Source organism: Bacillus sp. R45, assembly GCF_021729365.1.
GTDB classification, from domain to species: Bacteria; Bacillota; Bacilli; order Bacillales; family Bacillaceae; genus Bacillus; species Bacillus velezensis.
Map to the genome: position 1 here is coordinate 172,501 of NZ_CP091421.1, position 57,671 is coordinate 230,171.

Below are 57,671 nucleotides of genomic sequence, written 5' to 3' on the forward strand. Positions count from 1 at the left end.
GGAAGGAGTGAACCTCCTAATCCGTTTGAAGCGAGCAGAATACTGGTAGTCGTTTCTGTCTTTCCGGGATAAAAATGATTCGTGATGATTAGGGCTATTGCAAACATGCCTGCCATGAACAGCCCTAAAAAGAAGCAAAGGGCAAAACCGAACCATACGTTTTTACTTAGTGCCAATACGGTAAGTGCTGCCAGACCGCCAATGCTTATGAGACGAAGATAACGGTGATATGTCAGCTTTTCTGATACCGGGCCTGTTAATAACCTTCCGATGATCATCCCCGTCCAATACACTGTAACTGTTATCGTTGCCAAAGAGTTGGGGATATCCCATTTCTCAGAGAAAATGGAGGGGATAAAATGTACAATTGAAACTTCACTGCCTCCGTAAAAGAAGAAGTAAGCCCCCGCCAAGGCAATAAACAGCAATCCGTGTGACCGATAACCGGTGCTTTCTTTTTTAGTGTCATCGGAAGAGACCTCTTTTCGGATGAGAAGCTGATCAATACTGCCGAAACTCATCTGCTTCCATGCGATTAAAAGTGCAAAACTGGATAACCCTAATACTAAAAAAGCAATTGTCCACATGTGGTTGTTGATAAGAAAGCCTGAGAGCAGAGGCATGAAAAGCGCACCTAATCCGTAGGCCACTTCCATCTTGCTCATGGCCACAGCCTGTCTTTCTTTAATAGCGGTGAGGATAATCGTGCCTACACAGGATTCCACCAATCCGGCGCCAAGCCCCGCGATGCTGACGAGAAGAAAGAGCAGCGGCCAGGGCGGCAGGAAGGTGATGAACATTTCACAGCTGATGAGTGCCAGGCCAAAGATAACGACGTTTTTGCGCCCAAGCTTTTTCACCATGTATGGCATGCCAATAACACCGATGAGAAAGCCCATGAACTGAGAGAATACCAATACTCCGCCATTACTGTAGCTTTGTGAATAATGTGTGAGTAACTCAGGCAGTACGGCTCCCAGAATAACAAGTGTAAAAGCAATCGATCCATAAGAAAAACAGCTTATCCACAGCAGACGAGATTTCATCATTTTATCTCCTTATTCGTAAAATAATATTTCTCTCTACTCGTATGACATGACGTTTTTACAAAAAATCCAAGTATTGTTACTATATCACATAACTTTTTCTCGTACATCCCTTATGGTAACGTTAACAAATTGTTAACATTTTTTACAAGAAAGATCGTTGACATTATTTTCAATAATTAATACGATAAAAAGCGAAATTCTAATAATTTCATAGGGGTGGTATTTGTGGGAACGAAGGAAATCACGAATCCAGACAGCTTGTATTACAGTGTTGACGATGTAGTAATGGAGCGCGGAGAAGGGATTTACCTGTACGATCAAGAGGGGAATGAGTACATTGATTGCGCTTCTGCCACATTTAACTTGAATTTAGGATACGGTAACAAAGAAGTCATTGATACGGTTAAAGAACAAGCCGATAAGCTGATCCATGTGACATCATCTTTTCAAACAGACGCCGTAAATAAACTGGCAGAAAAACTAGTAGAAATCGCCCCCGATAATCTCACAAAAGTACACCCTAAAGTCAGCAGCGGTTCCGGTGCAAATGAAGGAGCTATTAAAATGGCTCAGTATTACTCCGGAAAAACCGATGTCATCTCCTTATTTCGAAGCCACCTCGGACAAACGTATATGACTTCCGCTTTGTCCGGCAACTCATTCAGAAAAGAACCTTTCCCGCCGCAAATTTCTTTTGGCCTTCAAGTCCCCGATCCGTATTGCAGCCGCTGTTTTTATAATCAGAAACCTGATTCATGCGGTATGCTGTGCGTAGAAAGAATTAATGATTTTATTGAGTATGCGAGTAATGGGAAAATTGCCGCCATGATTATTGAACCGATATCCGGAAACGGTGGAAACGTCGTTCCGCCTAAAGAGTATTTTAAACAGCTGAGACAGCTTTGTGATGAACACGATATCGCCCTGATTTTTGATGAAATTCAGACCGGGTTCGGACGGACGGGCAAAATGTTTGCCGCGGACCACTTCGATGTGAAACCTAATATGATGACGGTAGCAAAAGGGCTCGGGGGCACAGGCTTCCAAGTCGCCGCCACTCTGACGGAGGACAAGTATACCGGGCTTCCGGGGTATACGCACTCCTTCACGTACGGCTCAAATGTGATGGCCGCCGCTGCCGCGTGTAAAACCATAGATATCATGCAGCGTCCGGGATTTTTGGAAAATGTAACGACGGTCGGTCATTATATTATGGATCGCTTAGAAACGATGAAAGAGGATTTCGCTTTTATTTCTGAGGTAAGAGGCGTCGGTCTTATGATCGGTGTGGAAATTGTCAAAGAGAACAATGAACCGGATGTGGAATTGACCAATTATATTGCCAAACGGGCGATGGATTACGGGCTGATTCTCCGGACATCCCGTTACGGGTTCGGAAATGTATTTAAAATCCGTCCGCCTTTAACCATTACACTTAGTGAAGCCGAAGTGCTCTGCTACAGACTTCGCAAGCTATTGGAGGAAATCAAGTGAGAGACTATATCATTGAGCTTGGACAATTTGTTTATCATAAGGTGAAAAGTCAAAAAGGCACGCTGAAAAACCGGCTCGTAAACGGCTATTCTCCGGGAGGCGACGCCCAATTTAACATAGACGCCGCTGCTGAGGAGGCGGTGTTGGATTATATTCAAGATAAGGGCCATCCGGTTGCTTTTTACACGGAGGATGGCGGCCTGAAGCTGATTGGAGAAGATCCGCAATATATTTTAATTGTAGATCCGATAGACGGAACGCGTCCGGCCGCCGCGGGGCTTGAAATGTCGTGTATTTCGATTGCGCTTGCTTCATATAAGCCAAACGCAAAGATTAAGGATATCGAATTTGCTTTTTTGCTTGAATTGAAATCGGGCGCTTACATGTACGGTGATATTTACAGCGACGCCATTCAGTTTGAGGGGTATCAGGGAGAATTGCCGAATTTGAGCGAAGTGCGGGATATTAAAAATATGTTTTGGAGCCTTGAGTTTAACGGGCATCCGGCACAGCTGATGACGGATGCATACGGTCATCTGATTGACCGGTCAGCCAATAATGGCGGGGTTTTTGTTTTCAACAGCGCTTCTTATTCGATTTCACGAATTATCACGGGGCAGATGGATGCTTATGTGGATATCGGCAATCGTCTGCTGAAAGATGATCCGAAGCTGCTTTCAGATTTTCAGCAGGTCGGAAACGGAGAGGTGCTGCATTTGTTTCCTTATGATATTGCCGCAAGCGTCTTTTTGGCGAAGAAAGCAGGAGTGGTCATTACGGATGCATACGGCCGGTCTTTGGACGAAACGCTTCTGACAGATTTAAGTTATCAGAACCAGCAATCATGTATTGCGGCATCAACGAAGGAGCTTCATCAAACATTGTTAGACCAAATCCGCTGGGGCAGAAAGGAAGAGAAATATGAAGGCGTTGGTCTGGACTCCTAATGATAAGCTTGAATATCAAGAGGTGGACGAGCCTCAAATTCGGAAATCCAATGATGTGAAAGTGAAAATTTTCGGCACCGGTATCTGCGGAACGGATTTAAATGTGTTGAAAGGAAAAATGAATGCAACCCATCATATGATTATGGGGCATGAATCGGTGGGAGCGGTCGTGGAAATCGGACCGGACGTGACAAATGTAAAAGTCGGAGACCGCGTCGTGATTGATCCTACGCAGTTTTGCGGGAAATGTCATTATTGCCGGAGAGGGCTGACGTGTTATTGCGAAACCTTCGAGGATTGGCAGCTCGGAATCGGGGCGCACGGAACGTTTGCGGAATATTACGTCGGAGAAGACAGGTTCATGTACAGAATTCCGGATTCAATGGAATGGGAGCGGGCCACATTGGTTGAGCCTCTCTCCTGTGTGCTGAATGTTGTGGACAAAGCTTCGATTCAGCCGGAGGACTCGGTCTTGGTTTTGGGGTCGGGGCCAATCGGACTGCTTGTGCAAATGATGGTGAAAAAACTGGCGCGGTTGACGGTTGCGACTGAAATAGGCAGTTTCCGAAGCGAGGCGGCGAGCCGGATATCGGATTATGTCTACCACCCTGAAGCATTAACCGTGGATGAAGTGAAACGGATTAATCAAGGAAGAAAATTTGATGTAATTTTTGACGCGATCGGCAATCAGCTTGATTGGGCTTATCCTTTTATTGAAAAGGGAGGCAGAATCGTGCCGATGGGCTTTGATGATACGTATGAGATGACAGTCAGGCCGTACCAGCTGCTGTCAAACGGCGTAACGATTGTGGGCACAGGTGAAGCCCGTCAGATCATGGAGGCTGCGTTAGCATGCGCGTCCGACCTTCCGCAGCTCTATGATTTTATTACGGAAAAGACGGAACTGAAGAATTATGAAGAAGCCATTGATCATCTCATGGGCATCGACCCGGTGACAAAAGAAAGAAAGGATATCAGCGCAATAAAAACGATTCTTGTGTCTGATCCGGAACTTTTATAAAAGCGGAAACGGCTCCAGTGAGAGCCGTTTTCTTTTCTTTTTTATACGGTCTTGCACATTTCTTTAAAGTTTAATATGATACTCTTTGTTAACCATTCCTTTCCTCAAGACATTATACTCTGAGCGTGTCCCCTTTTCCCCGTAAGCTTGCCTCATATTCCCCAGATAAAAATCAATGTTTCCAACTGATAGGGTGCGGATTTTTATAGTGAAAAGGAGTCGTTATCATTTGAAAGATTATACGTTACAGCAGCAATGGTTCGGGAATGTACGTAAAGACATTCTGGCCGGTATTCTGGTTGCTCTCGCTCTGATCCCTGAGGCGATCGGATTTTCAATTATTGCAGGTGTCGATCCGATGGTCGGCCTTTATGCATCATTTTGTATCGCGATTATTATTTCTATCTTCGGCGGCAGACCGGGAATGATTTCAGCCGCTACGGGTTCAATGGCGGTTGTCATGGTGACATTGGTGGCTGATTACGGGCTGCAGTATTTGTTTGCGGCAACCATTTTGACAGGTATTATTCAATTTATTCTTGGTGTCAGTAAGATAGCGAAATTGATGAAATTTATTCCGCGTTCGGTCATGATCGGATTTGTGAATGCTTTGGCGATCTTGATTTTTTCTGCGCAGCTGCCGCAGTTCAAAGGAGCTTCATGGGTCATGTACGCCATGCTTGCCGGATCACTGGCTATCATATATCTTTTGCCGAAGGTTACGACGGCTGTACCGTCTCCGCTGGTGGCGATTATTGTCATGACGATCATTGCGGTGGTCTTCCATGCGGATGTCCGCACGGTCGGTGATATGGGCGGGATTACAAGTTCACTTCCGCATTTCTTGATACCGGATGTTCCGTGGACGTTTGAGACATTGCGGATTATTTTTCCGTATTCACTGGCGCTTGCATTCGTCGGATTGCTTGAGTCATTGCTGACGGCCCAGATCATTGACGAAATGACGGATACGGATAGTGATAAGAACAAAGAAAGCCGCGGACAAGGCATCGCCAATATTGTGAACGGGTTTTTCGGAGGCATGGCCGGATGCGCCATGATCGGCCAGTCTGTCATTAATACGAAAGCCGGCGGTCGCGGCCGGTTGTCGGCTTTTACGGCCGGAGCGTTTTTAATGTTTTTAATTGCCGTATTAAGCGGTATCGTCGTGAAAATTCCGATGGCTGCGCTTGTGGCCGTGATGGTTATGGTGTCCATCGGCACGTTCGACTGGTCATCGATTAAAGGTTTGCGGAAAGCGCCCCTTACTGATTCGATCGTTATGGTGATTACCGTCGTGACGGTCGTTCTGACAAATGATTTATCGAAGGGTGTTTTCGCGGGTGTGCTGCTAAGCGCGATCTTTTTTACGGCGAAAATTTCTAAGCTGAAGATTGTGTCACATTCCGAACAAAAAGATGTCAGAACTTATAAGGTCACGGGCCAGATCTTTTTTGCTTCCGTGTCTGAACTGATGAATGCCATCGTTTATGATGAAGACGTGAAACGGATTATCATTGATTTGACCGATGCCCACGTGTGGGATGATTCTGGAGCGGCTGCTCTTGAGAAGATTGTCGCCAAATGTAAAGAATACGAAATTGAGGCTGAATTAAAGGGATTAAATCAGAAAAGCCGAGATTTAATGAAACAAATGGCATAGAATTTGTGAAGTCCGGATGAATATATCCGGGCTTTTTTTCGGTTAAATTTGCCGGTGTGCATTGTTATAATGAATGAGACTTGAAAACCGTATATAGGAGACTTGCATATGATGTGGCTTCAAAAGTTGAACCAAGTGTTGGGGAGAATCATGCCGCTTTTGACTCCGTCTAGTGTGGCGGCGGGTGTGCTGTTATCTCAGCATATCAGCTGGATGGCCGGCGCTGTGCCGTGGATATTTGCATTTATTACATTTACGGGCAGTCTGAGTGCCAATTTTCAATCGCTGAAGCGCAGTATCGAGAAGCCGCTCCCGATGATCATGGCATTGTTTGTTCTGCATATTTTCATGCCTGTTTTTGCATGGGGAAGCGGCCATCTGATTTTCAGCGGTGACCCTTTAACTGTGACGGGGCTGATTATGGGTGTGGTGATTCCGACCGGAATTACGAGTTTGATTTGGGCTGCGATGTATAAGGGAAATGTCGGATTGACGCTGTCTATTATCCTGGTTGATACTGTACTTTCTCCTTTTATCGTACCATTAAGCCTGTCTGTCCTGGCCGGGGCGAATGTTCAGATGGATGTGTGGGGCATGATGAAAGGGCTGGCGGAGATGGTGGTGATTCCGTCCATCGCAGGGATGATGGTCAACCAGTTTTCCCCGCTGGTAAGGACTCAGGCGATAAGCCGGTCACTGTCTCCTTTTTCAAAAATCTGTCTGATGATTGTCATTGCCATTAACAGTTCGGAAATCGCGCCGTATGTCACGCACGTGGATATCAAATTTGCGGGCATCGCAGGCACGGTATTTTTTATTGCCATGACTGGTTATGCCGTGGCTTGGCTGATCGGAAGACTGATGAAGCGGAGCCAGGATGAAATCGTGTCTCTGATTTATACAGGGGGCATGCGCAATATCAGCGCCGGAGCCGTTCTCGCCGTGTCTTTTTTTCCGTCTCAAGTGGCGGTTCCGGTCGTCATCGGGATGCTCTTTCAGCAAATCCTTGCCGCTTTGTTCGGCTATTTGCTGAGACGCTTTGAGCTTAAGCCGGTCGTGATCAAGTATGAAAAAAACCGCTCAGTCACGTGAGCGGTTTTTTCCGTACAGCCAGCTTAGTGCTGAATTGAATTGTCGTTTGAACGCTTCTTGATGGTGCACGGCGCCCTCTTCGACAGTGAAAGAGAGCTGAGATTGAGAAAAGCCTTTTTGCCTCAGGCTTTTATGCACTTCTTTATTTTGTCCGATCGTGGTGTTTTGGATGTTACATTTTTGCTCTGCTTCACGGCTGCCGACAGACATAAAGATACGCTGCCGTGCCGGCCGCAAAGGTGCGGAGCGGACATAATCTGCTGATTTTTCATACCAGAAGGAACCGGAAATACAGCCGATTCTGCCGAATATTTCAGGCTTTTGCAGCATCGCGTATATCGAAAACAGTCCGCCTAATGACGCACCGATCAGTCCTCTCGTTTCCGGATGCGCAGCAATGTGATGCGTATCTTCAACAGTGGGAATAATGACATTTGTCAGCTCCTCGAGAAAGAGCCTCCCTTTGCCGCCGAAATCATGAAACGCAGGGCTCAGGGAAGGCGCGGGCCATGGCGTGTACTCATCGAGTCTGTCAGCCGGTTTGATGCCGATGAAAATCAATTCGGGAAGTGTTCCGTTCGTAAATTGGGATTCAAGCTTATCTATCTGTTCTAAAAACAAAGAACCCCCGTCAAGTACGTACACACAGGGTAAAGCCCCTGTTTGAACCGAATAGGAAGGAGGAAGATACACAGTGCATTCCCTTCCGTTTATCGGGTGTTCTGTAAGGGTGCCTCTCATGCGTCCATCCCCTTTTTTTGCTTAAACAGAAGAAAAAAGAAATAAGGAACGCCGAGAATTGCAAGGATAATTCCCGCCGGCACTTCTGAAGGCTGAAAGAACAATTTGCCCGCAAAGTCGGCGGATATGACGAGGAGCATACCGACCAGTCCGCTGACCGGTAATGAGTATCTGTGCTCAATCCCGGCGAGCCTGCGGGAAATATGGGGCGCGATCAGTCCGACAAATGCCATGCTGCCCGCTGCGGTTACACATGCGCTGATCAAAGCGATGCAGGCAATGAGCAAAATGGTTTTTTCTTTATTGGTTGAAACACCGAGGCTTTTCACCGTGTCCTCATCGAAACAAATGGTATCCAGCAATGACGTTTTCGCCATAAGAAGAGGAATGAACAAGATCAGCCACGGAAGGATTGCCGTAATGGTCATCCAGTTTGCCGACCAGATGCTGCCGTTTTTCCAAACCATCGCCATCTCATAATCCTGCGGGTCCATTTTTAATGATAGAAATAAAGACAGCGCGCTGAATCCGGAATTCATGGCGATCCCAACGAGAATAATTCTGCCCGATTCCAGATGCCCCCGGTGCCAGGCGAAAATATAGATCAGCACGGCCGCCATCAGTCCTCCGATGAGGCCGAAGACAGGCATACCCATCGCAGAGGCAAGTGCCGTCGCTTCAGATTGACCCTGAAACAGAAGCATAAACGTGACGATTCCCGCTCCGGCTCCTGCATTAATGCCCAAAATACCGGGATCGGCAAGACCGTTTTTGGTAATGGCCTGAATAACGGCTCCGGCTATCCCCAATCCGAGTCCGATGGCAGCAGCCATGACTATGCGCGGCAGCCTCAGCTGAAACAGCAAAATGTCATATTGCGGATTCGGATGGATGCGGAAAAGCGTACTGAGCAGTTCACCCGGCTTTGCGGAAAAAGAACCGCTTGTCATGCTGAAATAACTTACGAGCAATATGAGAGCAATCAGAATGATATAAATTCCTGCCATTTTACGCACCACGCTGATCCCCTCCTTTTCTTTTAATCAAATAAAGAAAGAAAGGAACACCGATGATAGAAGTGACAACTTCAATAGGCGTTTCAAACGGATAATTGATGAATCGGCTCGCAAGGTCGCAAAGGGTCAGAAAGACGCCGCCGATAATGCACGCGCATGGGATCAGCCTGCTGTAGTCCGATCCGACGAGAAAACGTGTGATGTGCGGAACGACTAAACCGACAAAGGCAATTTTTCCGGCGAGCGCCACCGAGCTTCCGGTCAATATGACAACAGCCGCCATCGCCATGAGTTTGATGGTTCTTTTCTGCTGTCCCAGACTTTTTGAAATGTCGTCTCCTAATGATACGGCAGTGACCTTTTTGCTGAGAATCATGGCCGTAATGATTCCGATCGCAAAAAACGGGACGGCCAGTTTCAAAAAATCAGGGTTCATTTGATGCAGTCTCGCACTGTACCAAAAACTGAGATCCTGCGAAATTTGAAAATAAATCGAAAGCGCAGCCGACAGACTGCTGAGAAGCATACTGGTCACCGTTCCGATAATGGCAAGCTGCACCGGGGTAAAACCGCCGGGAAGAATGGAGGCCAGCCCGAAAACAAGAGCGGCGCCGAATGCGGAACCGATAAACGAGTATATGATCATTTCAATGGATGTCGATTGAGGGAGCAATACCATACAAAGGGTGATGATAAAAGCGGAGCCGTCCGACACACCCATGATCGAAGGCGAGGCCAGATAGTTCCGTGTGATTCCCTGCATGAGCGCTCCGGAAACAGCAAGGGCGGCGCCGATAAACATAGCGCCGGCAGCCCTCGGGATTCTTGAATGCCATATGATCTGATGGTCGGTATTCTCCGGATTAAAGTGCAGCAATGCGGAGAACACGGTATGGATGTCAAGCTGCTTTGCGCCGTATAAAACGGAAAGGAGCAGTGACAGAACAATGGCAATCGGTGAAGCAATGATAATAATGTGTGTCCGCCGTTTTGCATACATGTGAAAAACCTACTCTTTATTAGTCTTGAGTCAATTTGTCAGCCGCAACCTGTAAGAAGCTGATTTTACTCCACGCGGTTCCGCCTTGGGCTAATGGATCAATCGTATTGACGTATACATGGTCTTTTTTGACTGCCTTCAGGCTCTTCCAGATCGGATTTTTCTCTAAGTCTTTCAAAGCGTCAGGCTTATCTGCGTTTTCGTCATCAGAAAATTGTACGAAGATATGGTCAGGGTTCATTTCGCTTAATTTTTCAAGAGAAATCAGTTCCTGCGCTTTCGCCGCTTTGACTTCGTCCGGCGCCTTCAGGCCTAAATCACCGTAAAGCGTGGAGTTGAAATAAACTTGTTCAGGATAAATATAAATATTGCCTTGTCTGATTCTGATGACCAGCGCGTTTGACTGTTTCGCTTTGCTGTTGATCTTTGTTTTTGTCTTTTTCAGGTCCTGTTCGTAATCTGCGATGATTTTTTTCGCTTTTTTCTCTTTATCTGTAAGCTGGGCGAGCAGTATCATGTTTTCTTTCCAGTTTGATGAGATATGAGAGACAGGGATCGTTTCAGCGGTGCCGCTCAATTTTTTCAACGTTTTTTCCGGGAATTTGGTTGATGCCAGAATGACGTCCGGCTGCAGCTCAAGAATTTTTTCCATATTCGGCTGCATTTTTTCCCCCGTTGATACGGATTTATCTGTAATATCTTTAAACAGTTCCGGGAATTTGCCGGAGAAAGAAATTGCTCCTGCCGGATGAACGTCAAGCAATTTGGCGTCTTCCATTGATTCTACGCTGCCTGTAATGGCGATTTTGTCAGTCGGCGCTTTGACTTCATATGTTTTTCCGAGATATTCGATTTTCTTTTTATCTGAAGAAGCGTCCTTTCCTTTACTTGCTGTATCAGATGTTTCTGAGCTTCCGCAAGCCGCGGCCGTGAAAGCCAAAAGCAAAATCATGAAAGCGAATGCCAATTTCTTCATCTATTGTTCCTCCTGTTCAATTGATAACTATTATCAATTGGAATTATAGAGAATGAATAGGGATAAGACCATGGATAATTTTCGGCATTACCATGGACGATCTTCGGATAAAATGGAAATGCTTTGCTCGATCATCCGCTGATGTCCGCTTGGAGAATATTCAATCCACGGGTCAGATGAAATGGGAAACACGCGTTTATTGCTGACGGCACTAAGGTTCTGCCATATCCCGGACTGCTGAATCCGCTGAAAATAGCGAAGCGTTTCCGGTTCTTTACAAGTGAAAAGCATGATGCAGTCAGCCTGGCAATCCGCCAGCATTTCCAAGGAAATCTTTTCGTCAGGAGCAAAAGATTCCGGTTTTGCGGAGGCAAAGTCTAAATCACCGAAGAAGACTTCCTCAATACTGTTGTTATGGGCGATGTACATATTTTCTTTATATACACGGACAAATAAGAACCGCTGGTGCCGCACATGTTTAAGAGCATCTTTCGCTGAATGGGTGAGACTTTGATAAGTTTTAAGCCAGTGCCGCGCTTCCTGCTCTTCATTTAGATATGCGGCTGTGCGAAGAAACTGGTCTCTCCAATTCTCTTGAGCCGGAAGGTAAAAAACTTCAGTGATGTCATTCAGGCGCTGTTTTTCTTCTTCACTGACAGAATCGAGACTGAAAATGATGTCCGGGGCAGCTTGAGACAGCGTATGCAGGTTCTCTTCCCAATTTGCATTATAGCGGTAAGCGCTCAGGTGAACCGGAATATCGGAAGAGAATTGTTTGTAATAATAGGCCGTCCATTTCGGGTGCAGCGCCGCAGCGTAAGGCACGTGATGCAGAGGAATCAGATGCCCCATCGTTTCTTTTCCGTACGCGGCCATTTTTGTGCGCCTTTTTTTCATGTAGCTTGTAGGTGAGCTGCCGGTATGTTTTTTAAAGATGCGGCTGAAATAAAATTCGTCCTGGTAGCCGATTTGATGAGCGATTTCCCGCAGTTTGCAGCTTGCCTTGGCCATCAGTTTTTTCGCATTGGTTATGCGGATGTCTGTGATATATTCAGTTACGCTCTGCCCGTATAGTTTTTTAAAGGTTTCACTGTAATGCTTGGGACTGATTCCCGCCATATGAGCGAGCTGGGTGAGCGTGATTTTTGTGTCGGACTGAGCATGTATGAATTGTTTTGTCTGTTCGATCGCCGCTTTCGTATTATTTTGATGGCATACTTTTGCGGCATAAAGGTCGTACATCAGCTGCTGAAAGTCGGCTGTATATTTCATTTTCTGCAATCCATCCGCCGATCGCACGTTTTCAGAAAGTGATTGAAGCCGGCTTGTCAAATGATCAACCGTTTGTAAATTCATTTGCTGAAGTCCGTGGAAGATGTCTTCCCCGTTATCCGGAAGCATCGCTTCATCATCTGAGGAATAGGAGAAAACACGGAGTCTGACGATATACAAATGGATGCCGCCTGACGATATAGGGGCAATATTGAATGTCTCATCACAAGGACAGATGTAGAGCGTTTCCTTCTGCAGCGGAAAGCTGTCTGTTCCGATATCAATTTGTCCCTCGCCTTTCACATGAAAGATCAATACGGGGGAATCAGTGAGCTGATGCTCTGACAGAAGGTCGGCTGTTTTTTTCACGGAGATGATATCAATGGGCTGAAAGAATAATGTGTTTTTCATGAGAAACCACCTTTTAAGAAACATTCATTTAAATGATAACTGTTATCAATTAAATTGTACCAAATAAATGAATGTTTTCCTATAAAAAGCGGAAATGTGAAATGCGACAAAATGTTACACGTGTAACACGGATGTTGTCAGTATATGAGGTATTGTTTTCTTAGAGTTTTGAATTGGTCCAGCCGGCGTTGATATGTGCCGGTGATGTCTTCAATGGAAGCGCCTTTTTCTATTTTTTTGCGTACCCAGCCGTTACCGATCAGCTTGTCAAAAGAGCCTGTCGGCAAGAATGAAAAGTCATTCGGATATAAGTCATGCATGGTTTTCAGAATGGAGAGCCCTGTTTTTGCCGCTTCAAATGTGTTTCTGTTTGTTACGTAGACTTGTACGCCGTGGCACAGCTTGCCCTGGTGCTTGGAGAAGCTGGGGATGAATGAAGCGGCTCTGAAGGTGACGCCCGAAAGCTTGAGACTGTTCAGGCGTTCTTCGAGCTCGGTGCTTTTCATATAAGGCGCGCCGATAAGTTCAAACGGCTTTGTCGTGCCCCTTCCTTCGGATACGTTTGTGCCTTCGATTAGTCCTGTTGCCGAATATGCAAATATGCTGTCCGGGGTCGGGATATTAGGCGAAGGGAGGACGAACGGCAGACCGGTATCTTCAATCGTCATCGTCCGCTTCCAGCGCTTCATTTTTACGACGGTGAGGTCGGCGCCAATATGAAACTCTTTATTGAATAAAAGAGCAAGCTCACCGATCGTCATGCCGTGCTTCAGCGGGATCGGATACAGTCCGACAAATGAAGCGTAATCCGGTTCAAGAACCGGGCCGTCCGGATTTCGTCCGCCTTGCGGATTCGGCCGGTCCAAGACATAAAAAGGAATGCCCTTTTCTTTGGCCGCTTCCATGGCATAGGCCATTGTATAAATGTAGGTGTAGTACCGGGTTCCGACATCCTGAATATCGAAAATCAGCACATCTGTATCTTTCAGCATGTCAGGTGTCGGTTTCCTCGTCTCCCCGTATAGGCTGTAGACGGGAAGCCCTGTTTTTTCGTCTATATAGGATGTGACTTTACCTCCGGCCTGAGCATCGCCGCGGACACCGTGCTCCGGTCCGAATAATGCCGTCAGGCGGATGTCTGGCGCCTCATACAGCACGTCAACGCTGCTTTTCAATGATGCGTTCACACCGGTCGGGTTGGTGATCAGCCCGACCCTTTTTCCCTTCAGTTCCTGTTTATAATCTTTCAGCAGGCGGTCGATGCCTGTTTGGATGCTTGGTTTCTTGGCGGTATGAAGGTTTCTGTCAGAAGCCGCCGAGACTGCTGTCATAGCACTGATGACGACAAGTCCGGCGAGAAGTGCAGCCGTATGTGTTTTCATAATCAGCCCTCCTGTTTAAAGCGGTTTTCCGGTCTTCAGATTGATACCGAAACCATAAGGATACAGTGTCGTTCCCGGATGCGTGACGGAAGGAATGTCAGCGGGCAGCCTGCCTTGCGGTGTTGTCTGTCCGAATATCGCTTCAATGCCTGCCGGAATGTTTGGCTGGAGGAATTGTCCGTCTGTATATCCTTTAAAGCCGTAGACTGCGATAAGGGCTTCAGCTTCTTCAAAATTCGCGGCGTCGTAAGGATTACGCAGGCTCATCAGCACAAAGGGTTTTTGGTTCGATTGTGCGGCTTTCATGACGGCCCGCGGAAATGCGGTCGTCCACTTGCCGGGATCTGTGACGGAATCGTCAATCACGCCGTCGTTTACGACAGGGTCATTTTTTACGACATAGGAGCCTGTAATCACGTAATCCGCGTCGGATACCAGCTTTTTGTGTTCATCATGAAATGTGCGCTCGGCGAAGTTCATTTTACTGATGGTTACCGGCCGGATTTTTTTCTTCTTGATGAGCTGCCGAATGGTTTGTTCCATTGCCGCTGTTTGATCTTCATAAGGAGCGGCAATGAGAACGCGGCTGTTCTTTTTCGGTTTGAATGGGAGCGTGCGGTTTTTGTTTTGTAAGACGGTGACGGATCTTTCCGCGATTTGTTTTTCAGCTTTCAGGTGATTTTTGCTGCCGACGGTTTTCTTTGCTTTTGCAATCTTCTTTTTCAGATTTGTCTCTTTCGGTGCGGGATATATCCCTCGTTTTATTTTCAGGGAAATGATGCGTTCCGCTGATTTGTTAATTTGCTGCAGCGGAATATCCCCTTTTTGTACCGCCTTTTTTAAAGCGGAATGAACCCGGGCAAAGCGGTTTTCCGTTTGCAGCGATGTCACTTGGGCCGGCATCAGGGCAATATCGACTCCTGCTTTTAATGCCATGACGACCGCCTCTTCCTGACCGAAATGATCGGCAATGGCTTTCATATTTAATGCATCCGTAACGATGACGCCGTTAAATCCCATTTCCTCACGGAGAAGATGAGTCATCACTTTTTTCGAGAGTGTGGCGGGTACGAGGATGTCTGAACCGTCCAGCTTGCTTTTATAGGTTGTATCGTCAAAAGCGGGAAATTGCACATGGGCTGTCATGATCATATCAGCTCCGGCCTGAATGGCCTGCCGGAACGGATAAAGTTCAATCTGACGCAGCCTTTCTTGATTGTGGGTGACAAGCGGAAGACCGTAGTGGCTGTCGACATCCGTGTCGCCGTGTCCCGGGAAATGTTTGACGGCGGCAGCGACATTCTGCTTTTGCTGAGCCTTCATTGAGGCAAGGCCGAGGGAAGCTGTCAGATCACGGTCTGAACTGAACGACCTGACGCCGATGACAGGGTTTCCGGGATTATTATTGATATCCAGAACGGGCGCGAAATTCGTATTAATGCCCAGTGCTTTCAGTTCTTTCCCGATAATGGCGCCGGTCTGGGAAGCGTAGGCTGTTTTTCTAGCAGCCCCGAGCGCCATATTGCCTGGGAAATGAGTGCCCTCACCAAGTCTAGTTACGATGCCGCCCTCCTGATCAATGCTTAATAATAGCGGAATGTCAGGGCTCGCCTTTTGAAAGGCATCTGTCAGGCGTACCGTTTGCTCAGTGTTTTTTACATTTTCTGCAAATAAGATAACGCCGCCGAACCGGTACTTTTGAATAAGCCCTGCGACTTCGTCATTCATTTGGGTAAGAGCCTCAGGTGATGGCTGCCCCTTTTTTTGCCAATTTCGAAAATCAGGCATGAGCATCTGCCCTAATTTTTCATCTAATGTCATACGGGATACCGCTTGTTCCGCCTGTGACGGAATGTCCGGTTTTGTTGATGCATGATGCGTGCCGAATACAATGAACAACAGTAATACAGCTGAGATGAAAAGTTTCATGATGGTGCCCTCCTGCCGTCATAGTTTGGACAAAAGACATGGGTTGTCATTCAATGGCTTCATAAATCGCTTTTATGACGCTGCCGTAGCTTCCGGTCGGGAAAAGATCCCCTTCAAAAACATTCGGGTTTTCACCGGGGCTGACGACGGGGGAATGCTTTTTATTGGTCAAAAGTGCGATCCCCAGCTTATAAGCGGGATCAATAATCGTGATGGTGCCGGTCCATCCCGTATGGCCGTATGCCTGCCTGCTTGCATAAGGTCCGAACATCCACTCCATATCCGGGCTGCCGTTTTTCCGCCAGCCGAGAGCGAAAGTCGGATCAGAGGATGCCGCCGTTGTGAACAAATCGGCCGTTCTTTTATTGAAGAGAGAAACGTGTTTATAACTGCCTCCGTTCAACATGACTTGAAGAAGGACGGCCATATCATCAGCTCTGGAAAACAGCCCGGCGTGACCGGACACCCCTCCCATTGAGTAAAATGCTTTTTCATCGTGAACTTCCCCCTGCAGCGTATACGTCCTGATGTGAGGGAAATGGATGACTCCGTCACGTGTGTTGCCTAAACGTTCAGTAGCTGCGAATGCTTTTTCTTTAAAACCTTTTTGCAGCGGATTGAACAGTGTGTGCGTCAGTTTCAGCGGTTTGTACAGTTCTTGTTCCGCATAGGTATCAAGGGTTTTTCCGGTTATGTTTTCAATGATGCAGCCGAGAATCATGTAACCGATATCGCTGTATACGTGTTTTGTTCCCGGCTTGTATTCAAGCGGGATTTGGGTGAGAAAACGGATCGTTTTATCCCGTTCTTGTGAATATAAAGGGCCTGCGGTGTCCGGCTGATAGAAATAAAAGCTTGCCGGCAGACCGGATTGATGCTGGAGCACATCGATGACGCGTATGCGGTCTTTTTCTTGAATCGGATCGCTTTTTCTGTCTTTGAAATCAGGAAGGTAAGCCGAGACTTTTTGATACACATCAAGCTTTCCCTGGCTGACGAGTCGCTGTAGTGCAAAATTGGCCGCGTACATTTTTGTATTGGAAGCTAAATCAAACATGGTTGATGTTTTCATTTTTTTCGGACGGGATAAAAGGGTGTTCCCGTCATATTTTTTGCTGTAGCCGTATGCTTTCTTTTTGATCACCCGTCCGTCCTTTACGACGATGAGGACGGCTCCGGGGAATCCTGCTGCGATGTCTTTTTCAATCATTTGATCAACCTTTCTGAGCTTTGCTGCGTCGTATAATTTGGATTGGGCTTCGGCTTTGTGCTGCGGCAGAAAAGAGAGGCTGATGACCATTGTGAGTATGGCGGCTGTCAGTGTTTTCATATTCTGATCCCTCCCGGTTTATTCAAATTCAGCAGCCATGTCATCCTTAAATCCGAACGCATAAGTGAAGACAAAGCCCGCCGCGTAAGAGATGAAGAGACCGATGATATACAAAACGATTTGAGCCGGCTGTACGAGAAACGAGAGCGGAAGGCCGGAGACACCGATTGAAAAAGTCGCCACTTGAAAATGGGCTTGAAAGGCGCCGCCGATTCCCGCCCCTAAACACGCCGTCAAAAACGGCCGGCCGAGCGGGAGCGTGACGCCGAAGATAAGCGGCTCCCCGATTCCGAGCAGACCGGATGGAAGTCCGCCGCCGATCGCTCTTTTTAATGAGGCTTTTTTTGTTTTCATAAAGATGGCGAAGGCCGCGCCTACTTGACCCGCGCCTCCCATCGCGAGAATCGGAAGAAGCGGGTCATCTCCGATTGATCGGATTAATTCCAAATGTACGGGAGTCAAGCCCTGATGCAGGCCGGTGACGACAAGCGGAAGGAAGGCGGCTCCCAGTACAAACCCTGAGAGCACTCCCCCGACATTCAGCAGCGACAATAAACCTGATGTAATCAGATCAGAAATAAAACCGCCTGCGGGGATAAAAACGACATATGTCACCAGCCCGGTGATAAGTAAAGACAATGTAGGCGTGACGATAATGTCGATGGATTGATGGACGTACTTTCTGATAAACCGTTCGGTATAAGCGATAAAAACCGCAGCGAAAAGAACGCCGATTAATCCTCCCCTGCCAGGGAGCAGATTCTCTCCGAACAAACTGATATTGGCGATCTCAGGGTTAAGGATCAATATGCCCGCAAGGCCGCCCATCGCGGGTGTCCCGCCGAATTCCTTCGCCGCATTGATGCCGACAAGGACGCCGAGGTAAGCGAACAAGCCTGAACCGATAACCGTTAAAATAAGTGCGATTTGGGATTCTTTCGGGAGCCAGCCGGCCTGAATGACGGCTTTTGTAATACCGGTGATTAAACCTGATGCAATGAGTGCGGGAATAAGGGGAATGAAGATGCTTGATATTTTTCTCAGAAACAATTTGATGGGTGTGGTGTTTTTTCTGTTGAGATCGGCTTTTTTCCGTGAGGCGGCTTCTTTTAAATCAATGTTTTTTCCGGATGGCATAAGTTTTGCGAAAGCGTCGGCGACATGATTGACGACACCCGTGCCGAGAATGATCTGCAGTGTTTCGGCTTCGACGACACCTATGACCCCGTCAAGCCGTTTCAGCGCCTCAATATCCGTTTTGTCCCGATCTAAAGGTGTAATCCTCAGGCGTGTCATACAGTGGGTAAAGCCTGAAATATTCGATGAACCGCCGCAATTGTCCAGGATATCTTTGGCCAGTGACTGATAAAATGCCTCTTTGCTCATGGAGATCCTCCTTTTTCCGTACGATTTTTCCCGGGGAGCTATGCCTGAAACGCGTCCTAAAAGCGCCTGCGCCGAACATGAAAACGGCGCGGGCTCGTAAAAGCACAATATTTTTCACCAAAGAACGATCAGCGTTCTTTTTCTCTTGAAACGTGCTGTTCAATGGCTTTATCAATGAATCCTTCTGATTCTTTGAGCAGTGCCTTCGCGTGTGTTTCGTCCGAATTCGTCTTCAGCATGACGATTGCCGTTTTGACATGGCTGTCTGCGGCCTCAAGCGTTTCTTTTGCCTTGTCGTACGGAACGCCCGTGATGCTTTGGATAATGCCGATTGCGCGTTCTTTCAATTTTTCGTTGCTGACATGAACGTCCACCATTAAATTTTCGTACACTTTGCCGCTTTTAATCATTACGGCCGTGGAAATCATGTTCAGAATCATTTTATGTGCCGTCGCGGCTTTCATTCGTGTTGACCCTGTAATCACTTCGGGACCGACAATGACTTCGATGCTGTGATCGGCAAAGGTGCTGATCAATGAGTCCTTATTGCATGTGAGCGCGACGGTTTTGGCGCCGATTGTTTTTGCATATTTCAGCGCACCGGCCGCATACGGCGTGCGCCCGCTTGCCGCGATGGCGATCACGGTGTCTTCTGCGGTAAGCCCGATCGTTTTGAGATCGAGAGCGCCGGTTTCCTTGCTGTCTTCTATACCTTCAGCCGCTTGCAAAAAGGCGTCTGCCCCTCCGGCCATCAGACCGATGACGGTGTCGGGACTTACGCTGTATGTAGGCGGGCATTCAACCGCATCCAGTACACCGAGTCTGCCGCTTGTGCCCGCTCCCGCATAAATCAGCCTGCCGTTTCGCCGTAAGGACTGATTTGCGAATTGAACGGCAATCTGAATATCGGGCAGCACCTGCTGAACGGCTTCAGCCACTTTGAAATCCTCTTCGTTAATGATGCGGAGAATTTCCATTGTGTCTGCCTGATGGATTGAAGCGGTCTGCGGATTTCTGGTTTCTGTGGTCAATCTGTGAATGTTAAGCCGGTCTGTCATGATTGTACCCTCCCAAGTCGTTAATACTTGAAGTATATGGGCTTCTGAATAGATGTTTCAAGAAAAATCGGCAGGGATGAGATGAATAATCAAGCGCTTTCACAAAAAATGATGCAGAATGTGCTGTTCACCGATCGGGCCGATCCTGCGCCGCCCTTTGTCAATAAAACCGGAAGACCGGTACAGGTTCTGTGCACGTTGATTGCGATGGTTTACAGCAAGCACGATTTCATCACACCAAGGAAAGTAATTTGCAACAAAAGCGGGGAGCTGCAGCATCGCTTGTTTGGCATAACCTTTTCCCTGATGCGGCGCATGTAATGACAGCGCACTCAGCAAAATGGCAGACACATTGTTCGAATACGGAGCAATGGTTTCTTTTGAGGTATGTAAAATAAAAAAACCGACGGGGCGGTCTTCTTTTAAAATGACTGTCGGGTAGCGATCCCGGATGACAAGCGCCTGCGGCAGGACATCTATCGGCAGAGCTGTGAACTTTTTATCTTCTTCACTCAGCACAAACCCGTTCAGCCCGTCTGCATGCTCCGGTTTATAAAAGGACAGGGCTACATCCATGATATCTACTCTCCTTTTTTATAATTGATCCAATTCATCTTCTGATAGAACACGGCAGCCTGCCCGTTTTAAAAGAGCGGAAGTGATGCCGTCTCCGAGTATTTTTTTTCCTGAGAAAGTGCCGTCATAGATAAAGCTGCTGCCGCAGGACGGACTGTTTTCTTTAAGGATGACCGTTGCGGCGCCTATTTCTTTTGCGTATGCTAACGTTTTTTCCGCGCCGTCCATATATAAAGCTGTAACGTCTTCGCCTGATGCCGTTACGATTCTTGCCGTTCCGTTCAGCACGTCTTCACCCGTGCCGCCGATGATTTCCGCCGGTTCGCGGGGAGTGGTGAAGCCGCCCAAAAGTTCGGGGCAGACCATAACAGCTTTCTTTTCTTCTACGAGTCTGCGGATTTTTTCCGAAGCGGCGTGAGAGCCGTTATATCTGCATTCGATACCGCCGAGACAAGAGCTGACTAAGATCATCTGTGTCCATTCCCTTCAATATTTTGATACTTTCATCATAAATGAAATAAGAGAGGAGGGATGAGTTTTTCAGTTAAAAAACGGGTAAAAAAGTTTGAAAATAAAAAAAATAATTTTTCTCTTTACAAATGGGGTACAACCTGTATATAATAACTTTTGTCAGCTCGACGCGGACACAACGGCCCGTTGGTCAAGCGGTTAAGACACCGCCCTTTCACGGCGGTAACACGGGTTCGAATCCCGTACGGGTCATATGGAGGATTAGCTCAGCTGGGAGAGCATCTGCCTTACAAGCAGAGGGTCGGCGGTTCGAGCCCGTCATCCTCCACCATATTTGCCGGCCTAGCTCAATTGGTAGAGCAACTGACTTGTAATCAGTAGGTTGGGGGTTCAAGTCCTCTGGCCGGCACTGTTTTCCAAAAAAATACGGAGGGGTAGCGAAGTGGCTAAACGCGGCGGACTGTAAATCCGCTCCCTCAGGGTTCGGCAGTTCGAATCTGCCCCCCTCCACCATTTTTGGGCTATAGCCAAGCGGTAAGGCAACGGACTTTGACTCCGTCATGCGTTGGTTCGAATCCAGCTAGCCCAGTCTCAGACACCTTTTGCATAAAGGTGTCTTTTTTTATCGGCATTTTGGTTCGATTTTTGATTGTTCATCAGATATACTATTTTTAAGCTGCTGTTAAGGCAGTATATTCTGTATTTTCCATCTACACCCTGCCTGAAATTTGGTAAAATAAATGTAATAAAAAAATGAAACCTTTTAAAACAATCAACGTATAGATACAGACCGGTGAAGGGCAGAGGTAAGATAAAACATGGAAAACCTGATTAAAAAAAGAATCAAGCAAGTCAAAAAAGGCGATCAAAATGCGTTTGCAGAAATCGTTGACCTTTATAAAGATAAGATTTACCAGCTTTGCTACCGCATGCTCGGCAATGTTCACGAAGCGGAAGATATTGCGCAGGAAGCTTTTATCAGAGCGTATGTCAATATCGACAGTTTCGATATCAACAGAAAGTTTTCAACGTGGCTTTACAGAATTGCGACCAACCTGACCATTGACCGCATCCGCAAGAAAAAGCCTGATTACTATCTGGACGCAGAAGTAGCGGGAGCAGAAGGGCTGACGATGTATTCGCAGATCGCCGCGGACGGGGTTCTCCCTGAAGACGCCGTATTGTCATTGGAGCTGTCGGACACAATTCAGAAAAAGATTTTAAAGCTGCCTGACAAGTACAGAACGGTTATTGTATTAAAGTATATTGACGAACTCTCTTTAATTGAAATCGGGGAGATTCTGAATATCCCTGTCGGCACCGTAAAGACAAGGATACACAGAGGCAGAGAGGCTCTTAGAAAACAATTGAGGGATCTTTAAGTGGGGTGATGAAATGAGCTGTCCTGAACAGATTGTGCAGCTTATGCATAAGCATCTTGATGGAGATATCCTTCCTGAAGATGAAAACGTATTAAAACAACATTTGCAGTCATGCGGGAATTGCAAACGGCATTTTCATGAAATGGAGAAATCCGTAGCACTCGTCCGAAGCACATCGCATGTCACGGCCCCTGCTGATTTTACTGCCAAAGTTATGGCGAATCTTCCAAAAGAGAAAAAACGCGCTTCTGTAAAACGATGGATCAAAACTCATCCGATGATTGCAGCCGCAGCGGTTTTTGTGATTTTAATGGGCGGCGGTTTTTTCAACAGCTGGCATAATGACCACAATTTCAGTGTGTCCAAACAGCCGAACCTTGTCGTGCAGAATCACACGGTCACCGTCCCTGAAGGCGAGACCGTAAAGGGCGATGTCACAGTAAAAAACGGCAAGCTGTTCATTGAAGGAAAAGTCGACGGCAATGTGACCGTCGTCAACGGAGAAAAATACATGGCCTCAGCCGGACAAGTCACCGGGCAGATTGAAGAGATTAACCAATTGTTTGACTGGGTCTGGTACGAACTGAAATCGGCGGGACAGGGCGTCGTAAGCGCTTTGGACCCGAATGAAGATGAGTAAAGCGTATAATCGCTTTACTCTTTTTTTGTGCAACGCCGCGCCGGCTCATTTCACTTGAGAAATCAAAATGTGGTATAATGAGCACGCTATATGATGTACATATTGCTCATGCAGCACAATTCATAACGGAAAAAACGAAATGACTGAATTCTTGGAGGACGAGGAAATGGCTTTTGAGGACATCCCATTTTTGCAATACCTCGGCAATGCCGTTGATATTCTCCTTGTTTGGTATGTGATATATAAATTAATCATGGTCATACGCGGGACGAAGGCGGTTCAGCTTTTAAAAGGAATCGTCGTCATCGTATTGGTCCGGATGGCCAGTTCATATTTGGGACTCAGCACGCTTCAGTGGCTGATGGACCAAGCGATAACATGGGGATTTTTAGCGATCATCATTATATTCCAGCCTGAGCTGAGACGGGCGCTTGAACAGCTCGGACGGGGCCGGTTCTTTTCCAGGAGCGGAACCCCCGTGGAGGAAGCGCAGCATAAGACAATTGAAGCGATTACAAAATCGATCAGCTACATGGCGAAACGCCGCATCGGCGCACTCATCGCCATTGAGCGCGATACGGGAATGGGCGATTATATTGAGACGGGCATCCCGCTTAATGCGCAGGTCAGCTCGGAGCTTTTGATTAATATCTTCATCCCCAATACACCGCTGCATGATGGAGCGGTCATTATGAAAAATAACGAGATTGCTGCGGCTGCCTGTTATCTGCCGCTTTCTGAAAGCCCGTTTATTTCAAAGGAGCTGGGGACGCGTCACAGAGCGGCTGTCGGCATCAGTGAAGTGACGGACAGCTTAACCATTATTGTATCTGAAGAGACGGGCGCCATCAGTGTGGCCAAAAACGGAGACCTTCACAGAGAATTGACGGAAGAAGCACTGAAAGAAATGCTTGAAGCCGAGTTTAAGAAGAACGCCAGAGACACTTCTTCTAACCGCTGGTACTGGAGGGGCAAGAAAAATGGATAAATTCTTAAACAACCGCTGGGCTGTAAAGATCATTGCATTGCTCTTGGCGCTGCTGCTTTACGTTGCGGTTAACAACAACCAGGCGCCGACTCCGAAAAAGCCGGGGGAATCCTTTTTTCCGACATCAACGACTGACGAGGCTACGCTTACTGATATTCCTGTAAAAGCATACTACGATGAAGCGAACTATGTCGTCACCGGCGTGCCCCAGACGGTAAATGTCACGATTAAAGGCTCGACAAGCGCGGTGAAAAAGGCGAGACAGACGAAGAATTTTGAGATATACGCCGATATGAATAAGCTGAAGACCGGGACTCATAAGGTCGAATTGAAGGCCAAAAACGTATCGGACGGACTGACGATCTCCATTAACCCGTCAGTCACGACGGTTACGATTCAGGAAAAAACGGCTGAGAGTTTTCCCGTGGAAGTTGAATACTACAATAAAAGCAAAATGAAAAAGGGATATACCCCTCAGCAGCCGATTATCAGCCCGAAAAACGTGCAGATTACAGGTTCGAAAAATGTGATTGATAACATTTCACTTGTCAAAGCATCCGTGAACCTTGAAAATGCAAATGAGACCATTGAAAAGGAAGTGAAGGTGACCGTCTATGACAAAGACGGCAACGCACTTCCTGTTGATGTTGAACCGTCAGTCATTAAAGTGACGGTTCCCGTAGCCAGTCCGAGCAAAAAGCTTCCTTTCAAAATCGAAAGGAAGGGAAGTCTTCCGGACGGGGTGAGCGTTGCGAGTATTGACTCGAATCCGAGTGAGGTGACGGTTTACGGCCCGCAGGATGTGCTGGATTCACTGGAATTTATTGACGGTGTATCTCTTGATTTAGGGAAAATTGATAAAGATACCGATATCAATGCCGATATCCCGCTTCCTAAGGGCGTCACTAAGGTATCACCGGAAAAAATCACGCTTCATGTTAAAGTGGACAGTGAAGACAAAAAGGATTTTGACAATGTCGCAATCAAGACGGTCGGACTGGGAGGCTCACAGCAGATTGAGTTTCTCGACCCTGAATCGCAGGCGATAAATATTACGGCCAAAGGCTCTCCCGCCAACATTAAGGCGCTGAAAAAGTCGGACATTGAACTGTATGCCAATGTCTCGGACTTGGATGACGGAGAGCACTCTGTAAAGCTTGAAGTAAACGGCCCGCAAAACGTCACATGGTCCCTGTCAAAAGACACGGTTAAGATCAAGCTGACTTCTAAGAAAAACACAAGTTCAAATAAAAATGACGGCGGCTCCGCTGATTCCGGCAATAAGAACGGCACAAGCGGAGACGCAGACAAAGACAAGAGCAAGAACCGGGAAGACGACACTGACAGCGATCAGAATAAAAGTCAAAACCAGGATCAAAATCAAGACCAGGATGAAGACGGATCAAGCGCTGATTCTTCTTCAACAGAATGAAAAAGGAGCGATACAAAATGGGCAAGTATTTTGGAACAGATGGTGTAAGAGGTGTTGCCAACAGCGAGCTTACGCCAGAGCTGGCCTTTAAAGTGGGGCGTTTTGGCGGTTATGTCCTGACCAAAGATAAGCAGCGCCCGAAAGTGCTGATCGGCCGTGATACACGTATCTCCGGACATATGCTGGAGGGAGCCCTTGTCGCCGGACTTTTATCGATCGGAGCTGAAGTGATGCGCCTCGGCGTTATTTCTACGCCGGGGGTATCCTATTTAACGAAAGCCATGGATGCTGAGGCGGGCGTCATGATCTCCGCTTCTCACAACCCCGTACAGGATAACGGAATTAAATTTTTCGGAGGGGACGGCTTTAAGCTTTCTGATGAGCAGGAGGCCGAGATTGAACGTCTCATGGAGGAACCGGAAGATAAGCTGCCGAGACCGACAGGCGCGGACCTCGGGCTTGTGAACGATTATTTTGAAGGCGTTCAAAAGTATCTGCAATTTTTAAAACAGACGGCGGACGAAGATTTTACAGGCATTCATGTAGCGCTTGACTGCGCCCATGGTGCGACATCTTCCATTGCGACGCACCTTTTTGCCGATCTCGATGCTGACGTATCTACAATGGGGACGTCTCCGAACGGATTAAACATTAATGATGGCGTCGGTTCTACACACCCGGAAGCGCTGAGTGCTTTCGTCAAAGAAAAAAACGCCGATATCGGCCTTGCGTTTGACGGAGACGGCGACCGCCTCATTGCCGTTGATGAAAAAGGAAACATCGTCGACGGCGATCAGATCATGTACATATGCGCGAAGTATTTGAAATCAGAAGGCCGTCTGAAGGATGATACCGTCGTATCGACCGTGATGAGCAACCTCGGTTTCTACAAAGCGCTTGAAAAAGAAGAAATCAAAAGTGTTCAAACGGCAGTCGGCGATCGCTATGTCGTAGAAGCGATGAAAAAAGACGGCTATAATGTCGGCGGCGAGCAGTCAGGGCACCTTATTTTCCTTGATTACAACACTACCGGCGACGGTCTTTTGTCCGCGATCATGCTTGTGAATACGCTGAAGGCGTCCGGCAAAACCCTTTCAGAACTTGCGGATGAAATGAAAAAATTCCCGCAGCTCTTAGTGAACGTGAAAGTGACGGATAAATATAAGGTAGAAGAAAACGCTAAGGTGAAGGCCGTGATTTCTGAAGTGGAAAAAGAAATGAACGGAGACGGCCGGATTTTAGTGCGCCCGTCAGGCACCGAACCGCTCGTACGCGTGATGGCGGAAGCGAGAACAAAAGAGCTTTGTGACGAATATGTCACAAAAATCGTGGATGTCGTGCGGACAGAAATGGGAGCGGAGTAGCGAAGTTTATAAGCAGAGAGCGAACAAGACAAGTGCGATCAGCATAAAATGATAGTAAACATGATGCCGGGGCGGCAAAAAATAATTGACCGTCCTTGGCACATGCTGTAAAATCAAGCTTGTTCAGCCTTTGTTTTTCACTTGCAGGAAAGGCGGGATTGTTTGCATCTTTTATAATTACAGCGCCCGAACTAAGCGCCCGAAAAACGGCTTAGTTGACGAGGATGGAGGTTATCGAATTTTCGGCGGATGCCTCCCGGCTGATTCATTTAGATCACAGCCGTAAGGATTTCTTCAAACCGGAGGGGCGACTCTCCGAACAAAGGGAAATCACATGATCTTCCAAAAAAACATGTGGGAGGGGACGATTGAAAGTCCCCTTGTAATTTGACTTTCTTCGTCTCCTTTTACACCTTTAGGAGGAAGAAAATATGTGTGGAATTGTAGGTTACATCGGTCAGCTTGATGCGAAAGAGATTTTGTTAAAAGGATTAGAGAAGCTTGAGTACCGCGGCTATGACTCTGCCGGTATCGCTGTGGCGAATGAGCAGGGCGTGCATGTGTACAAAGAAAAAGGCCGCATCGCCGACCTTCGTGAAGTGGTGGATCACACGGTTGAATCTCAAGCGGGAATCGGCCATACACGCTGGGCGACTCACGGCGAACCAAGCTTCCTGAACGCTCACCCGCATCAAAGCGCACTCGGCCGCTTTACACTTGTTCATAACGGTGTGATCGAGAACTATGTTCAGCTGAAGCGCGAGTATCTTGAAAACGTTGAACTGAAAAGCGACACGGACACTGAAGTAGTCGTTCAAATGATCGAGCAATTTGTGGCGGGAGGACTCAGCACAGAAGAAGCGTTCCGCAAAACACTGACTCTGTTAAAAGGCTCTTACGCAATTGCATTATTTGACGGTGAAAACACAGACACCATTTACGTTGCAAAAAACAAAAGCCCTCTGTTAATCGGCCTTGGAGATACGTTTAACGTCGTGGCATCTGACGCGATGGCTATGCTTCAAGTAACGAATGAATACGTTGAGCTTTTGGACAAAGAAATGGTGATCGTGACAAAAGACGAAGCCGTGATTAAAAATCTTGACGGTGAAGTCATGACACGTGCGTCTTATATCGCTGAGCTTGACGCCAGTGATATCGAAAAAGGCACATACCCTCACTACATGTTAAAAGAAACGGATGAGCAGCCGCTTGTTATGCGCAAAATCATCCAAACGTATCAGGACGAAAACGGCAGACTGGCCGTGGCGGGCGATGTCGCTGACGCCGTGGCGGAAGCGGACCGCATTTATATCGTGGCTTGCGGAACGAGCTATCACGCCGGTCTTGTCGGGAAACAATATATTGAAATGTGGGCAAACGTACCGGTTGAAGTGCATGTAGCGAGTGAATTCTCTTACAACATGCCGCTTCTGTCTAAGCAGCCGCTCTTTATCTTCCTTTCTCAAAGCGGAGAAACAGCGGACAGCCGTGCCGTGCTTGTTCAAGTCAAAGCGCTGGGTCACAAAGCGCTGACGATTACAAACGTTCCGGGATCAACGCTTTCCCGTGAAGCGGATTACACATTGCTTCTGCACGCAGGTCCTGAGATCGCGGTTGCATCAACAAAAGCGTATACGGCTCAGATTGCCGTCCTCGCGATCCTTGCGTCCGTTGCAGCAGAACGCAACGGCGTTGATATCGGTTTTGATTTAGTCAAAGAATTAGGTATCGCGGCAAATGCCATGGAAGCTCTCTGCGACCAGAAGGACGAAATGGAAATGATCGCGCGTGAGTACCTGACTGTTTCAAGAAACGCTTTCTTCATCGGCCGCGGCCTCGACTACTTCGTTTGTGTCGAAGGCGCCCTGAAGCTGAAAGAAATTTCTTACATCCAGGCGGAAGGCTTCGCCGGCGGCGAGCTGAAGCATGGAACAATCGCTCTCATTGAAGAAGGAACACCGGTCTTTGCCCTTGCGACACAAGAACACGTCAACCTGAGCATCCGCGGAAACGTGAAGGAAGTCGCAGCCCGCGGCGCCAACACTTGCATCATCTCGCTGAAAGGCTTAGAAGACGCAGACGACAGATTCATCCTGCCGGAAGTCAACCCTGCGCTTGCTCCGTTGGTATCTGTTGTGCCATTGCAGCTGATCGCTTACTACGCTGCGCTGCACCGCGGCTGTGACGTTGATAAACCGCGCAACCTTGCGAAGAGTGTGACTGTGGAATAAGGATTTGACAAGGAAAGAAAACAGTATGTTGTTTTAAATTCAAAGTTTGTATTGTTCCTGGAAAAAGTTGCACCGTTCTACCCCTTTAGATATACTCATCTAAAGGGGTATTTTCATGTCTAAACAGAAAACTAAGTAGAAAAATTGATTGAAAAAGGTATAGGAGCTAAAAAATACATAAACTGGAGCTAAACATTCAAGTGTTAACTTCAATAAGGATGCTCATCGTTTATAATAAATTGAATAAGGAAGATAGTAGGAGCCTTCTATCTGATATAAAACAATAATTATAACATTTAACTGAATATTTAGAAAATAATATTAGCATACAAGATAATCATTAGATTATATTATCAATGAAAGGTTGCAGATGAGTTAGAAATAAACCATCATACAGTTCTTAAAACAAAAGAACACATTGTTGTGATAAAGGCTTAGGGAGACGAATAAATATTGGTTAGAAGGTTGTACAAAATCAATATACTGAGAAATATCAGTTAATGTTTTTGAAGTAGTTTTAAACCCATTCGAGATCTAGGTAATATTATCATCTTTACTTAAATCAAGAGAGTTGGAGAATTCGTAAAGGATATTTAAATGAATAATATAGAAGGCTCCTCAAATCTTATAATGCCGAAAATAAAAAGAAATTAATACCCGGGAATTCAGAAAAATACAGGGAAAAAGAGGTTTGATTATTACTATGTCTAATGAAGAGGTTTTATTAAATAAAGTTTTAGATGCGAGTTCTAATACAATTTGGGATGAATTGAAAAAGATAAGAGAGTCTTCAGAAATAGAAAAAAAGACTATTAGGCGTAGATGGATATGGGAACTAATTCAAAATGCATCAGACTGTACACCTAAAGGTAAGAAAATAGATATAAAAATTGATTACTCTAATAATCAAATCATATTTAGTCATAATGGACTGCCATTTTCGTATGAAAATTTATTAGATTTAATCACACAAATCTCATCTAAGCAAAGTTCAGAAGAAAAGAAAACAGGAAAATTTGGAACAGGTTTTATGTCGACTCATTTATTATCAGAGGTTGTACGAATTGAAGGGTCGTTTAGCCAAGAAGATAGTAGGTATACAAAATTTGAGTTCATTGTTGATAGGTCAGGAGATGATTATAGCGATATTAAGAATAAAACAAAAATTATGCTAGAACAATTAGATCTTGTAAGCAGAAATCAAGAGGAATTACAAGAAGAGTATGAGGATACAAAATTCGTTTATTTAATACAGGATGATGACATAAAAGAAGCAGTAGAGGAAGGGATAGAAGATTTAAAAGAGACTATTCCTTATGTATTAACTTTTAATAAGAATATCAACTCTATTACATACAATGGTGATTGTTACAAAAAGGAGAAAGTAGAAACTTCACGTTCAAATAACAAGCTAAAAGCTGTTCAAATTAACGTTTCTGATAGTATTAAAGAGTTGCTAATATTAAATGAAAATAATGTAACTATTGGTTGTGCTATCGAACGTAAAGACAAGAAATTATATTTCTTACCAATTCCTGATGCCATGCCAAGGGTCTTTTGTGAATTTCCTCTATTAGGAACTGAAAAATTTAGTTTTCCTATAGTAGTTAATTCAGGATTATTTGAAGTAGAAAGGGACAGAAATGCTATTAGAGATAGCAATCCAGTAAATAATGAATTAATAAAGGTAGCTGTCTCTTTATACAAGGAATTAATAGATTATTGTTCAGAAAGTAAAAGGACAAGAAATGAATTTAATATTTGCATTTTAAAACCCTCTACTTCATCAAATATTCAGGCTTATAGCTATAAAGAAATTAAAGAGCATATTGAGAAGAGTCCAATTGTTCCTATTCATAATCATTTGGAAGATTTGAAACGATTAGCATTTAAAGATAATAATGGTAACGTAGCAATAGGCATACCAAAAACAAAAAAAAGCACACATAAGGACTTACTTTGGGATGTTTTATCTAATTATAACGGAGTATCGATACCAACTAAAGATACTTACTTAGGCTGGGCGGAGGTTTTTGGAGAGAATGCTGGATTCTCTTGGATAAACGATATTTTTGAAGATTCAAATATTGATAAATTAGTTGCTTGTTTGAATGATAAGACTCTATATGCAGAGTGGTTAAATGCATTTTTTTCTCTTTGGATTAAGGATGCAGGTATTGATGAAGTTGTAAAATCGGCATTTGTACCGAATCAAATTAATGAATTTGTACAGTTCGCCTGTATTTATCTTGATAAAAATATAGATCAAGAATTAAAACAGATCTTAACATTATTGGGTGAGAAAATTGAAGGACAGTTATTGAAACTAGATATTATTTCATTTGAACACTATTTCGAAGAACACCCCAAAAAAATTAAGACTAATGAAATATGCTCTGATCAAATTGAGCTCAAAGTATCAAAACTTCTCAGTGAGGAAACTATTGACAGGATAGAAAGAAATGAATCTACCCAAAAAATATTTAATAGATTAACTAATTGGTTCCTATCAAATCCTGAAAAATCAAAAAAATGGTTTGGGAATTTATATTCAAAGAGAATGATGTTATCTTCTCCAGAAGAAAATCTGAGAAGATATAGAATAGCGGAAAAAATAGAGGAAAATAACATTAAGTTTGAAGAATTAGATGAAATTATTAATAATCGAGATAAAATAATGGAGATTGTAACTAACTCTGAACTGAGTAAAGAAGATATTATCAATCAATTAAAACATGTTATTACCTCATCCGAAGAAATGAAACGCTATGTTGAGAAATTACTACATAGAAGTACAGAAAATATTTTTAAGTATTTAAGCAGACTTAAAGATTATACACTTCCGGCAACTTTAGAAGAATGGATGAATGAAAAGTATTCTGATACGGTATTTCCGGCTAAGTATAATGGAAATGATTTTAGAATCATTATTCGTCCAAGTGATTATCAAAAAATAATATTTTATTATGATGAAGAATTAGAGGCTTTAGATGATGTCAACTATCAATTATGGACGGATGATGGAGAAGTACAACGAATGGTTACTTTAGGTGATTTGCTTAAAACAACAGGTATATCTAAAATTCCATTGACTAAGTTATAAGAGAGGTACTTTTTAGTGTTTAGAACAATTAAAGATATTGAAAACAAAATAAGTACAAATAATAGACAGAATACAACATATATACACCCAATTGCGAGTCATGAAGAAATAGCAAAATTAATTGTTGCATACTCGAACAGTAACGGTGGAGATATAGTCTTTGGAATACGAGATGATGGAAAAAGATTAGAAATAAAGAATTTTCCCTTTAGATTTGGTTTGGAGAGAGTTCAAAATTTGATAGAGGGTATTATAAATATTAAAAGTGAGTACTTTACTTTAAAAGACATTAGGCTATATTATATTTCTATTAATAAAGCAGAGGAATTAGTAACAGTAAATAAAACGATTTATAAAATTGGTGATAGTGGAGTGGCTGAACAGATGAAGAACCAGAAGATATTTATTTCATATTGTTGGAATGATGTAGCGTTTGCTGATTTAATTGATAATGATTTCAAAAATATGGGGTATACTTTGACTAGAGATGTTCGAAACATTGAGTTTAAAGATAGTATTAAAGATTTCATGAAAACTATTGGGAAACACGATTTTGTTATTAGTATTATTAGTGACCAATATTTAAAATCAGTAAATTGTATGTATGAGATATCTGAAGTTATGCGTTCGCGTGAATATAAAGAGAAAATGTTATTAGTTATACTAAAAGATTCTGATAAAGAATTTGTACCTTCACTTTCAGAGATACCGACTACAATTGCAGCTAATATATATTCTTTTGAGCAAAGGATAGGATATATATCTTATTGGGAAGAGAAAGAGAAGGCATACTCGGAAATGATTCAGAAAATAACTCAAGATACAAATAAGATTGAACCTTTACAGGAGTTAAAAAGAATAAAGAGTATCACAAATAACGTCAGTGAATTTTTATCTGATATAAGTGATTGGAACAATACTAATTTAAGTGACCTAAAAGCATCTGACTATACAGCTTTTATAAAAGAAATTAACCAAAGTGTTAACTAAATGATTGCTTTGAATTTAGTTAATGCCATATACATAGTGGGAAATTGATATTTTATATCAATCTTTTTTATAAAACCAAACTCCACACAAAAATCAAACCCACGCATTTTGATCAAACTTTGTTCAAAATGTGTGGGTTTCTTCTATTATAAAATCAACGTTTGCAAAATGCTTTTAATTGAACTTTATTCGAAAGCTACATTATTAGCCAGAGGGGTTTTTTAATGCGGAAATGAGAAATGCATACTCTTTGCGATTGTAAAGAAATCCCCTTTTATATATTGAAAAGGAGTAACACCTGCTTTATAATACGAGATGCATTCCGGTTAAAATCCATAAATGTAATCATTAGTAAATCATTTTGTGTATACCTCATCGGAAAGTAAACACCTCAGCAGTTTTCATCATGAATATCCCATTATATAAACCTAATCAATCGATTACACTTCCATATTATGCTTAAGACTTTAAAATCCCTTTTGTATTTCCCGACTCCTGATCCATTATGAATACCTAGACCAGATATGAAAATCACAACATTTTTGCAATAATCCGGTTCAATTCTTAAAAAAGTCCTGACAACAATGATAGGAGTGGAATGATGTCAAACCTTTTAGAAATCAGAAACATCAGCAAATCTTTTGGTCATAAAGCTGTTTTAAAGGATGTTACATTCAATGTGCCTGCCGGATCAATTGTCGGTTTTATCGGTGATAACGGCGCAGGCAAGTCAACAACATTTAAAACGATATTAGGATTAATCTCTCAGGATAGAGGTAAAGTGAAAATCTTTGGTAAAGAGAATCTGGATAAACATATAAAGTTCAAAGAAGATATTGGGGTCGTATTTGATGCGATGAATCTTCCCGCGCACCTTACGATAAAGCAGATGAACCATGTATTTAAGAAACTGTTCGGTGCTTGGGACCAAGATCAATTTTACCGGTTGGTTCATTCTTTCTCTTTACCTATGGATAAAAAAGTGAATACATTCTCGCGCGGCATGTCAATGAAGTTATCTGTAGCTGTTGCTTTGTCGCATAATGCAAAATTATTACTCCTGGATGAAGCAACGGGAGGGCTTGATCCCTCTTCAAGAGATGATCTGTTAAATGAATTAAAAAGCTTTGTGAGTAAAAGCAACGGAGGTATTTTACTTTCATCGCACATTATGACTGATGTCGAGAAGATAGCCAGCCATATCATTATGATGAAAGATGGCGAAATTTTATTAAATGAAGAGAAAGATAAGGTTCTTGAAAGCTATACCGTTATAGACGTTGATGAAGGTCAATTGGCTGAGATTGACGAAGATATCGTTCTAGCAAAAAGGAATCATGGATCTTATTGGAGTGTGCTTGTATCGGATCAACAGAAATTGCCGAATGGCGTAACGGCCAACACCATTTCCATAGAAGAAATCAGCGTCTTTTTAACGAGGAGTGAAAACATTGAGAGGTCTGTTACTGACTAACTATTACTTGGTTTATCGGAGTTTCTTTGCATACACGGGGTTGGTCATATTGGTATCAGCAGTCATTTTTTATTTTGGGGATGCTTCAATGCATCGTTTTGTTGCTATGCTGATTATTTTGTTTGTCGTTATGCCCGCACTTGAGGTTATAAAGTATGAGAGCAAGTCAGGCTATGACAGGTATGTTCTGACTTTACCGGTCAGCAGAACAAATATTGTTCAAAGTCACTATTTCTTTTATCTTTTGATTGTTGTGATCGGAGCTGTAATATCTTATGGTATTTTCCTTGTATACAGCCTGGGTTCTGATGAACCAATTGACGGTATATTTAATATTGTCTCTTTTGGAACGTTCATCGTTCTCTTTGCCGGTGCAATCGTTTATCCTCTTCTCTACATGATAGGCCCGGAAAAATCCGATGCTATCGTGATTGGAGGGGCAATGGGGGGACTTTTTGCTACCTTTGGATTACAAAGTGTCGTTGGGTATGCAGCAGAACAAGTACCGCTGTCATTTTTGCACATAAATCCTTCTTTATATGTCCCGATTATATATCTCATGATCGGCGTTATCTTATATATCATTTCATTTTTCATCGCCGCAGCTATATATCATAAAAAAGAATTTTAGCAGCTGTTTAATGATTTTATGCTGTGACAACAGGATAAGGCATGGCACGGGCTCATGATTTTACTTTAAATCCAAGCAGGCAGCCGCCCGCACAATGGGCGGCTGTTCTTCTAATTAAAACTGCGTTGTCACATCGTACTCATAATCAATCTTCAATTTCACATTTTTCATAGCCGATTTTGCTGTTGCAAGTGTGTTGTATTTAAAATTCCAGATGCTTGAGACTGAGAGGTTATCTTCCAGTGTGATACCGTAATTTCCTTGAGTGGAGCTGTTTGCGAGTGCGCGGTGCCACACTTTATTTTCTTCTGTCATTATGCAGTGTCTTGTGTTTCCTTGACTTGGTATTTGAGTCGCGGCGGTGCTGATTCTTTTCACTATGGCATCTTTTGGAATGCTTGTCTGTTTGGTTAAGTCGAGCCTGAGAACGGTTGAATCTGATCCGTTCGGACTGAGGCTTGTATTTCCTTTATTTTCAGCTGTGCCGCTGAATGCGAAGGTCTCGCTTCCGGCTTTGATTCGATCGTAAATGGAGAGTGTAAAGTATATATCGTCAGTGTATGAGCCGCGGGACACTTTTACGTAGAACGTCTCGTTGTTTTCTTTCGCATCTGTAATGGCATAGATAAAAGGAAGCGGCGTATCAGGGTTTATCACTTCTGTGCCTTTACTGATCAGCACTTTGTTTTTATTATAAATTTCAATGCTCATTCCCTTGTATTCACTTCTTGTTGAGCTCCTGACATAGAGTCTTTCTCCCTTATTTGCCGTGAAAGTGAAGTACGATTCTTTTTCCCCTTCCGGCAATATGGCAGTATCAATATTTTTATATTTCCAGTAGCCTACCGGATTGGCAGTTTCAAATGAGTGATTTCCTGTAATAGCGCTTATTTGTGATGAGTTCTTTTGAGACGCAGAGGCTGAAGGTGCAATCAATACGCCTGATAATACGATTGCACTGACAAATAGTATAGATATATACTTTTTCATGGAAAAATCCCCCTTTTTGACAACATCATACATAAAAACTCCCATAATGTAAACATTTGTTATTTTAGTTTAAAATCAACTGGAAAACAGCCGATACAAATACTAGAACATTATCTCAAGCGGAGGTTAAAAACATGCGCCTAAACGCTCGTTATATAAAAAATCAAGTAATGGCTCAGCAAGTGCTTCAGCGGTATTCTTCCAAAACAAATGTGAAAGATGCGGCAAAAGGATCGGACAGCTTATTGATTCAGACAGGCGGGAGCCGCGATCTGAGCCAGGTGAATTATTCAAGGAGCGGTGTCACTGAGAAAGGGAGCAGCCTGTCCCGTTTATATCAATCTGCAAATCAGAAAACGATTACGGATAATGGGAATGAGACGGTAATAGACGCTAATAATCCGTATGAGTCTGAGAGTGATATTGCGAGCAAGATTCTTGATGAGAAATACAGCCGTATCAATGAAATCAATAAACGAAAACCAGATCCTTTGCATTATATTAAGGATAAATACCAGCGTGCCGATTCACCTTATTTCAGAAGTGATTTATCAGAATCGGAGCGTCAGGCCGCTTATCATAATGAAACGGAATGGCTGTTTAAGGGGAAAGCCCAGAGCTATGATTTCCGTGATGCGGCGTTTCGGGGTGAAACGCTCAACGGAGAGATTCAAGTCGAAAATGAAAAGGTGTTTCAGCGGGCGCAGGTGAATCAGCAGATTGAGATGCTTTTCCATCGGAAACATATTCAGATTCCGGAGGGTGCGAATCTTACATTTACGATATCACCGATTGATTATCTGTTAAAAGTGAGCGGGACTGACGATAAAGAGCTCACTCAGCAGATTGAAGCTGTCTTAAACTCCGGGGAAAACAGCAAAGAGCTGTTTGCGCACATCATTCGCAGCCGGAGTGATGACTCCTCGCAGTTTACGCCGGAAACATATGAGAAATATCAAGTTGTTCGGGAAATGTACGAGGTGACCGGCTATCATCTGAAAGACTTGCAGATCGTGGACGGAAAGTACGTCACAGAAGACGGACGCGATCTTTTAGACGTCTATAAGGAAGCGCTGCAGCAAGATCCTTTGCTGAAACATACGGCGGCAGAAGCGGCCGCCCATTACGGACAGGCGCTCACGAAGCTTGCGAGAACGGGTTATGACGCCATTCCTGATTTGGTGCTGTCCATTGAGTATAAAAACGGATCTCTGCGTGATGCCGGTCAAAGCAGGCAATACGGATCTGGGGATACAGATTGGCTTTCTGAATGGAAACGGGAGCTGGGTGTGCGTATATAAAATGAGAAAAAAGCTGACGAATGATGCCGTCAGCTTTTCTTTATGTGTTTTTTTAAAACTCCTCATACTCCGCCGGGTCTTGGCCGTTTATGCGTCCGTCGGGGCGGGTAAGCGAGTCGATGATGCTCATGTCGTTTTCATCAAGGGAGAAATCAAAAACAGAGATGTTTTCAAGCTGGCGCTCGGGCGATGCTGATTTTGGAATCGGGATGGCGCCCAGCTGGATATGCCAGCGCAAAATGACTTGAGAAATGGTTTTGCCGTATTTGTCCGCAATCTGTCCGAGTTTTTGATCGTTCAATACTTCGCCGGCGCGGGATAACGGACTCCATGATTCTGTCACGATGCCCTGTTCTTCGTGCCATTGGCGCTGCTGCTGCTGATTAAAAGCGGGATGCAGTTCAATTTGGTTGATGCCTGGCTTTACGCCGGTTTCACGTTCGAGCCGTTCGATGTGCTCAGGCAGGAAATTGCAGACGCCGATGGATCGGATCAGGCCCCATTTTTTCGCATCAATCAGTGCCTGCCATGCTTCCGTGTAGCGGTCTTGTTTCGGATTCGGCCAATGGACGAGATACAGGTCATAGTAGTCCAGACCGGCGCGGTATAAAGATTCTTGGATGGTTTGTACAGCTTTGTCATAGTCATGGTAGCGCCCGGGCAGCTTGGACGTCACGTATAGCTGTTCTCTCGGAACAGAGCTTCTGCGGATGGCTTCTTCGACCGTCCCTTCATTTTCATAGTTATAAGCGGTATCAATCAGACGGTAGCCGATATCAATGGCGCTGTTAATGGCATGAACGCCATTGTTTCCATTAAGAGCGTATGTACCGAAGCCGATCGCGGGAATGCTTGTCCCATCAAGCAGTTTCTTTTGCGGAATTGTCCCAGTCATCATTAAATCCCTCCTTGTTTTCTACTTTACCATTATGCTTACAAATGAAACATAATAATGGAAGGAAATGAAGTGATCCGCACATGAAAAAAGCTGACGGAGAACCGCCGGCTTTAAATTTGAAACATCCATGCTACGACGGGGCCGAAGACCGACCCTAACACGGCGCAGAGCGTCATGGAAACAGAACTCATGGAGACCGTTAATTCTCCGTACTCCATTGCTTTTGAGGTGCCGAGCGCATGGGAAGCGCTCCCGAATGCAATTCCTTTCCCGAGTGAGCTGCGGATGCGGATCCACTTGAGAAGCAGCGGTCCTAAGATAACGCCGGAAAACCCTGCGATCATGACGAATACGACTGTCATGGAAGGGACACCGCCGATACCGGACGCAATCTGTATGGCGACAGGCGTCGTAATTGATTTTGGGATAATTGACAAAATCAAACTCCGGCTGATGCCGAACAGCTCTGCAAATAGCAGGCCGCTGACCATTCCGGAGAATAAACCGGCCAACACGCCGCCGATGATCGGAAACATATACTTGATTAACACCCGGCGCTGCTTATAAAGCGGGTATGCCAAAGCCACCACAGCGGGGCCGAGCAGTGAATTGATCCATTGTCCGCCGATCATATAGTCTTTATACGGAATATGAAAAACAAGCAGCACGGCGATAATGAAAATCGTAGTCGTCAAAACCGGTATGAGAAAGGGATATGGAAAGCGCACATATAATTTCACCATAGCCAGATAGGCGGCGGCCGTGAACAAAATTATAAGGATTGCGATACATGCTTGCTGCACTTCTTTTTCTCCTTTCTCTGATTGGCTTTATGCTCTAACAGCTGGCTGGCGTACCCTGCGGCGATCATTGTGACGATGGTGCTCAGCACGATGATCAGAAACAGAGCAGCCCCGCTGGCGGAAAACAGTGACGGGTAATTGATGACGCCCGTCATGGCCGGAATGAATAACAGCGGAAGAAAAGACAGCAAAAATCCGGCTCCGTCTTCAATCATTTTGACGGGAATGATCTTAACCGATAAACATATGATCAGCAGGATCAAACCGATGATGCTTCCGGGAATGGGCAGGTGAAAGAACTGCTGAACGGCTCCCCCGATAAAGGAAAATGCGAATAAAATAATGATTTGCAAGATGATGCGTATGACTTTCACAACGATGCTGTTCTTTGGAGAAGAGCAGCTTCCCCCTTTCTTGATGTTTCTATAAGTTTCTTTACTTTTGGCACATATATTTGTACTATACAAATATATGTATGCAAAATATTTCTATATGTTTTCTGAGTAAATGTGCATATGTTTGTATTATACAACTAATGTTGCTGTTGTCAATGTAAGGAGTGAGGCGTTTGTCAAAACAAGATCCGATTGAATTAATTGAATATGAACTCACCACTTTCATCAGGAGAGCTGTTTATCTTGATAACTCCGACCGTAAAATCGGACATCTGGAAAGGGCTGCGTATTTGTTATTACGGCAGCTGGATGAATTCGGGCCGGCGCGTGTGAAGGAATTGGCCGAATCATTTAAGCTGGATATTTCCACATTATCACGCCAGGCAGCGGCCTTGGAGTCGAAAGAGCTGATCCAGCGTTTTTCCGATCCTTCTGACGGGCGGGTCAGTCTGTTTGCGATTACGAAGCTTGGCAAACAGAGGTTAAAAGCTGATAAAAAGATGCGTCTTGAGCGGTATCATCGTATGCTTGACGATTGGTCCGGCGATGAAAAAGAAATGTTCGGCCGGCTTTTGCTGCGGCTGAATGAGGCATTTATCGATTAATGCATGATTTTTGCCGGGTTAAGCAGGATTATGGCGTATACAAGGGAGAATGGAAGAGAGTAAGGCTTTACGCCATTCTGCTTAGCAAAAATAATATTGGATAGGGGGCGGAAAACGTTTCTCCTGGGAAATAATGTTTCTCGGAGGCTGCGGCATTTATTATCTCAATATTCACAATTCAATAAAAATGAAAGCGCTTTATTTTTAGTCCGTTGGTTCAGAGTGCAAGGTGTTTGCCTGAAAAAAACAATTGTATTTTCCACGAAAATTTATTATGATGGAATAAGGAAATTGGAGATTATATAACGATAGGAAGATAGAATATTTCCAATATTGCGGGAAATGAAGATTGAGTTAGGTTCAACAGGTGCACCTTCTGCTTCATTATTTCACATATATCAGAGCTGTTAAGAGGAGGAAGCGAAGTGGCAAACAAAGAATTAAAGAGAGGCTTAGGCGCTCGTCATATACAGATGATTGCGCTGGGCGGCACGATCGGTGTCGGTTTATTCATGGGGTCATCCAGCACGATCGGATGGACCGGGCCGTCTGTCCTGCTGGCTTATGCGATCTCGGGTATCTTTATCTTTTTTATCATGCGTGCGATGGGCGAAATGCTCTATGTAGAGCCGAGTACAGGGTCGTTTGCGACATTCGGCCATAAGTATATACATCCGTTAGCCGGCTATATGACGGCGTGGAGCAACTGGTTTCAATGGGTGATCGTCGGGATGTCTGAAATTATCGCCGTCGGTTCGTATATGAAATATTGGTTTCCTGATCTGCCGGCATGGATTCCCGGCATTATCGCCATGGCCATTCTCGGTGCGGCGAATTTAATTTCAGTAAAATCTTTCGGTGAGTTTGAATTTTGGTTTGCCATGATCAAAATCGTCACCATTATTCTGATGATTGTGGCCGGAATCGGAATTATTTTCTTCGGTTTCGGTAACGGAGGGCATGCGATCGGATTATCTAATTTATGGTCGCACGGCGGTTTCTTTACAAATGGTTTTTCAGGATTTTTCTTTGCTTTGTCTTTGGTTGTTGCGGCCTATCAAGGGGTCGAGCTGATCGGAATTACGGCAGGGGAAGCGAAGGACCCGCAAAAAACGCTGCGAAGCGCGATTCAGAGTATTATCTGGCGGATTTTGATTTTTTACATCGGTGCGATTTTCGTAATCGTTACCGTATATCCGTGGAATGAGCTTCACTCACTCGGCAGTCCGTTTGTTTCGACATTTGCGAAAGTCGGGATTACGGCGGCGGCCGGTTTGATTAACTTTGTGGTGATTACCGCTGCGATGTCCGGATGCAACAGCGGGATATTCAGTGCGGGACGTATGCTTTATACGTTAGGCGTGAACGGACAGGCACCGAAATTCTTTAAGAAAGTTTCTTCGAGCGGTGTGCCGATATTCGGTACGCTTGCGGTATTAATCGGACTTGTGATCGGTGTCGTGCTGAACTACATCGCGCCTCCGAAAATTTTTGTTTATGTGTACAGCGCGAGTGTGCTGCCGGGAATGATTCCGTGGTTCGTCATTTTGATCAGCCATCTCGGTTTCAGAAGAGCGAAAGGCGCTGAGCTTGATAAGCATCCGTTTAAAATGCCTTTTGCGCCGTTTACAAACTATTTGACGATCGCTTTCTTACTCATGGTATTGATCGGCATGTGGTTTAACAAAGATACGCGGATTTCTTTGGTTGTCGGGGTGATTTTCCTGGCGATTGTGACGGTCAGCTATTATGCGTTCGGTATCGGCAAGCGCATGCCTGGTGAAAAATCGAAAATAGAAGACGCTGTATAATTCAAAAAGACACCTCTCTTACAGGGGTGTCTTTTTCGGCTTGTCCGCGAGTGGTATACTGGTTAAAAAAAGCAGAACCGGGGGAAACATCGATGAGTCATTACCGTACGTTATTATTTGATATAGACAATACGCTGCTGGATTTTACCGCTTCAGAAACCGATGCTCTTCAAAAATTGTTCCAAGGTTCAAAGCTGGAGCTGACGGCAGAGGTGGAAGCCCGTTATAAAGCGTTAAATCAAGGGCTGTGGAAGGCGTTTGAAGAGGGGGAAATGACCCGCGATGAAGTGGTGAATACACGGTTTGCCCTTTTGTTTAAAGAATACGGCCTTGAAGCCGACGGCGTGCTGATGAATCAGGCGTACCGCCAATACTTAGAAGAAGGGCACCAGATGATAGACGGAGCTTATGAGCTGATTGAACGGCTGAGTCCTTTATTTGATTTATACATCGTGACGAACGGCGTCTCAACATCACAATATAAGCGGCTGGGCGACTCCGGTCTGTATCCGTTTTTTAAAGATGTGTTTGTATCTGAGGACACGGGTTTTCAAAAGCCGATGAAGGAATACTTTGATTATGTATTTGCGAGAATTCCCGGTTTTTCTGCCGGGCACGGGCTTATTATCGGCGATTCATTGAGCGCGGACATAAAAGGCGGTCAGATGGCGGGAATGGATACGTGCTGGTTTAATCCCGGAAAGAAAGCAAATGAGTCCGGGATTATCCCGACGTATGAAATTCATTCGCTTGATGAGCTGTATGATGTGCTGAACGTGGAGCGAAAAGCCGCCGCTCATCTGTAAGGAGAATACGATGAAGATTGCACATACGAAGTTACTGATCAGGGGTTTTGCATTACTATCAATCTTTCATGCGATTCTTCAGCTTCCTCCCGGCCGGGGGGAGCTGAAGGTTTTTTTGTCTGTGCTCGTGATGATGCTGACGGCTAATGACTGCCTGCGGCCGCTATATATGAAGAGAAGGCCGGCTGTATATCAAGGCTCTTTTCTCCTGAGCAACGTTATCGCGGGAGTTCTTTTGTACAATGTCTATAGTGTGGGGACACAGGCCGTAATGGTGCTTTTATTGGCGGAGGTGCTTATTACTGATCAGCAGATTCCGGCTGTTTTGTTAACGGTGAATGCCGCCGCATTTGCAGCAGCTTTATACGCCGGAGGAGCGGGTGTCAGTGATATCGTGCCGCCATACTTCATCATGTTTGCGGTGATTTATTTATATCGGAAGAACCTGCAGGAGAAGTCGAAGGTAGAATTGCTGAACCGAGAGCTGAAAACCGCTAATGACACACTGAAGGAATATTCAGACCGGATTGAGGAACTGGCCGTTACGAAAGAAAGAACAAGAATTGCGCAGGAGCTGCATGATTCTCTCGGTCATTATCTGGCTGCTCTGAAAATGAATTTAGAATTTGCCGGGAAGACAGCCGGGCATCAGCCGGACAAAGTGAAGCAGATCATTCATAAGGCGCATGATCTTACGAAAGAATCTATTTTAAAGCTTCGCCAGGCGGTTACGCTGCTGCAGAGCTCTTTGTCCGGGCGGGCGTTTGAGCAAGAGCTCCGTGACATTTTCAGTCATTTCCAAGAGGCGGGAGGCATTCGCTTCGAGCTGGAGACGGACGCGGCCATAGAAGCGGAACAGCCGGATGTGAAGCATTGTCTTTATCAATCCGTTCAGGAAACGATTACGAATGCGATAAAGCATGGACATGCTTCATATGTTTCTGTCCGGATTCAAAAAAACCGAAACATGATATTGGCGCATATTCATAATAACGGCTCAGCCTGCGGAACGATCATAAAATCAAATGGTCTGAAAGGAATTGAGAAAAGAGCGGCCGCACTTGGTGGAGAGGCTGTTTTCTCTTCCGGGAAGGAAACGGGTTTTGACGTGAAAATAAGGATTCCATGCAAGGAGGAATAATCAAGTGAATGTCATGATTGCAGACGACCAGTCCATTGTGAGAGAGGGGCTGAAAATGATTCTGAGTCTTCACGAAGGAATTCAAATATCGGGAGAGGCTTCTTGCGGCGAAGAGGTTCTCCGGCTGCTTTCTCAAACCGAAACCGATGTGATTTTGATGGATATCAGAATGCCCGGTATGGACGGAATCGAAACGACAAAAGCGGTAAAAGCGCGATATCCTTCCGTAAAAGTCATCATTCTGACAACGTTTGAAGATGATCACTATATTTTTGCCGGGCTGAAAAGCGGAGCCGACGGCTATCTCTTGAAGGATGCTGATTCAGATGAAATTACCGCCTCCCTTCAAGCCGTTTATGAAGGGAAAATGATGCTGAATCCCAAAATCACGGTTTCCGTCGTAAAAGCGCTGAACAACATGGAGATCCCTGCGGTGCAGAAAGAGCCGCGGTCAAAGCTGAAGGAGATTCTCACGCCGAGAGAGCTTGATGTGGCGAAACACATTATGGAAGGCAAAAGCAATAAACGCATTGCCGCAGACTTATTTCTGACTGAAGGCACTGTGAAAAACTATGTATCCAGAATCCTCGATAAACTTGAAATGTCAAACAGAACCGAGCTTACTTTATATTTGCAAAAATTGCTATAACCCCGCTTCACCCTCCTCTCTCCCTTTTTATCACTAAACATATGACGAAAGTAATACCCATATCGAGTACGAAAGTGAATAGAAAACAAGGATCGCCAAGAGTAGAATAAGTGCAGACATGACACAAGGAGTGCTGCACGAATGCTCGAATTAACGGATTTGACAAAAAAGTACGGCGATTTTACCGCTGTCAATCATATATCACTGGGCGTCGAAAAAGGAGAGATATTCGGTCTGCTGGGACCAAACGGCGCCGGTAAATCAACAACGGTGTCGATGATCAGCACCGTGCTCCCGCCGACGGGCGGAACAATCTGCATTGACGGAATCTCATTACAGGAGCAGCCTGCGGCCATAAAAAAAGTGATGGGAGTCGTCCCGCAGGAAATCGCTTTATATCAAGCGTTAAGCGCAAAGGATAATTTGGCTTTTTTCGGAAGTTTGTACGGACTTTCCGGTAAGGAACTTTGTAAACGGGTTGATGAAGTGCTGGACATCATCGAATTACAGGAACAGCGAAATCAAAGAATATCTGAGTTTTCGGGCGGCATGAAAAGACGGGTGAATATCGGTGCCGCGCTAATGAATGAACCGAAACTATTCATTTTAGATGAGCCGACCGTCGGAATTGATCCGCAATCCAGACGCCACATTCTTGAAACCGTGAAGACGTTAAATCAAGAAAAAGGGATGACCGTCATCTACACGAGCCATTACATGGAAGAGGTCGAATACCTCTGTGAAAAAGCGGCGATCATGGATCACGGCTCAATCATTGCCTGCGGGACGAAAGACGAATTGAAGCAGTCAGCCAAAGCCTCTGATACCCTGACCGTGAATGCAGAGGGGCTGAATGATGATGCCGTTAAAAAAATCCGCCGCATTCCCGGTGTTGCCGAGGCTGCTGTCAGCCGGCAGACCATTACGATGCTCGTCTCTGCGGCAGATCGCAATATCCTTGATATTGCGGATGATATCAGGAAAACCGGTATCACCATTAAGGGCATTCATTTCGAGGAAGCCAATCTGGAAAGCATTTTCCTCCGGCTCACCGGCAAAACGCTGCGGGATTCATAGGGGGCGTCATGAAAATATTATTCAGGCTGATCTTATTAGATTTTCGGTTATTGGCCGGCGCAAAGTCTTTCTATATAAAACTGCTTCTGTTTCCGGCGCTGATGATTTTCATTTTAGGAACGGTTTTTCACGGCGATTCAAAAGTGAAGCCATTTCAGACTGCGTTTTATAATGCGGATCACGCGGAGAGTTCTTTGGGTGAGATATTAAAGAATGACGTGCTGAACCAAAACGATCTCATCCGTGTAAAAGATATAGGCAGTTACCAAGAAGGGAAACAGCTTGTCGAAAGCGGTAAAGTCTCCGTTTTTGTATACGTGCCGAAAGGCTTTGCAAAAGCGGCGGAATACAATGAAAAAACAAGTATCAAAGTCATCTCGGACCAACAAGGCTCTGTAAACGGAGACATTGTGGAAATGATGGCCGATTCGTTTGTCACCAGAGTAAAAGCGGAATTCAGCGAAGAAAAAGCGGTGCTGAAGCAGTCGGGACATCTGTCAAAGGGAGATGTCAGCAAAATCATCAGCGGCCTTTCGGGTGAACGTGGACAGACTGTCACCATTCCGAAACAGTCGGCCGGCAATCACGCGGCTCCGATTGATGCGATGCAGTATTATTCAATCGCAATGGTCGTCATGTTCTCCATTATGACCGCGTTTGCGCTCATTCACGGGATAGTGGAAGAGAGACAGCAGCACACGTTATTCAGAATCAAATCAATGCCTGTTTTACGTATCCAATACGTGGCGGGTAAGCTTTTGGGAATCATGTTTGCCATCCTGATGCAAATGGCTGCCGTCATCATCGCAAGCAGCATCTTGTATCAGGTAAAATGGGGCAATTTGTTTGAAGTATTGCTGGTGACGATCGTTTATTCATTTGCGATCGGCAGTATTGTGCTCCTTTGGGGGGTTACTGCAAAAAACCACGAGACCGTCTCAAGCATGGCGGCTCCTATTCTGTATGGCTTCAGTTTTTTAGGCGGAAGTTTTATCGCAAAAGACGGCTTGCCTGACAGTTTGAAAATCGTGCAGGAGCTGATACCGAACGGCAAAGCGATCAACAGCTATGTCAGTGTCACGCAGCATGCCGGTCTGAGCGGTATTGCGGCGGATTTGGCAGAGCTTGCCGCCATCGGCGCCGTGTTTTTATGTTTGACCGTCTGGGTGTTTAAACGGAAGGAGGCTGTTTCATGATGCAGCTGTTATTCATGATCAGACATCAGCTGAAACTGATGCTGCAAAATCGGGCTGCCATCTTTGCGACGATTTCCGCTCCGCTCCTTCTCACATATTTCTTTTCCTTTTCTGCGGATGGCAGTCAGCAGAAGGAAGTATATGTAGCTGATGAGGATCAGAGCGCCTATTCAGCGCAATTTATGAAAATGATTCAGACAGCCGGCCATATAAAAGTCACGAAGGTCACGGAGGACGTATTAAAAACAAAGGTTAATCATCAGGATATATCCTTTGGATTGCTGATCGGCTCTCATTTTGAAGAGACATTATTTTCCGGAGATGAATTGAACGTTTCATTTATTCAGAATGAAGAAAAGGGTGATGCTGTTTTGACAGAGCAGCTGATTGCGCAGCAGGCGGGCGCGCTGAAAAAAATAGTCCGCGATGCAAAAGTGATATCCCGTACGCTGCACACCGATGGAAAGCAGGCGGCAGCTGATCTCTTGAAGGATATTCAGGGTCATTCCGCCGTCACCGTTGACCGCCATCACGTTTATGCAGGCGGGCAGGCGGCTGACAGACTCATCGGATTTTTAGTGATGTTTATCTGGTTCGTTGCAGTCCAAAGCCTGCGATCATTTATAGATGAACAAGAAAATCATACATACGACAGATTGCTGAGCACGCCCGTTTCCTATACGGCATATGCCATCTCTAAGTTTGCGGCGGCGTATCTTTTCGGACTTCTCCATATTATCGTGATTCTCGCTGCCGGAACATTCATGCTGCACATCCGTTTTGCTGATCATGTTTTTGCTGCTGGAGCGGTGCTTGCGGCCTGCTCGTTTGCGCTGACTGCTGTAACGATGGCCGTGATACCGTTCATGAAGAGCCAAAAGCAATTCACGTCGCTTGCTTCCGTTTTTATAGCTGTCACGGGTTTATTGGGAGGGGCTTTCTTCACATTAGACACGGCTCCGGAGTACATGCGGATGCTGTCATTGTTTACCCCTGAAAAATGGGCGATCGGCGCGTTTCAAAACAATGGCGGAGACAGCATGCAGATAGTGCCGCTGAGCCTGTTTCTTGCCGCCGGTGCAGCGTCATTGGTTTTATCACTCTATTTGATAAACCGTAATATGAAAAAACACAGTTAGGAGGATGGCTGCTTTGTATATGGCAGAAATCATCGGAATCATAGAAGTGCTTGCTGGAGCCGCAATGAACGTATGGATCGGCTGGCTCGGAAAAACCTTTTTCGGTAAGGATGACAGAAGCTCAAGAGTCGTGTTAAGAATCTGCGGCATCTTTCTCATAATCAATGGCGTTTCCAGAGCGTTTCATATCTAGTTCACAAAATATTCCGGACTCTTTTATGAAATGTAATCTTTTTCCTTGGGAATCATGTAAAATAGTATAGGATTCTACGAAAAGATTAAGAGGAGGAAGAAACATGAAAAAGAGACTCGTTATGCTATTTGCCGCGGCCGCCGCTGCTTTGTTGCTTGTGAGCGGGTTGTGGGTTCCGTCAGCGTCTGCGGCGCCGGCTCCTGCTTTAACACAAATCCGTATTATCGGTGTGACGTCTGACGGTCAGAATTACCAATGGGAAAATATCGGTCCGAACCAAATCAGCGCATCAAAACCGATGAAGGGGACAACGGGTTATTTAGCCGTATATTTCCAAGGGTATCCGAACAATAATACGATCCAGGCGTTTAACAACGGAACGAATATTACAAATCTTACGTCAAAAGCGCTGGAAGATGAATATACGAAAAACGGCAATATCGTTACAGGCTATATTAAATATTACAGCGTTCCTCTTTCTTATGTCAGTTCAGGAACGTTCTCTTTCTCCGCAACGGGGCTGAACGGGCCGTACACGCCGTTAAGCAGCGGATTTTTCTCCATTCAGGTACAGAGTTAAAACAGCCGCCCGGTGCTTTCATGTATAGTTTTTCTCTCTTTCCGGGAAGCTATTCCTAAAGAAAAGGGAGGGTTTACATGATGGACAGGACACTCGGATATTTGCGCGAGTCGCTTTCGAACCACTTGGAGCATGATGTGTGCCGGGGGGTTTATAAAAAGCTTCAGGTGAAGCATTATGCAAATGAGGGCGAGTTCGTGAAAGATCTAAATGATCTGGAAATGGATGCGCTGAATCAGGTGCTTGAAAAGGAAATCAAATATGCTGAGAACGAGCAGGATGAGAAGCGCACGATGGAATTGAATGAAGTATATGAGCTTCTATTTTAAAAAGCCTCCCGGCGGCCGGGAGGCTTTTTATTGTTTCGGAACCAGTTTACAGAATCATCCAACCCTTTGTATAATGGATAGTTGTGAAAAACACAGACGGAGGAGAAACATGAACGAAACAAAAAAACAGACGGTTCTTGAGTTGTCATCGGTTGAAAAAGCTTTGGTTTATCTGGTGCCGCCATTATTGGGGCTGGTCATCGGATGGTTTCTGCCGGTCATTGCGAAGTGGGCCGTAACATTGGATTGGCTGCCTTTTCACGGGCCGCTGGAAATAATCGCTTCCTTTCACGGATGGAAGGCTGCGGCTGCAACCGCTGTTATCGGCTTAATTGGGGGAGTGTGGCTGACGCGGGCAGCTTTTAAAGAAAGTCTTGTGGCAGTCGTGACGGACAGCGGGGTGTCCTTAACCATATATAATGAAGAAAGCGTGTTTTCGAAAGACAGCATTTCCGGTGTGTTTACGGATGGGAAGTATCTTGTCTTATTAGGCACTGAAGGACAGGAGCTTTTTCGGGAGAAGCTTGAGCCGGCGGTTGAAAAAGCGGCTGATGCGTTTCGCGCGCATGGGTATGTCTGGCTGGGGACGGAAGATCCTTTTAAAGAAGAATACAAACGGTGGGTGCCGGACACGCCGGATTTGGAGCCCGGGGCAAATGCTCTTTTAAAAGCGAGAGAAAAGGCGCTGAAAGAGGAGGAAAAGGCTGATGCGAAAGAGCTGAAAGCGGAAATATCCAAACTGGGCATTACCGTGCGGGAGAAAGGATCGCGCCAATATTGGCGGATCTATAAAACGCCGTCTGCATAAAAAAAGCTGCCGCCGTTTGATACGGCCGGGCAGCCCGGGAACAGATTATTTCTTCTTGTCATCATAATATTGAACCGGGTACATGGAGCCTTCGGATACCATTTTGTTATCTTCAATATCTTCGGGATGCGGGTTGCCTGCTTTGTTGACGGGGAATGATTCAATATCCTGCTTCCCGGAGAGCGATGTTTTCATATTGCGGATAAAGTTCATCACCTTTTGGCGGTTTGATTTATCTTTGAGCAGGTAGGAAGTCACTCCGACAGTCGACACGGCAAGTCCTGAAATGAGCAGTTTTTGTTTCACGATAAAAACTCCTTTCTATTTCTGGCTTGCAGTAGTTATTCCCGCTTAACGGCTGTTTAAACATCGGAAGGTTAATTTTGGCTTGACGCTTTAATGCGATAAAGATTGACAAAACTATTTTCAGAATAATATTATAAATATATGATAGCGCTGGAGTCATATTTTAATTGAAAGGTGTTAACTTTATGAATCAATTACATCGCAGAATGGGAACGTTTGCACTCATGATGGTCGGACTTGGGTCGATGATTGGCTCCGGTTGGTTATTCGGGGCGTGGCGGGCGGCTCAGATTGCGGGACCTGCCGCAATTATTTCCTGGATTATCGGTATGATCGTAATTTTGTTTATCGCACTTTCTTACAGTGAATTGGGTTCAATGTTCCCGGAAGCCGGGGGAATGGTAAAATATACTCAATATTCTCATGGATCATTTATTGGATTTATCGCAGGATGGGCAAACTGGATTGCGATTGTTTCCGTTATTCCGGTGGAGGCGGTTGCGTCTGTTCAATATATGAGCTCATGGCCGTGGGACTGGGCAAAGTGGACAAGCAATCTCGTTCACAACGGCACACTTACGGGAGAGGGGCTCGGCTTCGCATCCGTATTGCTGATTATTTACTTTTTACTGAATTATTGGACAGTTAACTTGTTTTCAAAAGCGAATTCATTGATTACCATCTTTAAAATTATTATTCCGGGGCTGACAATCGGAGCGCTGCTGTTTACCGGTTTTCACGGCGGAAACTTCACATCCGGTTCAAGCATTGCGCCGAACGGCTGGGCGAGCGTGCTGACGGCGGTGGCCACATCAGGTATCGTATTTGCGTTTAACGGGTTTCAAAGCCCGATTAACATGGCCGGAGAAGCAAAAAATCCCGGCAAATCGATTCCGATTGCGGTTGTCGGTTCGCTGCTGGTCGCAACCGTCATTTACGTCCTATTGCAAATCGCATTTATCGGTGCGGTTGAACCTTCCATGATCGTTCACGGCTGGAGTCACCTGAACTTTAACTCTCCATTTGCCGATTTGGCGATCGCATTGAATATCAACTGGCTTGTCATTATTCTTTATGCGGATGCGTTCGTATCTCCGTCGGGAACGGGTATCACATATACCGCTACGACGTCACGCATGATTTACGGCATGGAAAAAAATAAATATATGCCGAGCATTTTCGGAAAGCTTCATCCGCTGTACGGCGTGCCGCGCCAAGCGATGATTTTCAACCTGATCGTATCGTTTATCTTTCTGTTTTTATTCAGAGGATGGGGCGTGCTTGCTGAAATCATTTCCGTAGCGACGCTGATTTCTTATATCACGGGTCCCGTGACGGTAATGACGCTGCGGAGGACGGCGGCGGATTTGTACAGGCCTCTCCGTCTGAAAGGACTCAGCGTGGTTGCACCGCTCGGCTTCGTGTTCGCGTCTCTCGTGCTGTATTGGGCGCGCTGGCCGTTAACAGGGCAGGTGCTGTTTATCATTTTGATCGGCCTTCCGATTTATTTCTACTACCAAGCGAAAGCGAAGTGGAAAGGATTCCGCAGAAACTTTAAAGGCGGCGTTTGGATGGTTGTCTATCTGCTCAGCATGATGGTCATTTCATGGCTCGGAAGTGAAAAATTCGGCGGTCTGAACATCATTCCGTACGGATGGGATATGGGGCTGATCGCAATCGTTGCCCTTGCCTTCTATGCGTGGGCGCTGAAGAGCGGATTCAAGACTGAGTATTTGAAAGACGCCAAAGCAATCAACGATCAATTAAAAGGCGGGCAGGCGGAAGCCGCTGCCGGAAAAGAATAATGATTGATAAAAACCTTGCGGTAACGTTCCCGCAAGGTTTTTTGATCAGGCAAAAAAACATGGGTTCGGCATCATCTCCGAACCCATGCTGGCTTTATGATTTATATTCTTTTTTAACCTTTTGAAATATATCCGCATAGTTGGTGAACACACCGGTTACGCCCCAATTCAGCAGACGGCGCATGTCCGTCTCGCTGTTCACGGTGTAAGGGTGAAGCAGTAGGCCGTGGCTGCGAATGTTCCGGACATTTTGAGCGTTCAGCGCTTTGTAATCCGGTCCGATTCCGACGGCATATGTTTTGATGTCTGTTAAATCTGCGTCAGTCATTGAGGTCATCTGTTCCGCTTCAAGCAATTGGACGGCGGGAAGTTTCGGATCGAGCTGTTTGATTTTCAGAAGGCTCTCCCTGCTGAAAGACTGAATGATAACTTGTCCAAGTTTCGCATGCTTACCTGCCAATTTGTATTTTTTCAGTGAGGCGATCAGTTTTTCTTCCATACCCGGATATGTTTCGGGCGCCTTTGTTTCAATATAATAGTTTGCATGTCTGCCGAACCGTTTTAACACGTCATCAAGTGTGGGAACGCGAAGTCCGGCGTATTGCGGTTTTGCTTTTTCCGGATAGGCCTTATTGAACCAAGAACCGGCGTCGAGCTTTTGAATCTCTGCTAATGTATGATCCTTCACCCAGCCTTGTCCGTTTGTGGTGCGGTCCAGTTTTTCATCATGCATGACGATCAGCTTGCCGTCTTTTGTCATTTGTAAATCCAGCTCAATATAGTCAGCCTTCATTTTTTGCGCAGTTTCATAAGAAAGGATCGTGTGCTCCGGGACATACCCCGAAGCACCGCGATGGGCAATGGTTAAAATTCTGTCAGGAGACAAGAGGTTTCCTTTTCCCGCCGCCGATACAGGCGTGACGATGAATGACAATAAACCGAATGAAAGCAATACCAAAGCAAACAACTTATGTTTCCGCATGTTTTCTTCCCCCTTAAAAATCAATATCTGTCTCTAGTGTAGAAAATCGTTGTAAATGCTGTACTGCAAAAATATTAATCTTTTATGTTGTTTTCTTACACATGCTCCGCCCGCTTGCCCGTATTCCACGTCATCGCCAAGAAGACGATGGACAGCACGCATGAGGAGATAAGCATGATAAAGCCGCCGTTCCAGTCAAAGCGGTCTACGACATAACCCATGATGGCGTTGGCGAAAGCAGAGCCTCCGATGTAGCCGAAAAACCCGGTTAAGCCGGCTGCCGTTCCCGCCGCTTTTTTAGGCGCAAGGTCAATGGCCTGAAGTCCGATCAGCATGACAGGCCCATAGATTAAGAATCCGATGCTGATCAGCGCGATATTATCGATGAGCGGATGACCGGCAGGGTTAAGCCAGTAGACCAATACAGCGATAAATACGCCGGCCATGAACAGCACGCCGGCCGGTGCGCGGCGGCTTTTGAAAAATCGGTCGCTGATCCAGCCGCACAAAATCGTTCCCGGAATTCCCGCATATTCATAAAGGAAATAAGACCATCTGGAATCTTCAGGAGAGAACCCTTTCGCTTCCGTCAAATAAGTCGGCGCCCAGTCAACGACACCGTACCGCACGAAATAAACAAAGACATTGGCAAATGCGATATACCACAGAAATTTATTATTCAGCACGTATTTGAAAAGAATTTCTTTGGTCGTCATCTCTTTTTCCTGGTCTTTGAACGCATGTTTCGGATAGTCATTCCGGTATTCTTCAATCGGCGGAAGCCCGCAGGATTGCGGCGTGTCCCGAACGAGAAGAACAATCACAAATGAAATGACGATGGCGATAATCGCCGGAAAGAAAAATACGCTTTTCCAAGTAACAAACATGGCGATGCCGAGAGTCACGAGCGGGGCGAGAATACCTCCGCCTATGTTATGGGCGACATTCCATATCGACATTTTCGTTCCGCGTTCACTGATGGAAAACCAATGAGCCATCGTCCGTCCGCAAGGCGGCCAGCCCATCCCTTGAAACCATCCGTTAATAAACATAAAAATGAACATAATCGTCACGCTTGACGTGACCCATGGCATGGAAACAAATAAAATGTTGACGACACCTGACAAAAACAGACCTGTCGCAAGGAAATACCTCGGGTTGCAGCGGTCAGACACCATCCCCATAATAAATTTGCTGAAGCCGTAAGCGATTGATACGGCCGCAAGCACCAAGCCAAGTTCCCCTTTTGAAAACCCTTGTTCCTGAAAATAAGGAATAGCGAAGGCAAAGTTTTTGCGAAGTAAATAATACCCGGCATACCCGATGAAAATCCCCAAAAATACCTGCAGCCTGAGCCGTTTATAGGCCGCATCCGTCTTTGAATCATCCAATCTCTCAATATGCGGAGCCGGCTTGAACAATTGAAACATCATATCCTCCCCTTTGCTGAACGTCTATCATGATGTATGTATGACTCCTTTCCTTGAAAATGACAAAAAGAACCAGAAATCACCCTTATGAAAGGGCGCGGTTTCCTGGTTCTCCTCATCTCCATCCAAAAATCATTAACTTGTATATGATAGCGCTTTCTTAAATTATCACAGTCTGGCGTGAATGTAAACGCTTTAAGGAAAGTTTTCATTTTTTTGAATAAATAACCGGAGGGAATATCAGCCGGAGCGCGAAAGATTTGATGTACTCGATTTTGTACTCAGGCATAAGATGTGTTAGGCCGAACTAAGAAAAGCGAAGGGAGTGCATCTGTTGATTGATGAATTGGATTTTGCGTTCGGTGTTCTGCCGCTTTGTATCATCATCCTGTCAGTCGCCGGAACGTACCTGTTTAAAAACGCGTTCATTATGCCGGCTGCCGCTTTGGCCGTTTGCCTTATATGCACCTTTACCATATTGAATTTCTCGTTTATCGGGTGGGCCGTCGTATACACGCTCGTCTCTTTCGCGTTATCGCATATTACGATGGTGGTGATCAGCCAAAATAAAAAATAGGATCGGCGGCAGCCGATCCAGCTATCAAAAGCAGAGATGCGTTCTCTGCTTTGTTTTATTTATGAATGTGCAGGAATTCCTTGATGACCGCGGTCTGTTCTTCTTTCGGGTAGCTTCTGTACAGATGGCTGGCTAAGCGGACGGGGTCACCGAAGAAGTACCGCTCATATTGTGTCTGCCTTGTTCCAAAGGGGCTCATGGTCAAATCCCATGCGAGGCGGAACACTTTTACCCGGTCCTCAGCGTTCAATTCGGCCGCCTGTAAATATTGGTCAAGGTCTCCTCTGATGTCGGAACGGAACGCTTTTTCAGTCGGCAAAGTCACCATTCCGCTTGCCCCGATCAGCTGGATGATTTCCGTGAAGCGCGGGTAGATGTCAGGGAAAATCGCGCTGACCACACGAAGCGGAGTGACACTCGGACGCATATAACCCCATTCGTCTGTTTCGGCATCATTCTCCGACTTTTCCAAAAGGGCTTTCATCGTTTCCAGACCGGTGATGATCTCAGCCATCTTGGCCTGAATATGCTGATATTCCCCCACATCTATCGCATCGACAAGCGTCTGGGCGAGGCCCAGGAGAAACTCCGTCTTTACAATTTGTCTCGTGATAACTTGATGAAATGCGAAGGCGTTAAAAGAGCTTTTCATATTAAAATCAAAAGCCGCCTCGTAATTATTGTAAAAAAATACGCGTTCCCAAGGGACCAAAACGTGATCAAATACAACGATAGAATCCATTTCTTCATATCTTGAGCTGAGCGGATAATCAAACGATGATTTTCCGAGTACGAAAGATTCCCTGCAGATGAATTTTACTCCTTTTGTATTGGAAGGGATTGAAAAAGCGAACGCTTCATCCGATTCAAAATACATCTTAGGCAGAGAAATCACGAGCACTTCATCCGTCAGGCCGCCTTGTGTGGCTAAAATCCGCGCGCCGTGTATGATAAGGCCTTTTTCATTTTTATCGACGACTTTTGCCGAGATAGGTGTCGGCGATACGTTTACACCCATTTGTGAACGATTCACCTGAGGGGTGATAAACGTGTGCGTAAAAGAAAGATCCTGTGCGGCAGCGCGTTCGTACAGCGCTTGAACATGTTCCGGAAAACAATGATCACGGTCTTTCAAAAGCGCGGCAGAGGAGGCGAAGCTCATCAGCACGGTATTCATATAATCCGGGCTTCGTCCCATCATTCCGTGCGTGTGTCTGGCCCAATGTTCGAACATGTTTCTTCTTCTTTTTACGTCTTCTTTCGTTTTCGGCTGCAGGTATGAAAGCCCGGTCCGTTCTTTATTACCGGGAAGACTGTAAGTCATTTGATCTTTCATGTCCGGTTTCGTTTGCAAATCATAAAGAGAGCGCTTCGTTTCCAGAAGGCCCTTAAATGCGGGATGTTCAGAAATCTGTCCCTCGATCTTTTCACCATCAAGCCAAATCTCATTTCCTAGCTGATTTAATCGGTCAATGAACATTTTGCCATTAATGATACCCATCATGTCGCCCTTCTTTCTTTGCAGATCCACTATCTCATTATATTGAAAACGAAATTGGGTGTTCCGGTTATTTCCAAAGGAGAAGAGCCTTTTTTGATAAGGGGGGTGAAGGGATTGCATCATAAAAAAACCCCTTAAGCAGAGGGGTTTTTAACTGATCATGTCTTTGTATCGTTGTTCGAGGACAAAGTCTATCATTCCGGTGATACGGGTGTTTTCAGATTTTTGTCTGAAACGGTCAGACACTTGGATTTTCCTTGAAAACGGAAATACAGCAAAAATCCAAACAAGGCCGGCCAGGCCAAAAACCATCTGCAGAGCCATTTCAATCAAATCATTAAAATGAGTGCTGAAAAAAAAGATATATAACGTGATGAATGTGACTGTACATACGATTTTGACAGTATGTTGGAAGGTGAGGAGCGGTTCAGTGAAACACATTTTCATTTGATTCAGTGTGAGCGAATCTTGTTTCATTAAATATGTAAGCAGTTCTTTGTCATTTTGACTTCGCGGAATCAAATCATTTTCTATTTTTTGAACGGTGTCCTTGTATGTCTGCATATCAATCTTCATACGAATCCTCCTTAAAAAATAACTCCAAGAATACTCATTGAGCATTCCTGGAGCAAGGAGCTGCTTGTTCAATTATAGAAATAGTGATAAAACTGTGCTGAACAAGGCTGCAGCTCCTCCTAATTCAGGTGCTAAAACGACTAAAGCACCGATCCCTACAATAACAATAATTCCTGCGCCTGCAATAGCCATGGTATTCACGACAGAATCCCAATCCGGAGAGTACACTTCTTCGGAATCCGGCAATCTGAAGCTCTTTTGTTTTATTTTAAATGTAATGGTAGTTGTTAGTCCAGTAGTAGCACTGTCACCGACCGGAATATCAGGTGTATAAATTTTAAATTGAATATTCAGCGATCCCGCAGCCGGATTGACATACACTTCTAAATAACCGTTGCGGACTGACAAGCTCAGACTGTTAAGCAGGTTTTGATAGGAATCAATTTGTGATGCTGTAAAAGAGACTTGTGAATCTCCCATCAGACCGGTAATATAAGCTCCCGGTTTGCCATTTGTAATGGTAACTGTGTTGGGAGAACCTTCGCTTGGCACTGTTGCCAAAAGTGAAGTAGATAAAAGAATATCCATTTCAGGTGATGCATAAATGGTTTCTGTCTTGTCGAATTCAAACATGGCATTCGCAAGATTCGATATATTTTCTAAAGCAGGAATGGTTGTTAAAATGTCCGTCAATGTGCGCAGTCTTGCATCATACACGGGA

53 protein-coding genes and 5 tRNA genes (2 of these 58 only partly in view) are annotated in these 57,671 nt (G+C 45.1%); 35 read left to right on the forward strand and 23 right to left on the reverse strand.

Going from position 1 to position 57,671, the window contains the following annotated elements:
- On the reverse strand, positions 1 to 1,046 hold the 5' portion of the coding sequence (locus tag L3V45_RS01005) for an MFS transporter (protein WP_003156787.1). The gene continues 166 nt to the left of window position 1, outside the view; 1,046 of the gene's 1,212 nt are visible here — the first part of the coding sequence; its start codon is at positions 1,044 to 1,046; its stop codon lies beyond the left edge, outside the window.
- 228 nt (positions 1,047 to 1,274) lie between these two features.
- Here L3V45_RS01005 and L3V45_RS01010 point away from each other — a divergent pair, with 228 nt between their 5' ends.
- From L3V45_RS01010 to L3V45_RS01030, 5 genes are all read left to right on the forward strand, one after another.
- Complete coding sequence (locus tag L3V45_RS01010; RefSeq protein ID WP_015388774.1) at positions 1,275 to 2,543, forward strand: aspartate aminotransferase family protein; 1,269 nt, start codon at positions 1,275 to 1,277, stop codon at positions 2,541 to 2,543.
- Entirely contained in the window at positions 2,540 to 3,490 is a 951-nt protein-coding gene (locus L3V45_RS01015) for an inositol monophosphatase family protein (RefSeq protein ID WP_236837218.1), read from the forward strand. The genes L3V45_RS01010 and L3V45_RS01015 overlap by 4 nt, the downstream gene beginning before the upstream one ends.
- The gene (locus L3V45_RS01020) at positions 3,465 to 4,511 is read left to right on the forward strand and encodes a zinc-dependent alcohol dehydrogenase (protein ID WP_003156784.1); all 1,047 of its coding nucleotides are present in this window, start codon (positions 3,465 to 3,467) and stop codon (positions 4,509 to 4,511) included. Before L3V45_RS01015 ends, L3V45_RS01020 begins: the two co-directional genes overlap by 26 nt.
- Before the next feature lie 229 nt (positions 4,512 to 4,740).
- Positions 4,741 to 6,174, forward strand: coding sequence for a SulP family inorganic anion transporter (locus L3V45_RS01025; protein WP_003156783.1), 1,434 nt, complete (start codon positions 4,741 to 4,743; stop codon positions 6,172 to 6,174).
- A 150-nt stretch (positions 6,175 to 6,324) separates the two neighbouring features.
- The gene (locus L3V45_RS01030; RefSeq protein ID WP_234949720.1) at positions 6,325 to 7,266 is read left to right on the forward strand and encodes a bile acid:sodium symporter family protein; all 942 of its coding nucleotides are present in this window, start codon (positions 6,325 to 6,327) and stop codon (positions 7,264 to 7,266) included.
- Here the strand turns inward: L3V45_RS01030 and L3V45_RS01035 are convergent.
- The 12 genes from L3V45_RS01035 to L3V45_RS01090 all read right to left on the reverse strand — a co-directional run bounded on the left by L3V45_RS01035 (position 7,255) and on the right by L3V45_RS01090 (position 20,814).
- A complete protein-coding gene (locus L3V45_RS01035; protein WP_236837219.1) occupies positions 7,255 to 8,007 on the reverse strand; it encodes an alpha/beta hydrolase in 753 nt (250 codons plus the stop codon). The genes L3V45_RS01030 and L3V45_RS01035 overlap by 12 nt on opposite strands.
- Entirely contained in the window at positions 8,004 to 9,014 is a 1,011-nt protein-coding gene (gene feuC / locus L3V45_RS01040; RefSeq protein ID WP_043867611.1) for an iron ABC transporter permease FeuC, read from the reverse strand. The genes L3V45_RS01035 and feuC overlap by 4 nt, the downstream gene beginning before the upstream one ends.
- 1 nt (position 9,015) lies before the next feature.
- Positions 9,016 to 10,023: a FecCD family ABC transporter permease gene (locus L3V45_RS01045; protein WP_003156779.1), complete on the reverse strand. Its 1,008-nt coding sequence runs from the start codon at positions 10,021 to 10,023 to the stop codon at positions 9,016 to 9,018.
- A 19-nt stretch (positions 10,024 to 10,042) separates the two neighbouring features.
- Complete coding sequence (locus L3V45_RS01050) at positions 10,043 to 10,999, reverse strand: ABC transporter substrate-binding protein (protein ID WP_069013304.1); 957 nt, start codon at positions 10,997 to 10,999, stop codon at positions 10,043 to 10,045.
- An 87-nt stretch (positions 11,000 to 11,086) separates the two neighbouring features.
- Positions 11,087 to 12,682 carry a bacillibactin transport transcriptional regulator Btr gene (gene btr / locus L3V45_RS01055; RefSeq protein ID WP_057080157.1) on the reverse strand — a complete coding sequence of 532 codons (1,596 nt, stop codon included), beginning with the start codon at positions 12,680 to 12,682 and terminating at the stop codon, positions 11,087 to 11,089.
- Between the two features lie 137 nt (positions 12,683 to 12,819).
- A complete protein-coding gene (locus L3V45_RS01060; protein WP_236837220.1) occupies positions 12,820 to 14,064 on the reverse strand; it encodes an exo-beta-N-acetylmuramidase NamZ family protein in 1,245 nt (414 codons plus the stop codon).
- 15 nt (positions 14,065 to 14,079) lie between these two features.
- Positions 14,080 to 15,993 (reverse strand): glycoside hydrolase family 3 protein, encoded by a 1,914-nt coding sequence (locus L3V45_RS01065; protein WP_236837221.1) that lies wholly within the window; start codon positions 15,991 to 15,993, stop codon positions 14,080 to 14,082.
- Between the two features lie 46 nt (positions 15,994 to 16,039).
- On the reverse strand, positions 16,040 to 17,323 hold the full coding sequence (gene pbp4b, locus L3V45_RS01070) for a penicillin binding protein PBP4B (protein ID WP_058906520.1): 1,284 nt from the start codon (positions 17,321 to 17,323) through the stop codon (positions 16,040 to 16,042).
- A gap of 18 nt (positions 17,324 to 17,341) precedes the next feature.
- Positions 17,342 to 18,709 carry a PTS transporter subunit EIIC gene (locus L3V45_RS01075; protein ID WP_003156771.1) on the reverse strand — a complete coding sequence of 456 codons (1,368 nt, stop codon included), beginning with the start codon at positions 18,707 to 18,709 and terminating at the stop codon, positions 17,342 to 17,344.
- Between the two features lie 128 nt (positions 18,710 to 18,837).
- Entirely contained in the window at positions 18,838 to 19,767 is a 930-nt protein-coding gene (gene murQ / locus L3V45_RS01080) for an N-acetylmuramic acid 6-phosphate etherase (RefSeq protein WP_236837222.1), read from the reverse strand.
- Between the two features lie 99 nt (positions 19,768 to 19,866).
- On the reverse strand, positions 19,867 to 20,343 hold the full coding sequence (locus L3V45_RS01085; RefSeq protein WP_236837223.1) for a GNAT family N-acetyltransferase: 477 nt from the start codon (positions 20,341 to 20,343) through the stop codon (positions 19,867 to 19,869).
- 18 nt (positions 20,344 to 20,361) lie between these two features.
- Entirely contained in the window at positions 20,362 to 20,814 is a 453-nt protein-coding gene (locus tag L3V45_RS01090) for a 2-thiouracil desulfurase family protein (protein WP_003156767.1), read from the reverse strand.
- Between the two features lie 180 nt (positions 20,815 to 20,994).
- Here L3V45_RS01090 and L3V45_RS01095 point away from each other — a divergent pair.
- The 15 genes from L3V45_RS01095 (at position 20,995) to L3V45_RS01165 (ending at position 35,052) form a co-directional block, all read left to right on the forward strand.
- Positions 20,995 to 21,066, forward strand: a tRNA-Glu gene (locus L3V45_RS01095).
- Positions 21,067 to 21,069: 3 nt separating this feature from the next.
- A tRNA-Val gene (locus L3V45_RS01100) sits at positions 21,070 to 21,145 on the forward strand.
- Positions 21,146 to 21,150: 5 nt separating this feature from the next.
- A tRNA-Thr gene (locus tag L3V45_RS01105) sits at positions 21,151 to 21,223 on the forward strand.
- Positions 21,224 to 21,242: 19 nt separating this feature from the next.
- Positions 21,243 to 21,327, forward strand: a tRNA-Tyr gene (locus L3V45_RS01110).
- A 4-nt stretch (positions 21,328 to 21,331) separates the two neighbouring features.
- Positions 21,332 to 21,403 (forward strand) — tRNA-Gln (locus L3V45_RS01115).
- A 229-nt stretch (positions 21,404 to 21,632) separates the two neighbouring features.
- Positions 21,633 to 22,196, forward strand: coding sequence for an RNA polymerase sigma factor SigW (gene sigW / locus L3V45_RS01120; protein WP_003156766.1), 564 nt, complete (start codon positions 21,633 to 21,635; stop codon positions 22,194 to 22,196).
- Between the two features lie 13 nt (positions 22,197 to 22,209).
- Positions 22,210 to 22,836 carry an anti-sigma-W factor RsiW gene (gene rsiW, locus L3V45_RS01125; RefSeq protein WP_003156765.1) on the forward strand — a complete coding sequence of 209 codons (627 nt, stop codon included), beginning with the start codon at positions 22,210 to 22,212 and terminating at the stop codon, positions 22,834 to 22,836.
- Positions 22,837 to 23,002: 166 nt separating this feature from the next.
- A complete protein-coding gene (gene cdaA / locus L3V45_RS01130) occupies positions 23,003 to 23,824 on the forward strand; it encodes a diadenylate cyclase CdaA (RefSeq protein ID WP_003156763.1) in 822 nt (273 codons plus the stop codon).
- Positions 23,817 to 25,256, forward strand: coding sequence for a CdaA regulatory protein CdaR (locus L3V45_RS01135; protein ID WP_003156761.1), 1,440 nt, complete (start codon positions 23,817 to 23,819; stop codon positions 25,254 to 25,256). Before cdaA ends, L3V45_RS01135 begins: the two co-directional genes overlap by 8 nt.
- Before the next feature lie 17 nt (positions 25,257 to 25,273).
- Positions 25,274 to 26,620 carry a phosphoglucosamine mutase gene (gene glmM, locus L3V45_RS01140; RefSeq protein ID WP_003156759.1) on the forward strand — a complete coding sequence of 449 codons (1,347 nt, stop codon included), beginning with the start codon at positions 25,274 to 25,276 and terminating at the stop codon, positions 26,618 to 26,620.
- A 431-nt stretch (positions 26,621 to 27,051) separates the two neighbouring features.
- Complete coding sequence (glmS, locus tag L3V45_RS01145) at positions 27,052 to 28,854, forward strand: glutamine--fructose-6-phosphate transaminase (isomerizing) (RefSeq protein ID WP_070081291.1); 1,803 nt, start codon at positions 27,052 to 27,054, stop codon at positions 28,852 to 28,854.
- 703 nt (positions 28,855 to 29,557) lie between these two features.
- The gene (locus L3V45_RS01150; protein ID WP_025650150.1) at positions 29,558 to 31,957 is read left to right on the forward strand and encodes an ATP-binding protein; all 2,400 of its coding nucleotides are present in this window, start codon (positions 29,558 to 29,560) and stop codon (positions 31,955 to 31,957) included.
- A 15-nt stretch (positions 31,958 to 31,972) separates the two neighbouring features.
- A complete protein-coding gene (locus L3V45_RS01155) occupies positions 31,973 to 32,947 on the forward strand; it encodes a TIR domain-containing protein (protein ID WP_025650151.1) in 975 nt (324 codons plus the stop codon).
- A gap of 601 nt (positions 32,948 to 33,548) precedes the next feature.
- Positions 33,549 to 34,421 carry an ABC transporter ATP-binding protein gene (locus L3V45_RS01160; RefSeq protein ID WP_029974775.1) on the forward strand — a complete coding sequence of 291 codons (873 nt, stop codon included), beginning with the start codon at positions 33,549 to 33,551 and terminating at the stop codon, positions 34,419 to 34,421.
- Positions 34,399 to 35,052: an ABC-2 transporter permease gene (locus tag L3V45_RS01165; protein WP_025853823.1), complete on the forward strand. Its 654-nt coding sequence runs from the start codon at positions 34,399 to 34,401 to the stop codon at positions 35,050 to 35,052. The genes L3V45_RS01160 and L3V45_RS01165 overlap by 23 nt, the downstream gene beginning before the upstream one ends.
- Positions 35,053 to 35,166: 114 nt before the next feature.
- Here L3V45_RS01165 and L3V45_RS01170 read toward each other — a convergent pair whose 3' ends face one another.
- A complete protein-coding gene (locus L3V45_RS01170) occupies positions 35,167 to 36,042 on the reverse strand; it encodes a hypothetical protein (protein ID WP_024084819.1) in 876 nt (291 codons plus the stop codon).
- Positions 36,043 to 36,176: 134 nt separating this feature from the next.
- On the opposite strand from L3V45_RS01170, the gene L3V45_RS01175 reads away from it, so the two are divergent.
- Entirely contained in the window at positions 36,177 to 37,343 is a 1,167-nt protein-coding gene (locus L3V45_RS01175; RefSeq protein WP_044053411.1) for a DUF4885 family protein, read from the forward strand.
- A 52-nt stretch (positions 37,344 to 37,395) separates the two neighbouring features.
- Here L3V45_RS01175 and L3V45_RS01180 read toward each other — a convergent pair whose 3' ends face one another.
- From L3V45_RS01180 to L3V45_RS01190, 3 genes are all read right to left on the reverse strand, one after another.
- The gene (locus L3V45_RS01180) at positions 37,396 to 38,241 is read right to left on the reverse strand and encodes an aldo/keto reductase (RefSeq protein WP_236837224.1); all 846 of its coding nucleotides are present in this window, start codon (positions 38,239 to 38,241) and stop codon (positions 37,396 to 37,398) included.
- 110 nt (positions 38,242 to 38,351) lie between these two features.
- Positions 38,352 to 39,044 carry an LrgB family protein gene (locus L3V45_RS01185; protein ID WP_003156752.1) on the reverse strand — a complete coding sequence of 231 codons (693 nt, stop codon included), beginning with the start codon at positions 39,042 to 39,044 and terminating at the stop codon, positions 38,352 to 38,354.
- The gene (locus tag L3V45_RS01190; RefSeq protein WP_003156751.1) at positions 39,014 to 39,418 is read right to left on the reverse strand and encodes a CidA/LrgA family holin-like protein; all 405 of its coding nucleotides are present in this window, start codon (positions 39,416 to 39,418) and stop codon (positions 39,014 to 39,016) included. The genes L3V45_RS01185 and L3V45_RS01190 overlap by 31 nt, the downstream gene beginning before the upstream one ends.
- A gap of 194 nt (positions 39,419 to 39,612) precedes the next feature.
- Here L3V45_RS01190 and L3V45_RS01195 point away from each other — a divergent pair, with 194 nt between their 5' ends.
- The 12 genes from L3V45_RS01195 to L3V45_RS01250 all read left to right on the forward strand — a co-directional run bounded on the left by L3V45_RS01195 (position 39,613) and on the right by L3V45_RS01250 (position 49,773).
- Positions 39,613 to 40,044 (forward strand): MarR family winged helix-turn-helix transcriptional regulator, encoded by a 432-nt coding sequence (locus tag L3V45_RS01195; RefSeq protein ID WP_003156749.1) that lies wholly within the window; start codon positions 39,613 to 39,615, stop codon positions 40,042 to 40,044.
- Between the two features lie 425 nt (positions 40,045 to 40,469).
- Positions 40,470 to 41,855: an amino acid permease gene (locus L3V45_RS01200; RefSeq protein WP_003156747.1), complete on the forward strand. Its 1,386-nt coding sequence runs from the start codon at positions 40,470 to 40,472 to the stop codon at positions 41,853 to 41,855.
- Between the two features lie 92 nt (positions 41,856 to 41,947).
- Positions 41,948 to 42,661 carry a YjjG family noncanonical pyrimidine nucleotidase gene (locus L3V45_RS01205; RefSeq protein WP_003156746.1) on the forward strand — a complete coding sequence of 238 codons (714 nt, stop codon included), beginning with the start codon at positions 41,948 to 41,950 and terminating at the stop codon, positions 42,659 to 42,661.
- 10 nt (positions 42,662 to 42,671) lie between these two features.
- A complete protein-coding gene (locus tag L3V45_RS01210; RefSeq protein WP_060386734.1) occupies positions 42,672 to 43,802 on the forward strand; it encodes a sensor histidine kinase in 1,131 nt (376 codons plus the stop codon).
- A gap of 4 nt (positions 43,803 to 43,806) precedes the next feature.
- Positions 43,807 to 44,451, forward strand: coding sequence for a response regulator (locus L3V45_RS01215; RefSeq protein WP_003156743.1), 645 nt, complete (start codon positions 43,807 to 43,809; stop codon positions 44,449 to 44,451).
- A gap of 141 nt (positions 44,452 to 44,592) precedes the next feature.
- The gene (locus L3V45_RS01220; RefSeq protein WP_014304247.1) at positions 44,593 to 45,528 is read left to right on the forward strand and encodes an ABC transporter ATP-binding protein; all 936 of its coding nucleotides are present in this window, start codon (positions 44,593 to 44,595) and stop codon (positions 45,526 to 45,528) included.
- Positions 45,529 to 45,536: 8 nt separating this feature from the next.
- Positions 45,537 to 46,724: an ABC transporter permease gene (locus L3V45_RS01225; RefSeq protein WP_160249130.1), complete on the forward strand. Its 1,188-nt coding sequence runs from the start codon at positions 45,537 to 45,539 to the stop codon at positions 46,722 to 46,724.
- Complete coding sequence (locus tag L3V45_RS01230) at positions 46,721 to 47,863, forward strand: ABC transporter permease (protein ID WP_025853815.1); 1,143 nt, start codon at positions 46,721 to 46,723, stop codon at positions 47,861 to 47,863. The genes L3V45_RS01225 and L3V45_RS01230 overlap by 4 nt, the downstream gene beginning before the upstream one ends.
- Positions 47,864 to 47,876: 13 nt before the next feature.
- Positions 47,877 to 48,056, forward strand: a complete 180-nt coding sequence (locus L3V45_RS01235) for a hypothetical protein (protein ID WP_003156739.1) — start codon at positions 47,877 to 47,879, stop codon at positions 48,054 to 48,056.
- 103 nt (positions 48,057 to 48,159) lie between these two features.
- Positions 48,160 to 48,636, forward strand: coding sequence for a DUF4879 domain-containing protein (locus L3V45_RS01240; protein WP_003156737.1), 477 nt, complete (start codon positions 48,160 to 48,162; stop codon positions 48,634 to 48,636).
- Between the two features lie 80 nt (positions 48,637 to 48,716).
- Positions 48,717 to 48,965 (forward strand): sigma-G-dependent sporulation-specific acid-soluble spore protein CsgA, encoded by a 249-nt coding sequence (locus tag L3V45_RS01245; RefSeq protein WP_003156736.1) that lies wholly within the window; start codon positions 48,717 to 48,719, stop codon positions 48,963 to 48,965.
- A gap of 109 nt (positions 48,966 to 49,074) precedes the next feature.
- Positions 49,075 to 49,773 (forward strand): YqeB family protein, encoded by a 699-nt coding sequence (locus tag L3V45_RS01250; protein ID WP_154303208.1) that lies wholly within the window; start codon positions 49,075 to 49,077, stop codon positions 49,771 to 49,773.
- A gap of 45 nt (positions 49,774 to 49,818) precedes the next feature.
- On the opposite strand, the gene L3V45_RS01255 is transcribed toward L3V45_RS01250, so the two are convergent.
- Positions 49,819 to 50,079: a hypothetical protein gene (locus tag L3V45_RS01255; protein ID WP_003156732.1), complete on the reverse strand. Its 261-nt coding sequence runs from the start codon at positions 50,077 to 50,079 to the stop codon at positions 49,819 to 49,821.
- A 185-nt stretch (positions 50,080 to 50,264) separates the two neighbouring features.
- On the opposite strand from L3V45_RS01255, the gene L3V45_RS01260 reads away from it, so the two are divergent.
- Positions 50,265 to 51,884, forward strand: a complete 1,620-nt coding sequence (locus tag L3V45_RS01260) for a glutamate/serine transporter AimA (protein ID WP_003156729.1) — start codon at positions 50,265 to 50,267, stop codon at positions 51,882 to 51,884.
- 94 nt (positions 51,885 to 51,978) lie between these two features.
- On the opposite strand, the gene L3V45_RS01265 is transcribed toward L3V45_RS01260, so the two are convergent.
- Complete coding sequence (locus tag L3V45_RS01265; RefSeq protein ID WP_003156727.1) at positions 51,979 to 52,866, reverse strand: glycerophosphodiester phosphodiesterase; 888 nt, start codon at positions 52,864 to 52,866, stop codon at positions 51,979 to 51,981.
- Positions 52,867 to 52,961: 95 nt separating this feature from the next.
- A complete protein-coding gene (gene glpT / locus L3V45_RS01270; protein ID WP_003156725.1) occupies positions 52,962 to 54,296 on the reverse strand; it encodes a glycerol-3-phosphate transporter in 1,335 nt (444 codons plus the stop codon).
- A 334-nt stretch (positions 54,297 to 54,630) separates the two neighbouring features.
- Here glpT and L3V45_RS01275 point away from each other — a divergent pair, with 334 nt between their 5' ends.
- Positions 54,631 to 54,873 (forward strand): DUF2651 family protein, encoded by a 243-nt coding sequence (locus L3V45_RS01275; protein WP_003156724.1) that lies wholly within the window; start codon positions 54,631 to 54,633, stop codon positions 54,871 to 54,873.
- A gap of 55 nt (positions 54,874 to 54,928) precedes the next feature.
- On the opposite strand, the gene hpaB is transcribed toward L3V45_RS01275, so the two are convergent.
- The 3 genes from hpaB to L3V45_RS01290 all read right to left on the reverse strand — a co-directional run.
- Complete coding sequence (gene hpaB, locus L3V45_RS01280; protein ID WP_236837225.1) at positions 54,929 to 56,374, reverse strand: 4-hydroxyphenylacetate 3-monooxygenase, oxygenase component; 1,446 nt, start codon at positions 56,372 to 56,374, stop codon at positions 54,929 to 54,931.
- Positions 56,375 to 56,524: 150 nt separating this feature from the next.
- Entirely contained in the window at positions 56,525 to 56,950 is a 426-nt protein-coding gene (locus L3V45_RS01285; protein WP_015388753.1) for a hypothetical protein, read from the reverse strand.
- 72 nt (positions 56,951 to 57,022) lie between these two features.
- On the reverse strand, positions 57,023 to 57,671 hold the 3' end of the coding sequence (locus tag L3V45_RS01290; RefSeq protein ID WP_024084842.1) for a glycoside hydrolase domain-containing protein. The gene runs 1,526 nt beyond the window's last position; 649 of the gene's 2,175 nt are visible here — the last part of the coding sequence; the start codon falls outside the window, past its right edge; it ends in the stop codon at positions 57,023 to 57,025.

What these genes read in the sequence shown, in the direction of transcription:
- L3V45_RS01020 (WP_003156784.1), top strand. Translation starts at nt 3,465, where the DNA reads ATGAAGGCGTTGGTCTGGACTCCTAATGATAAGCTTGAATATCAAGAG.
- L3V45_RS01030 (WP_234949720.1), top strand. Translation starts at nt 6,325, where the DNA reads ATGCCGCTTTTGACTCCGTCTAGTGTGGCGGCGGGTGTGCTGTTATCT.
- L3V45_RS01035 (WP_236837219.1), bottom strand. Translation starts at nt 8,007, where the DNA reads ATGAGAGGCACCCTTACAGAACACCCGATAAACGGAAGGGAATGCACT.
- feuC (WP_043867611.1), bottom strand. Translation starts at nt 9,014, where the DNA reads ATGGCAGGAATTTATATCATTCTGATTGCTCTCATATTGCTCGTAAGT.
- L3V45_RS01045 (WP_003156779.1), bottom strand. Translation starts at nt 10,023, where the DNA reads ATGTATGCAAAACGGCGGACACACATTATTATCATTGCTTCACCGATT.
- L3V45_RS01050 (WP_069013304.1), bottom strand. Translation starts at nt 10,999, where the DNA reads ATGAAGAAATTGGCATTCGCTTTCATGATTTTGCTTTTGGCTTTCACG.
- btr (WP_057080157.1), bottom strand. Translation starts at nt 12,682, where the DNA reads ATGAAAAACACATTATTCTTTCAGCCCATTGATATCATCTCCGTGAAA.
- L3V45_RS01060 (WP_236837220.1), bottom strand. Translation starts at nt 14,064, where the DNA reads ATGAAAACACATACGGCTGCACTTCTCGCCGGACTTGTCGTCATCAGT.
- L3V45_RS01065 (WP_236837221.1), bottom strand. Translation starts at nt 15,993, where the DNA reads ATGAAACTTTTCATCTCAGCTGTATTACTGTTGTTCATTGTATTCGGC.
- pbp4b (WP_058906520.1), bottom strand. Translation starts at nt 17,323, where the DNA reads ATGAAAACACTGACAGCCGCCATACTCACAATGGTCATCAGCCTCTCT.
- L3V45_RS01075 (WP_003156771.1), bottom strand. Translation starts at nt 18,709, where the DNA reads ATGAGCAAAGAGGCATTTTATCAGTCACTGGCCAAAGATATCCTGGAC.
- murQ (WP_236837222.1), bottom strand. Translation starts at nt 19,767, where the DNA reads ATGACAGACCGGCTTAACATTCACAGATTGACCACAGAAACCAGAAAT.
- L3V45_RS01085 (WP_236837223.1), bottom strand. Translation starts at nt 20,343, where the DNA reads ATGGATGTAGCCCTGTCCTTTTATAAACCGGAGCATGCAGACGGGCTG.
- L3V45_RS01090 (WP_003156767.1), bottom strand. Translation starts at nt 20,814, where the DNA reads ATGATCTTAGTCAGCTCTTGTCTCGGCGGTATCGAATGCAGATATAAC.
- sigW (WP_003156766.1), top strand. Translation starts at nt 21,633, where the DNA reads ATGGAAAACCTGATTAAAAAAAGAATCAAGCAAGTCAAAAAAGGCGAT.
- rsiW (WP_003156765.1), top strand. Translation starts at nt 22,210, where the DNA reads ATGAGCTGTCCTGAACAGATTGTGCAGCTTATGCATAAGCATCTTGAT.
- cdaA (WP_003156763.1), top strand. Translation starts at nt 23,003, where the DNA reads ATGGCTTTTGAGGACATCCCATTTTTGCAATACCTCGGCAATGCCGTT.
- L3V45_RS01135 (WP_003156761.1), top strand. Translation starts at nt 23,817, where the DNA reads ATGGATAAATTCTTAAACAACCGCTGGGCTGTAAAGATCATTGCATTG.
- glmM (WP_003156759.1), top strand. Translation starts at nt 25,274, where the DNA reads ATGGGCAAGTATTTTGGAACAGATGGTGTAAGAGGTGTTGCCAACAGC.
- glmS (WP_070081291.1), top strand. Translation starts at nt 27,052, where the DNA reads ATGTGTGGAATTGTAGGTTACATCGGTCAGCTTGATGCGAAAGAGATT.
- L3V45_RS01150 (WP_025650150.1), top strand. Translation starts at nt 29,558, where the DNA reads ATGTCTAATGAAGAGGTTTTATTAAATAAAGTTTTAGATGCGAGTTCT.
- L3V45_RS01160 (WP_029974775.1), top strand. Translation starts at nt 33,549, where the DNA reads ATGTCAAACCTTTTAGAAATCAGAAACATCAGCAAATCTTTTGGTCAT.
- L3V45_RS01170 (WP_024084819.1), bottom strand. Translation starts at nt 36,042, where the DNA reads ATGAAAAAGTATATATCTATACTATTTGTCAGTGCAATCGTATTATCA.
- L3V45_RS01175 (WP_044053411.1), top strand. Translation starts at nt 36,177, where the DNA reads ATGCGCCTAAACGCTCGTTATATAAAAAATCAAGTAATGGCTCAGCAA.
- L3V45_RS01180 (WP_236837224.1), bottom strand. Translation starts at nt 38,241, where the DNA reads ATGATGACTGGGACAATTCCGCAAAAGAAACTGCTTGATGGGACAAGC.
- L3V45_RS01205 (WP_003156746.1), top strand. Translation starts at nt 41,948, where the DNA reads ATGAGTCATTACCGTACGTTATTATTTGATATAGACAATACGCTGCTG.
- L3V45_RS01210 (WP_060386734.1), top strand. Translation starts at nt 42,672, where the DNA reads ATGAAGATTGCACATACGAAGTTACTGATCAGGGGTTTTGCATTACTA.
- L3V45_RS01220 (WP_014304247.1), top strand. Translation starts at nt 44,593, where the DNA reads ATGCTCGAATTAACGGATTTGACAAAAAAGTACGGCGATTTTACCGCT.
- L3V45_RS01225 (WP_160249130.1), top strand. Translation starts at nt 45,537, where the DNA reads ATGAAAATATTATTCAGGCTGATCTTATTAGATTTTCGGTTATTGGCC.
- L3V45_RS01230 (WP_025853815.1), top strand. Translation starts at nt 46,721, where the DNA reads ATGATGCAGCTGTTATTCATGATCAGACATCAGCTGAAACTGATGCTG.
- L3V45_RS01240 (WP_003156737.1), top strand. Translation starts at nt 48,160, where the DNA reads ATGAAAAAGAGACTCGTTATGCTATTTGCCGCGGCCGCCGCTGCTTTG.
- L3V45_RS01245 (WP_003156736.1), top strand. Translation starts at nt 48,717, where the DNA reads ATGGACAGGACACTCGGATATTTGCGCGAGTCGCTTTCGAACCACTTG.
- L3V45_RS01250 (WP_154303208.1), top strand. Translation starts at nt 49,075, where the DNA reads ATGAACGAAACAAAAAAACAGACGGTTCTTGAGTTGTCATCGGTTGAA.
- L3V45_RS01260 (WP_003156729.1), top strand. Translation starts at nt 50,265, where the DNA reads ATGAATCAATTACATCGCAGAATGGGAACGTTTGCACTCATGATGGTC.
- L3V45_RS01265 (WP_003156727.1), bottom strand. Translation starts at nt 52,866, where the DNA reads ATGCGGAAACATAAGTTGTTTGCTTTGGTATTGCTTTCATTCGGTTTA.
- glpT (WP_003156725.1), bottom strand. Translation starts at nt 54,296, where the DNA reads ATGTTTCAATTGTTCAAGCCGGCTCCGCATATTGAGAGATTGGATGAT.
- hpaB (WP_236837225.1), bottom strand. Translation starts at nt 56,374, where the DNA reads ATGGGTATCATTAATGGCAAAATGTTCATTGACCGATTAAATCAGCTA.
- L3V45_RS01285 (WP_015388753.1), bottom strand. Translation starts at nt 56,950, where the DNA reads ATGAAGATTGATATGCAGACATACAAGGACACCGTTCAAAAAATAGAA.